Origin of the sequence: Solilutibacter silvestris (assembly GCF_002895945.1) — a bacterium.
Lineage (GTDB): Bacteria > Pseudomonadota > Gammaproteobacteria > Xanthomonadales > Xanthomonadaceae > Solilutibacter > Solilutibacter silvestris.
In genome coordinates, this window is sequence record NZ_NPZB01000001.1 from 249530 (window position 1) to 307200 (window position 57671).

Here is a 57671-nt window from a genome sequence, read left to right on the forward strand (position 1 = left end):
TGAGCAGATTGACGTTGGGAACCTGCGCGCCGCCACGGAAGGTCAGCGGCAACTGGTCGGTGAAGGACACCGCGCCACCGCCGTGCAGTACGCCAGCCAGGCGATTCATGAACCCGGAGCTGAAATCGCGGCTGTTGCCCACCGGTTGGCCCAGCTCGATGCTGTCCTGGGTTTCGAAGTGGCTGCGGGTGAGATCGTCGACACCGGCGAAGGGGATGAAGGCGGCCTGCCCCGACTGGAACATCGGATGCACATGCGCGCGCAAGGCCGGATGCAGCGACCAGCTGGCATCCAGCGGCAATGCCGCATCCTTGGCGACAGCGATGGTGGGCCGCGCCGTGTAATAGAAATCGCTGGCGTGCGGCACCAGCAGATTGGCTGCGTCATAGCCACCGCGCAGGAACACCAGCAGGAACTTGCCGGGCGCGGCGGGCGCGGCGAACAGTTGGCTCGTGCAACTGGCGGCGGAGGCCAGTGCAAGCAGCTTGAGGACATCGCGACGTTCCATGGCGATCACCTATCGGTTCATGAAATCGGGGGAGGCGAGGAAATAGGTGTTCCATTCCTGCGGCGACCGCGCCTGCGTCAACGCATCGCGGGTGGGCGCGCTCAACGCCGGCTGCCACGCCTGGTAATACAGCGCATTCTGCAGCTGGGGAAATGCCGGCGCGTCGGTGGCATTGGGCTGGTCGAGCTTGAACAGTCCGGCGCTGCCGCTGCCGATCGCCTTGGCGATCTCGAAGCGGGTGTTCATCTGCCCGGAACTGACCCACGCCGCCTGCCCCAGCGGATATCCGTCAGGCGTCTGCCGTCCGTACAGAGGCTCGCCCATGCGGCCCAGCCAACCCAGCATCGGTCCGGCGTTGAGGATCGGCTTGTCTTCGTAGGCCAGGCGTACTGCGGACACGACGTAGTGGATCGGATCCTTGAAGTCGCGTCCCAGCGAGGCATGGAATTCGTCGGAACGGAACAACTGCTTGAGCACGACGGCGATCTGACCGTCACTATGCAGATAGGCCTGCGCCAAGCGTTCCACCAATGCATCGGAAACGCCATCGCCGATGAAGTAGATCGCAAGCTTGCGCGAGATGAAGTGTGCCGTCGCGGGCTGGCGCGCCAACCGGTCCAGGACTTCGTCGGTTTCGGCCAGGCCCGAGGAACGGATCGGCGCGCCCAGCACCACCTTCGGCCCGTAGTCATGGCGGCCCGGGTTGAACTCGAACAGACCCGCGCGGCGGTACTGCGCCTGCAACGCCGGCTTGATCTTCGGCATCGCGTCGCCCTGGTTCACGCCGAGGCCGGTCAGCACCCGCGCCACTTCCTGCACATCCTTCTGGCTGTAGCCACCGTTCACGCCCAGGGTGTGCAGCTCCATCAACTCGCGGGCGTAGTTTTCATTGATGTGGCCAGCGGCGTTCTGGTCGTTGTCGAGATCACGCAGCATCGCCGGATGGTGCGCCACTGCGCCCAGCAAATCGCGGAAGCGCCCAAGTGCATGTGCGCGCACCGCATCCTCGTAATCGGCCAGCATCGGCCTGATATTGGCCTTGTACGAAAACACGGAGAAATGGTTCATCCAGAACCAGGTCATCTGTTCCTGCAACTGCTTGGGTGAATACAGGTCGCGTAGCAGGGAGCGGGTCGCGGCCTCGCGCATGGGTGCGTTCAGCGCCTTCTGGTAGGCGTCCTGCAAGGCTTTTTTCTGTTGTTCGTCGTGGATCGGGTCCATCGCCTTGCGCTGCGCTTCGAGCTGGCGCACCAGTTGCGGCATCGGCGTGCGGCTGATCTGCATGGCATCGATCTGGGCCTGGATCGCCGGCGGCAACGGCGCAGCGGGATCGGGGCGCAACTGCTCGTCGAGATAGCGGTCGACCCCGACCGTCGATACCCGCTGCAGGGTCCGGCTGTCGATGCCCCAGCTGATGCGGTTTCCCAGCTGCAGGCGCTGGACCGGTGTCTCGGCAGCCTGTGCGATGCCGGCAACCAGCATGCCGAGGGCGGCCACGGGCACCATGTGCGAGCGCGAGGGGAAAGCCATCGGTTTCTCTACGGTGGCAAGGACAAACCCCATTAAGCCGCACCGATGATTACCGCAACCTTTCCACCATCCTTACGGCGCAGTCATGTTGTGGTTACAGCAAGCCTTCGCGCTTCACCCGCAGATAACGTTCCACCAGCGCACCGGGCAATTCCTCGCAGGTGACGTCGAGCACGGTGATGCGTTGCCGGCGCAGGGCATCGTGCACGGCGGCGCGTTGTTGCAGGTAGCGCGCGGCGGCACCGGCGCGCAAGGCATCTTCCAGTTCATGCACGTCGGAATTCGCCGCCGTATCCAATGCGTGTTCGCGCAGGCTGGCGACGATCACCAGATGGCGCGATTGCAGCATGCGGATCGCGGCGAGCATGTCGTCGCTGTCCTCGTCGCGCAGGTTGGTGACCCAGATCAGCAGGCCACGGCGACGCTGTCGGCGCGACAGTTCGGTGGCGGCGGCGAGGAAGTCGGTGGCGACCGGTTGCGGTTGCAGGTCGTAGGTTTGCGCGAGCAGCGTATCGATCGCGCCCATGCCACGCTGCGGCGCCACCCAGCGGCGTTCGCCCCCACTGGCGAACAGGCCGACGGCATCGCCTTGGCGCAGTGCGAGATAGGACACCACCAGCGCGGCATCGAGGGTGCGATCGAAGTGCGACAGTTCGCCATCGCGCGCGAGCATGCGACGGCCGGTATCAACGCAGAGGATCACCTGCTGGTTCTTCTCGTCCTGGTACTCGCGCGAAATCAATTTTCCCACGCGCGAACTCGCCTTCCAGTCGATCTGGCGCAGGCTGTCGCCTTCGCGGTATTCGCGCATCTGGTGGAAATCGGTGCCTTCGCCACGGCGGCGCTTGATGTGCACCCCAACCATTCGCGACGCCTGCTCCGCGCTCAACAGCGCGAGATGGGTGAGCGGCGCGAAATTGGGGAAGATGCGCAGCGTGCGCGATTCGCCGGCCAGTCGCGATTGCCGCCACAATCGCAACGGCGAATGCAGCACCAGTTGCACACGCCCGAAGCTGGCGTTGCCGCGTTCCGATGGCCGCAAGCGATAGTCGAAACGGATGATGCGATCGCGCGGCAAGGTCATTCGACGTGGCAGGCCCTTGGCGAACCACGCGCCGGGATGGAGATCGTGCACATCCACGCGCACCCGGCGCGGCGCGCGCAATTCCAGCGACACCTCGCGTTCCACACCCAGCGGCAGGATCTCCGGCAACTCCCGGCGTGCCGCCGGTGTCGGCAACAGCCGCAGCAGCAACAGGTCGAGCAACGCGACCGCTGCGATGCCGGCGCCGGCGAACCACCACCACGCCTGCGGCACCAGCCACAGGCTCGCGGCAAGACCGAACAACGCCCACGCCGCGATGATTATCACCAGCCACGGCGACGGTCGCGGCCAGTCACGCGCGGGCTGCGGATCGCCGATGGTGACGGCTTCGTCGCTGGCGACGACCACACTCACTGCCGCGGCGCCTCCACCCGTGCCAGCAGCGCGTGCAGCACTGCATCGACATCCTGTCCTTCGATCTGCAATTCCGGCGCCAGCGCGATGCGATGGCGCAACGCCGGCTTGGCGACTTCGCGGATGTCGTCGGGGGTGACGAAATCACGGCCCGACAACACCGCCTGTGCACGCGCCGCCCGCACCAGTGCAAGACTGCCGCGCGGCCCGGCGCCGAGCGCGATGCCCGGCCATTTGCGCGTGGCCGCAACGATGCGCACGGCGTAATCGATCACCGCGTCATCGAGCTGCACCAGCGCCGTACCGAGTTGCAGGCCGACGATCTGTTCCGGTGAACTGACGCGTTGCACCTGCGCAAGATCGAAATCCGAGGCGACGCGACCATTGCTGATCTCCGCGACCATGCGCTTCTCGTCGGCCAGCGACGGATAGTCGATCAGGATCTTGACGAGGAAACGATCGAGCTGTGCTTCCGGCAACGGATAAGTGCCCTCCTGTTCCACCGGATTCTGCGTCGCCAGCGTCATGAACGGCGGCGCCAGCGGATAGCTGCGGCCTTCGATGGTGACCTGACGTTCCTGCATCACTTCCAGCAACGCCGATTGCGTCTTCGCCGGCGCGCGATTCACTTCGTCGGCCAACAACAGGTGGGTGAACACCGGGCCGCGACGGATCATGAAGCTCGTGGTCTTGGGATCGTAGAAGGCGTGGCCGCTGACATCGCTGGGCATCAGGTCGGGCGTGAACTGCACGCGGGCGAAGTTGCAGCCGAGCGCCTGTGACAACGCACGCACCAGCAGCGTCTTGCCGAGGCCAGGCACGCCTTCGATCAAGGCATGGCCACCGGCGATCAGCGTCAGCAGGATCTGGTCGAGCACCTGCGGCTGGCCGATGAAGGCTTTCGATACCTGTTCGCGGATGGCGGCGACCTGCGCGACCAATGCCTCGCCGGTGATGGGGGCGATCGCGGCCGGCGTGGCGTTGGCCGGGATCTGCGGAGGAGAGGTGTCGGTCATAAGCGTTTTCCCAGGTCGATGAGGAGGGCGATGCGTTCGCGCAGGGCGTGGGCGTCGCCGATGGAGGGGGATTGCAAAGCGCGCTGGACCATGGCGGCAGGCACGCCGGTCGCGGTGGCGATCATCTCCGCCTGCAGCGCATCCGCCTGCGTGGCGGCGACGGGATCGCGTCGGCGCAATTTCGCGATGAAACGCGTGCGCACCGCCTGGTACAACAGATCGCCGCGACGGAAGCGCCACAGCAATTCGCCGGAGGCCGTGACGTGTTCGATCAACGAACGCCGTTGTCGCACATGGCCCGGCAGCAGCGGACCGACGCGCTGCGTGCGCCACCACAGCCATGCCAGCAGCGCCAGCAATGCCGGCGCCCATGCCATCCAGCCCTTGCGCCAGATCACCAGCCACAGCGACGGCAATCCGGGCTCGTAAATGAGATGGAATGTGCCGCGGCCATCATTGGGTGCGAGCAGCTGTGCAGCAAGCCACGCATTGACTGGCGATTCGATGGAATTGCGCTGGACCAGCCACAGCGACGACAGCACGTCCACCGATCCCTTGCCATGGGCGATGCGCGCGACCACCCAGCCACCGTCGGGAGCGCGCAGCCCGAAAACCGGATTACCCTGCGACAGGTTGAAACGCTGGCTGCCGCAAAACAGTTCTTCCGGCTTCGTGGCGCCCGGCGCGCTGAAGCGCAGGCAGTCGTCGCCGCGATCACGTTTGAGGCGCTGCACGCCGAGGATTTCGGTCAGCGTCGGCTGGCCGCTGTTGCGATTGAGGTCGGCGTCGCCCTGCGGCAGCGCCACCACCAGATGACCGCCGCCTTCCACCCAGTCGAGCAGGTCGTAGGTTTCGTCGGCCTGCAAACCGAGCGTGTCCTGCAACATCACCACGGTGTCGCGTTCGCCGAGCGGCGTCAATTCCATTTGCAAACGTCGCCGCGACTGCACCGTGTGCCCGCTCGCGCGCAAGGCTTTCTGCAAGGGATAGAGACGATTCCACGCCGCCTCGCCGCGCACCGGCAGATCGACCCAATCGCTGACGCGATGCATGCTGTGGAACCACCACGCCACCAGTGCCGCCATCAGCGCGATGCCGGCGACCACCAAGGCGATGTTGCGGCCGCGCGCGTTCATCGCGACCACCCGAAACTGTGCGCCAACCCCGACAGCAATCCGTCGAATTCGGCATCATCAGGCAAACGATGCGCGTAGGCGGCGTACTGCCACATGCGCACCAACGTGCGGAATTGCGTGCGCTCCTCGTCACCAGGCAACTGCGTCGATGCGCGCAGGCATTCGGCTTCGGTGGCGCCGGGCACCAGCAGCACCTGCGTGCGCGCGACCATCGATTCGACGCCGGCGCGATAGAGCAACGCCAACGCCTGCCGGCGATCACCACTCGCCCACAACCTGCGTACCGCAGTTGGGATATCGTCGGGCAAGGCTTCCGGCGGCGCGATGTCGACGATGGCGATGTCGCTGGCGCGGCGACGCGCTGATCCACCACGCCATTGCGGCAATGTGCGCACCAGCCACCACGCCAGCAGCCCGACAATCGCGGCGACTACCGCCCACGCGATCACCTGCCCGACGGTGCCGAGCCCGCGCGCGAACATGCCCAGCCACGACGGCAGGCTCCATTTGCTCGCCGTTTGCGGCGTCGGTTTGCGGATCGGCTCCCAGCGCGTGATCTGCTCGCGCGGATGCAGCTCCGGATCGTCCTTCAGTTTCACCATGGCATCGCGCAACGACTGTTGCTGCGGCTGCAGCGGTCCAATCGCCGCCTCCAATGACTGCGCCGGCACGAGTTTCTGCTGGCCGGCATTGGCCTGCCCGTGGATGGCATTCTGCGGATTCGCGGCCTGTCCATGGACCGTGTTGTTTTGCCGGTTCGCCTGTGTGTTCCCCTGCGCGTGCAACAGGCGTGGCGCGAATGCGATGCATGCGACCACCATGGCCGCGCCGGCCAACCGCTGCAGGCGCGCACGCATCCGTCGCAATGCGATCTCGACGTCCCACGCTTCCAACTCGGTGCGACGATTCAGATACAGGCCGAATCCGGCACCGATGTAGAACGGTTCGACCAGTGTCGTCGCCAGCCACGCCAGCGCGTTGTAGGCCAGCGCCATGCCCGGCGTGAAGCCGCCCTGCATGGTCTGCATCGCGCCGGCCCAGGTCTGCGGCAGCAATTCCGGCGGAATGAACATCATCACGAACAAGACCGGCGCCAGCATCAACGCCACTTCGAAGTTCATGCACACCAGCGTCAACGCCGCGGCATGGCCGCTGGCGCGCGCACCGATCACCCGTCGCCGCTCGCTGCGCTGCTTGGCATCGCCGCCTTCCAGCAGATCGACGGGGAGATAGAGCGAACGCGCCGGACTCAATCGACGCCAGAGGAGATGATCGAGCATCGGCCGCGGCAGGCCCCAGCGCCGTTGCGCGCGCAAGGTCTCGCGCGCGCCGGGCACATCGCCGAACACCGCGCGCGACAACACGTGCAGCACGATGCGATCGAACAGCGGCTTCAACCACCACATCGCGAACAGCGCCCACCAGGCGTGATCGAAGATCCAGCCCAGCACGTTCACCACTGCGAACACCGGCAACGTCAACGCCAACCACGGTTTCCACACCGCGCCGGCGTTGCGACGGACCAGCGCGCTGCCAAGCTCCATCGCTTCCCACGGCGAACGCGGGCGCAACACCACGGCGGTGCGTTCAATCTGCACGCGTCGCACTCCTGCGTCCGCCCAGCAGCAACCACGCCAGCACCAGCGTCCACAACATCGCGCCGACCGCGAATTTCACCGACGACGGAATCGCGCCGTTCGACGACCAGAACGCTTCGATCAACGCCGCCACGATCAGCATCGCGAAGAAGCCCATGCTCAGCCGCGCGCCATCAAGGCCAGCCGCGATCAGCGCATCGATGCGCCGTCGCCGTCCCGGCGCGACCAGGGCCATGCCGATGCGCAATCCGGCGCCACCGGCAATCACGATCGCGCTCAATTCCGGCGCGGAATGGCCGACCACGAATGGCCAGAACGTCGATCCCGAGCCGATTTGTTGCAAATGCCCGGCCACCGTTCCGCCCATCACGCCATTCAAGACCAGCGCGAACACCGTACCGATCGCCAGGAAGATGCCACTGGCGAAGGTGCGGAAGCCGATGCTGACGTTGTTCATGACGTAGTAGCCGAACATCCCGACATTGGTGCTGGCCGCGCGCATCTCGTAATGGCCGTGGTCGGCCGGGTTGTACATGCGCTCGACGTTGGCGACCTGCGCCGGATCCATCAGCGTGTAGACCATGTCCGGCCGCTCAACCGACAGCACGAACGTCACCACCAGCGGCACCACGAACAGCAGCAGCGATGCCAGCATGTAGCCGCGATGCGCGCGTACCAGTCGCGGGAATTGGTTGAGGACGAAATCGACGACGGGACGGAAACGCGCGGCCGGCGCGCGATACAACACGTTGTGGCCGCGCTGCATCAGGTCCTGCAGGCGATGGGTCACCGACGGGCTGTAACCGCGACGTCGCGCCAACGCCAGATGCTGGCAGATGCGGCAATAACGCAATGGCACGTCCTCATCGCGCAAGCCCGTCCACGGACGCCCCGACCAGCGCGTCTGCGGCAATTCGCCGCGCGCCTGCAACCAGTCCTCGAACTCGCGCCACTCGTCCTGGTAGCGTTCGACGAAGCGTTCCTGGCGCAGCGTGCCACCACCGTTCACCGCACTCATCAGCGCCCCAGCAACCAGTTGGCGATGCCTGCGAGTCGCACCACGCCCATCGGCCCGCGCTCGCCGGTGAGTGGCTGCGCGATATCGGCGAGTTCCTGCTGGCGTTCGGCGCTCAGCAACGGCAGGCGTTCGGCGAAGGCGATGACCGCTTCCTGCTCACCCGGCTGCATCGGCCACAGCGGCGTGGCGATGCCCTGCACGGTGAGCGCCGCGATCGCATGGGTGGGTTCAACGTGAATCACCAGCGTCGATGCGGCGAGATCGCCAAGTCGCCGGCTCCACGGATCGATCAGGCACGACAGCAATCCGAAGGCGTAGAACAGCGGCAGTCCATCTGCAACACGCAGCAGGTTGCGGGTGATCGACGCCATCCACGCCACCGGCGCGCCATCGGCCGCGACCACTTTCAATCCCATCACCCGCTTGCCCGGCGTCTGTCCATGCCACAGCACTTCGAACAGGATCGGGTAGGCCCAGGTGAACACGAACAGCAACACCAGCCACACGCCGGAACCGGTCGCGCCCAGCACGCCGAACAACACCATCGCCAGCAGCACGCAACCGAGGCGGATCGCCGCATCCAGCAACCACGCCAGCGCGCGCGGCACCGGCCCTGCCGCCGGCAAGCGCAACGCCACCCCTTCGGGCGTATGGATTTCCCGCACGGTATCGAGCATCGTCTGTCCCATCCCCGGACCAGTGTGCCGCAATGTCATCGCGCCTGCATGACTCCGGCGATCAGCGCTCGCGCGGCACGCCGGTCAGGTATTCATCCTTCAACTTGACGTAGTGGCTGGCGGAATAGAACAGCGCGTCGATCTCGGCATCGGACAACTTGCGCACGAACTTCGCCGGCGCACCCAGCCACATCTCGCCCTCGCCCATCACCTTGCCCGGCGGCAGCAACGCGCCCGCGCCGAGAAAGCCATGTTGCTGGATCACGGCGCCGTCAAGCACGCACGAACCCATGCCGACCAGGCAGGCGTCCGCGATTTTGCAGGCATGGATGATCGCCTTGTGGCCGATGGTGACGTCGCTGCCGATCACCGTGGCGAACCCGCCGAGCTTGGCATGCGGACCGTCATGGCTGACGTGGATCACCGTGCCGTCCTGGACATTGGTGCGGTCGCCGATGCGGATGAAATTGACATCGCCGCGAATCACCACGAACGGCCACACGCCGACATCATCGCCCAGCACCACGTCGCCGATCACGCGCGCGGATTCATCGATGTAGACGCGCTCGCCGAGTTTCGGCATCTGGTCGAGATACGGGCGGATGTTCGTGCTCATGCAGCGGCTCCAAAAGTGCGCAAGGTTTCGATGGTGCGATCGATGCCGGCGTCGGCGATATCACGATGGATGACCATGCGGATGCTCGGCGTGTAACCGATCGACATGCGGATGCCGGCGTCGGCGATCGCCTGCTTCAAGGCAGCGAGACGAGGCGCGGGCACGTCGATGAAGACCATGTTGGTGTGTTGCGCGTTCACGGTGAGTCCGGGCAAGTCGCCCAAGCTGTCGGCGAGCAGTTTGGCGCGGGCATGATCGTCCGCCAATTGTTCGACATGATGATCGAGCGCATGCATTCCCGCCGCGGCAAGGATGCCGGCCTGACGCAGGCCGCCGCCCACCACCTTGCGCCAGCGCCGCGCGGCTTCGATCAGCGCGCGCGAACCGAGCAGCACCGATCCCGCGGGCGCGCCCAGTCCTTTTGATAGACACACCGACACGCTGTCGAATGGTTCCACCAGTTTTCGTGCGGGCAAACCGGAGGCAATCGCGGCGTTGAACAGGCGCGCACCATCGAGATGCAGCGCAAGCCCGTGGCGATCGCACAGCGCGCGCATCGCCGCCGGATAGTCGGGCGCCAGCGTCCGTCCCATCCAGGTGTTCTCGAGGCAGACGAGCCGCGTCCGCGCGAAATGCGGATCGACCGGCTTGATCGCCTGTTCCACCGACTCCAGCGGCAGGCTGCCGTCCGCAGCCTGCGGGATCGGCTGCGGCTGGACCGATCCCAGCACCGCTGCGCCGCCGCCCTCGTACTTGTAGGTATGCGCGTCCATCCCGACGATGTATTCATCGCCGCGCTGGCAATGCGCCATCATCCCGACCAGATTGGCCTGCGTGCCGGTGGCGCACCACAGTCCGGCCTCGAACCCGAGATCGGCCGCCAGCCGTTCCTGCAACGCATTCACGGTCGGGTCTTCGCCATAGACGTCATCACCGACAATGGCGCGGGCCATTGCCTCGCGCATGGCGGGCGTGGGTTGGGTCACGGTGTCGCTACGCAGATCGATGTTGTCCATGGCGACATGATGCCATCGCGTCACTTGTACAGCCGCTGGCAGGTCGCGCACCAGAAGGCGCGACGCTGGCGTTTTCCCAGGTGCTTGCGGTAGGACAGGCGGGTGCCGTCGCGCGGGCAGATCGTCTTGGCGTGCACCTGCCAGTGCTGGCGCAACACGAAGTCGCGCTTCCACGCCAGGAAATCGAAGCTGTAGACGCGCGCCTGCTCGACCATTTCCGCAAGCTTGCGCGACGGCAGCGCACCGACCCGGCTTTCCGGATGGACGCGAATGCGATGCAGCACCTCGTTCTTGATGATGTTGCCGACACCGGAAAACACGTCCTGATCGAGCAAAGCATCGGCCACCAGCGCGTCGGGATGGCGACGCAACTTCGCGCGCGCTGCCTTGGCGTCCCAGCGCGGATCCATCACGTCGACGCTCCAGTCGTAGTGCGCCTCGACGTCGCCATCGACGATCCGCACCGAACAGGCATAAAACGCCAGTGTTTCGCCGCGACTGAATTGCAGGCGCAGCCGCGGCGCGCGCTCCGTCGCCTCATCGATCCGCCAGCTGCCGAACAGGCCGAAATGGATGCGCACCCAGAACGGGCCGAAATCGAGCAGGAAATGCTTGCCCCAGCTGCGCACCTGCTTCAGCACGCGATGTTGCAGCCGCGCGATCGGCTGCTTGCTGTTCCCTGCCACGTCCAGCACGCGGCGCCCGACGAATCGCTGCGCGGCCTCTCGCAACAGCACGATGGAGGGACCTTCCGGCATGCCCCATTGTCGCCATTCCCCGTGAGGCGAACGTCGACGCCGAATATGCGAACGTATCCGACAGCAGCCTGGGAGCAGTCCCCTTGGCGGACACGGCCCTTCTTCATCGTCGATGTCATCAACCATTTCGGGTTTGAAGGCGGCGCTGCACCTGCTGCGATACACCTGCGAAACGGAGACGCGACCGAGTCGCGGCCAGCCCGGCATTTTTCCCCACACACGGCCGCTGACGTACCATGGCCGCGCCGCGCATTCCGGACGCGGCTGCACGCCTGTCCAGGATCCCGCATGAAAATCGCCAGCTGGAATGTCAATTCGCTCAACGTGCGGCTGCCACATTTGCAACGTTGGTTGCAGGAGTTCAAGCCCGACGTGGTCGGCCTGCAGGAAACCAAGCTGGAGGACGCGCGCTTCCCGCACGAAGCGCTGACCACCGATGGCTACAGCAGCGTGTTCTGCGGCCAGAAAACCTATAACGGCGTCGCCCTGCTCGCCCAGGGCCATGACATCACCGATGTGCAACGCGGCATTCCCGGCTTCGATGATCCGCAACAGCGCGCGATCGCCGCCACCATCAATGGCGTGCGCATCATCGATCTCTACGTCGTCAACGGCGAGGCGGTCGGCAGCGAGAAGTTCGACTACAAGATGCGCTGGCTGACCGCCGTGCAGGCGTGGCTGAAGGATGAACTGTCGCGCCATCCGAAACTGGTGGTGATGGGCGACTTCAATATCGCGCCGGCCGATATCGACGTCCACGATCCCAAGCGCTGGAAGGACAAGGTGCTGTGCTCCGTTCCGGAACGCGAGGCGTTGTCGTCACTGGCAGCATTGGGATTGCACGACAGCCTGCGCCTGCTCCATCCCGACGTGGAAAAACAGTTCAGTTGGTGGGATTACCGGCTCGCCGCATTCCAGCGCGGCTGGGGCATGCGCATCGACCTGTTGCTGGTGTCGGATGCCCTGAAGGACAAGGTGGTCGCGGCCGGCATCGATGTCGAGCCGCGCAGCTGGGAGCGGCCGAGCGATCACACGCCGGCGTGGGTGGAGTTCGCGCTGTAATCGCACGCGCTGGCTGGCGCGCGTGACTTCAGCGTAGCGACGAAACGCTAATCTGCCGGCAGCACCTGCGCGGTGTGTCCCTATGGCCGACCATTCCGCAGATGGATGCTGCGGCTGAGCTACATGACGTATTCACGGTCGCGGTCATAGGGACACCCAAGCGGGCGCGAGGAAGCTGATGACTCAGTGGCAGCAACACTCAGCGCGCACGACCACGCGTGACCAGATTGACAATCGCCGACAGCACCACTGCGCCGATCAGCGACCACAGCAGGCTGCTCATGTCGAATTGGCCACTTGCGGCATTGCCGCCATGTCCGGTGATCATCCCGCCCAGCCAACCGCCGAGCAACGAACCGACCACACCGACGATGATGTTCATGAATATGCCTTGCTGGGCATCGCGACGCATGATGATGCTCGCGAGCCAACCGATGATGCCGCCGATCACGAGATAGATGATCCAACCAAGCATGATCCGTCCTCCAGATTGGGAAAGTGTGCGACGCGAGTTCGCGTGCACGCCAAGTGTTGGCAATGGATCGTGATGAATGCGTAGAGTGATGCTGAATGCGCTGGATTCAGCGCGATGAACGCGCCTTCAAAGCACGTTCGATGATCGCGTCGATCTCCGCGCGCGGCAACTTTCCGGTTTCGTTGCGCGGCAGGGCATCGACGCGGAAGATGCGTCGCGGCAGGAACACCGGGTCGCTGGAACGTCGCAGCGCCGCGAGGATGTCCTCATCGCCAAGATCCGTATCCGCCACCACGATCGCGAACAGCCGGCGCACGCCCTGGGCATCTGCCGCGACCTGCACCATCACGCCATCGCGTATGCCCGGCACCTGCTGCAAGCGTCGGGTGAGATCGGCCAGCGACGCGCGCTTTCCGGCGATTTCCAGCACATCCGCACTGCGCCCGCGCAAGGCAAAGCGGCGACCATCGGCAGCGAGCTCGACCAGATCGGCCAGCAGCACCGGCTGCGGCAACGACTCGCGCAGGACCAGCGTGCCTTCGGCTTGCGGGCGCAATTCCACGCCGGGCAGCAAAGTCCATTCATTGTCGCGCGCTGTCCGGCGCGCGGCGATCACGCAGGTTTCGGTGGAACCGAACATCTCGCGCACTTCGCAGCGGTAACGCGTCTCGGCGGCGGCGGCGATCTCCTGCGGCAACGGAGCGGTCGCGGTGACAACCACCTTCAGTTCCGGCAATTCCACGCCCGATTCCACCAGCGCGCGCAGATGCAGTGGCGTCGTCACCAGCAGGCGCGGCGCCGGCACCTGCGCCAGCGCGGCGGCAATGTCCTGCGGAAAGAACGGACGCCCCGCGTGCACCGCGGCCGGTCCGACCAGTGGCAACAGCACCGACAATTCCATGCCGTACATGTGCTGCGGTGGCACCGTCGCCACGACGCTGAACTGTTCGCCTGGCGCGAGCAAACCATCAAGCGCGGCGACGTTCTGTGCGGTACTGATGCGGAAGCCGGCGAAGGTCTTCGGATAGGCCATCGGCGCGCCGGTGCTGCCCGAGGTGAATCCGATCACCAGCACCGTATCGGGGTTGATCAACGGATCATCACCATCGATCCCTTGCGCTGCGGGATCGACGTGCACATCGACGTCGCCATGCGTTCCATCCGGCATGGCATCGCCCATCCGATAACTGCCGGGATGGCGCGATTGCACTTCCGCCACCACGTCGTCCGCGCGCGATGGCGGCAACAGCGTGACCTGGCCACGACTCGCTGCCGCGCACAGGCCGATGATGAAGGCGTCGCGGCGTTCGCACAGGTTGATGACGTGCGTCGCCTGCGGCAACCGTGCCGCCACCGCGCGCACCCGCGCCAGGAATTCTCCGCGCGACAGCGGCACGCCATCGGGCGCGAACAGCAGCGGCCGATCGCGCGATCCATCGATCAGCGGGCGCAATTCGGCCCTCGCCAGCGGTTGTCCAGCTTCGTTCCCCATGCCGCTTACTTTACGCTGCACGCATGACTGCCGCCTTGCCCGAGACCGCATGGATGCCGCGCGATGCCGCCCGCAGCGCCGAATCACAGGTGCGCGAATGGCTGGCCGCGCGCACCGGCATCGCCGCGACGGAACTGCCGCTGCAGCGCGACACGCAGGATCGCCCGCGCCTGGGCGGCGCGTTGGACGGCCACGACATCAGCTGGAGCCATAGCGGCGACGGCCTGCTGCTGGCGTTCGGCACTGGCGTGACATTGGGCGTGGACATGGAATGGCCTCACGGGAAGCGCAAGGTGGCGGAGATCGCGCGCCGCTATTTCACCCCGGATGAGCAGGCATGGCTGGCCGTGCAGTCCGATGCCGCCGCACGCGACCACGCCTTCCACCGCCTGTGGTGCGCCAAGGAAGCAGTGCTGAAAGCGCATGGGCATGGATTGAGCTTCGGGCTCGATCGCCTGCAGTTCGCTGAAATTGATGGCGCATTGCGGCTCGATCACGCCGATCACGCGCTGGGCGAGGCGGCATCGTGGCGCTTGCATGAGTGGAGCCCGGCGCCGGGCTATCTCGCCGCGCTGGCGTGGCGACCGCGATAATGTCGCGATGACCGTATCCCCCGACATCGCCGCCCTGCGCCCGACGCTGGAACACGGACTGGCCGAACTGGCGCTCGATCCGGCGCTGTCCCAGCCCCTGCTCGACTACCTCGCCTTGCTCGCGCGCTGGAACCGCGCCTACAACCTCACCGCCGTGCGCGATCCTGCCGAGATGGTCACTCGTCATCTGCTCGACTCGCTGGCCATGCATCCGTACCTGCAAGCCGGCGCGCTGGCCGACCTCGGCACCGGCCCCGGGCTGCCCGGCATCCCGCTGGCGCTCGCCCGCCCCGACGTCCAGGTCACGCTGGTCGAGAGCAATGGCAAGAAGGCGCGCTTCCTGCGCGAGGCCGTGCGCAGCCTCGGCATCGCCAACGCCCGCGTGCTGGAAAGCCGCGCGGAACAGGTGGATGAAGCGGGCGCCTATCGCCAGATCACCGCGCGCGCACTGGCCACGCTGGCCGGCATCCTCGACGTCGGCGGCCACCTGCTCGCGCCCGATGGCGTGCTGCTGGCGATGAAATCCGGCACCACCGACGAGGAGAGCCGCGAGCTGCCGCCCGGCTGGGCGATCCGCGACGTCCATCCGCTGCGCGTCCCCGGCCTCGAAGCCCGCCGCGAACTGGTGGTCGTGGCCCGGACCTGAGGCCCGCCGGACGCTTTTGCCCGGCATCGGCATAATGTCCGATCCAGCCGCAGCAGCGGCCCCAAGCAGCAGACGATGGCCCGCATCATTGCAGTCGCCAACCAGAAAGGCGGAGTCGGCAAGACCACGACCGCCGTCAACCTTGCCGCGGCGCTCGCGCAGATGCCGCAACGGGTGCTGCTGGTCGATCTCGACGCCCAGGGCAATGCGACCATGGGCAGCGGCATCGACAAGCGCACGGTCGAGGCGTCGAGTTGCGACGTGCTGCTGGAGGAAGTGCTGGCCGAAGACGCCATCATCAAGAGCGAGGAAGGCTACGACCTGATCCCCGGCAATACCGATCTCACCGCGGCCGAACTCGAATTGATGGACGAGCAGTACCGCGAGCAACGACTCAAGCGCGCGCTCGACGGCCTGCGTGATCGCTACGACTACATCATCATCGATTGCCCACCGGCGCTGTCGCTGCTCACCCTCAACGCGCTCACCGCCGCCGATGGCGTGCTGGTGCCGATGCAATGCGAGTACTACGCGCTGGAAGGCCTGAGTTCGCTGATCGAAACCATCAACGCGCTCAAGGCCAAGCTCAATCCCGCGCTGCAGATCGAAGGCATCGTGCGCACCATGTACGACGTCCGCAACAACCTCGGCAACGCCGTCTCGGCCGATCTGGTCGAACACTTCGGCGACGCCATCCTCAATACCGTGGTGCCGCGCAACGTCCGTCTCGCCGAGGCGCCCAGCCACGGCCAGAGCATCCTCCGCTACGACCGCGCCTCGCGCGGTGGCATCGCCTATCTCGGCCTGGCCGGCGAAATCGTCCGTCGCGACCACGCCCGCAAGACCAAAGCAAAAACAAAGGACACCGCATGACTGCTGCCAAGGCCCCGGCCAAGAAGCGCGGACTCGGCCGCGGACTCACCGCGCTGCTCGGCAATCACGACGCAGCCGTCGCCAAGGTCGACGTCGAACAGCCACAACCGGGCGATCGCCTCGAACGACTGCCGGTGTCGCAACTGCAAGCCGGCAAGTACCAGCCGCGCCAGCAGATGCGCGAGGACGCGCTGGACGAACTGGCCAACTCGATCCGCGCACAAGGCGTGATCCAGCCGATCGTCGTCCGCGCCATTGGCAAGGACAAATACGAAATCGTCGCCGGCGAACGCCGCTGGCGCGCCTCGCAGCGCGCCGGTATTGATGACATCCCGGTGGTGATCCGCGAACTCGACGATCGCGCCGCGATCGCGATGGCGTTGATCGAGAACATCCAGCGCGAAGACCTCAATCCGCTGGAAGAAGCGCAAGCGCTGCAACGCCTGATCGACGAATTCGACCTCACCCACGCCCTGGCAGCGGAAGCGGTCGGCCGTTCGCGCGCCAGCGTCTCCAACCTGCTGCGCCTGCTCGACCTGCCGCCGGCGATCCGCGCGTTGCTGGAATCGCGGCAACTGGAAATGGGCCACGCCCGCGCATTGCTGACACTGTCGTCGGAACTTGCCTCGCGCCTGGCCTCGGAAGCCGCGCAACACGGCTGGTCGGTGCGCGAAGTCGAAGCGCGCGCGCAGCAGTACGCCGCCGGCAAGGTGCCGAGCGACACCGCCGCGCGTGCGGCGAAATCGTCCATCGCCAATCCCGACGTCGCCACGCTGGAACGCGAACTGTCCGATTCGTTGGGCAGCCGCGTCACGGTGAAACAGGGGCCAAAGGGTCGCGGCAAACTGGTGATCGATTACGGCAGCCTCGACGCGCTCGACGGTATCCTGGAGCGACTGCGCAAATGAGCGAACAACCGCAACTCTCGGTGGTCGTGCCGGTCTACAACGAGCAGGACAATGTCGAACCGCTGATCCGCGAAATCCTCGCCGCGTTGCGCGGCAAACTGCCGTTCGAGATCGTCTATGTCGACGATCAATCGAAGGACGGCACGTTGTCCGTGCTGCAACGGCTGAAGACGGAAGTGCCGGAGCTGCGCGTGGTCCGCCATCTCAGCAATTCCGGGCAGAGCACCGCGGTGCGCAATGGCGTCAAGGCCGCGCGCGCACCGTGGATCGCCACGCTCGACGGCGATGCCCAGAACGATCCCGCCGACATTCCCAACCTGTTGGCCGAACGTGACAAGGCCGATGGCGACACGAAAATGTTTGCCGGGTGGCGCGTGAAGCGACAGGATTCCGGCAGCAAGCGCTGGGCATCGAAGTGGGCGAACGTACTGCGATCACGCATGCTGCGCGATTCCACTCCGGACACCGGCTGCGGCATCAAGTTGTTCGAGCGCGACGCCTTCCTCGACCTGCCCTATTTCGACCACATGCACCGCTACCTGCCGGCACTGATGCAGCGTGCGGGCTGGAAGACGATCAGCGTGCCGGTGAATCATCGTCATCGCGCCAGCGGTTCGTCCAAGTACACCAACTTCGGTCGTGCGATGGTCGGCGTGCGCGATCTGCGCGGCGTGTCGTGGCTGATCGACCGCAGCCGCCGTACCCGCACCGAGGAGCTGTGATGTCGATGCTGTTGCTGCAGGCGGCGCAGGCCGTTGCCGATACCGTGCATGCCGCACCGAAGGGCGTGATGGATACGCCGATCACATGGCTGGCCTGGACCGGAGTGCATGCAAGCCCGTGGAAGTTGGTCGGCTGGCTCGGCGCACTGATGTTCAGTGGCCGCTGGTTCGTGCAGTTGATCGCGTCGAAGCGCTACGGCAAGCCGGTGGTGCCGCGTGCGTTCTGGTACATGAGCATCGTCGGCAGCCTGATGACGCTCAGCTACTTCGTCTTCGGCAAGAACGATTCCGTGGGCATCCTGCAAAATCTGTTTCCGGCGTTCACGGCGCTGTACAGCCTGTATCTCGACATCCAGCATCGCGGCTGGAAGCGCGACCGCGCAACGCACTGATTCTTCTCGCACGTGCTGGCTGATGTGGCCGGGGATTCTCGCACGCGCTGGCTGGCGTGTGTGACCAGCTCCAATGCGCGGGACGCCATGAATACGTCCATGTAGGCTCGACTCGGCATCCTGCCTCGTATGCCGCGCATCGGACTGGCGCAAAGCCGGGCGCGATAAAGCCGATCCTCTCTATCTACGCTCGGGATGGCAGCACCCAGCCAGCGCGTGCCAGCCGTTCATTACGCTACTCTCGGCGGATTCGGACCCGGCGATCTCCAATGTCACTCAAGCCCCTGCTGCTCGCAGCCTGCCTCGCCACCCTGCCGCTGCATGCACAGACCGCGACTGCCACGACGACCACCGCAACCACGTCGACCGATGCGCGCTTCAAGGCGATCTGGCAACGCGAAGGCGAATGGCGCAAGCATCAGGATGGCGGCGAGCTGGACGAGGATAGCGCCAGCGACACCTTGTCCGCGCATCTGCCCGACGTCTCGCCGCAGGCACAGGCGCGCCGATTGGCGTATTGGGACGACGTACTGAAACAGTTGGCGGCGATCGATCCGCAGCAACTATCGCCGCCGCAACGCATCAACTACCTCGTCTACAAACCGCAGATCGAGCACTACGCTGCGGAAGAACGTTTCCGCGATTACGAGATGCCATTCAACGCCGACAGCCAGTTCTGGTCGGGGCTCGGCTTCCTCACCCGGATGCCGATGCACAACGCGCAGGACGTGCGCAGCTACATCGCGTTGCTGCGTGATGTGCCGCACTACTTCGACCAGCAGATCGACAACATGCGCACCGGACTCGCACGCGGCTTCAGTGTGCCGCGTGCCACCCTCGACGGCCGTGACCAGTCGATCGCGATGGTGGCCGACCTCAAGAATCCGGAACAATCGACCTTCTACGATCCGCTGAAGAAACTCCCGTCCACCATTCCTGCCGCCGAACAGGCGCAGTTGCGCGCCGATGCAAAAGCCGCGATCGGCGATGCGGTGATCCCCGCGTTCGGCAAACTGCTGGTGTTCTTCCGCAGCGAATACCTGCCGAAGGCGCGCACCACGCTGGCGGCGGAAGCGATGCCCGATGGCCAAGCCTGGTATCGCGAACAGATCCGCAAATACACCACGCTCGATCTTTCGCCCGACGAGATCCATGCCATCGGCCTGAAAGAAGTGGCCGCGACCCGCGCCGAGATGGACGGCATCATCCAGCAGGTCGGCTTCAAGGCGCCGCCCGGGCAGGACACCTACAAGGCCTTCCTGAAGTTCCTGCGCAGCGATCCGCAGTTCTACGCCAAGACGCCACAGGAATTGTTGAACGACGCGGCGTGGATTTCCAAGCGCGTCGATGGCGAAGTCGGCAAGATCATCGGCACCTTGCCGCGCGGACGTTTCACCATCGTGCCGGTACCGGCCGACATCGCACCGTTCTGGACCGCCGGCCGCGGCGGCGCGAGCACCTACTGGCTCAATACCTATGATCTGCCGTCGCGTCCGCTCTACAACCTGCCGGCGCTGACCTTGCACGAATCCTCACCCGGGCATTCGCTGCAGGGTTCGCTGGTGCGTGAAATGGGAGAAGTGCCGGAGTTCCGCAAGGAATACATCTCGGCCTACGGCGAAGGCTGGGGCCTGTATTCGGAATGGTTGGGCAAGGAGATGGGCATCTACCAGACGCCCTATGAAGACTTCGGGCGGCTGACCTATGCGATGTGGCGCGCCTGCCGCCTGGTGATCGATACCGGCGTGCATCACAAGGGCTGGACGCGCGACCAGGCGCTCGCCTACCTGCGCGACAACACCGCGCTGTCGGAACACGAGATCACCACCGAGGTCGATCGCTACATCTCGTGGCCCGGGCAGGCGCTCAGCTACAAACTCGGCGAACTGACGATCCGGCGCCTGCGCAGCGAAGCCGAAGCGGCGCTCGGCCCGAAGTTCGATGTCCGCAAGTTCCACGACGTGGTGCTGGCGCAAGGTTCGGTACCGATGCCGGTACTGGAATCGCAGGTGCGGGCATGGATCGCGGAGATGCAGGCGCGGCCAGCGGGAAAGAAAGGCTGACAGACATCGGGTCGCATCTCTGCATCCCGATGTTGCAAGCGCTCCGGGCACTTCCCCTCAGCGATCGTGATGCAGGTAGCTCGCCTGCTTCGGCAAGCGCAGGCTGACCAGCAAGGCGATCACCATCATGACTGCCACGTACCAGAAGAACGCGCTCTCGTGTCCCATCACTTTCAGGCGTAGCGCCACGTATTCAGCCGAGCCCCCGAAGATGGCGTTGGCCAGCGCGTAGGCCAGGCCGACGCCCAGCGCGCGCACCTCGGGCGGGAACATCTCCGCCTTCACGATGCCGGCGATCGAGGTGTAGAAACTCACGATCGCCAGCGCCACGATGATCAGCGCGAAGGCCGCCAGCGGGCTTTGCACCTGCTGCAATACGGTGAGGATGGGCACGATAAGCAGTGCCCCGAGCCCGCCGAACAGCAGCATGTTGTTGCGCCGGCCGATGCGATCCGACAACGCACCGAACAGTGGCTGCATGCACATGAAGACGAACAGCGCCACGGTCATCACCACGTTGGCGGTCTTGATCGGCAGATGCACCGTGTTCACCAGGTACTTCTGCATGTAGGTGGTGCAGGTGTAGAAGATCAGCGAACCGCCGGCGGTGTAGCCCAGCACGGTGAGGACGGCAGGCCAGTGATGCCGGAACAGCCCGGACAGGCTGCCGGCGTTCTTGTCGCGGCGGCTCTCGTCACTCTGCGTCTCGTGGAGCTGGCGGCGCAATTGCACGGCCACCACCGCAGTGATGGCGCCGATGACGAAGGGGATGCGCCAGCCCCACGCGTGGAGCTGGTCATCGCTGAGGAACAGTTCCAGCACCACGATCACCAGCGAGGCCAGCAACTGGCCGCCGATCAGCGTCACGTACTGGAAGGACGAGAAGAATCCGCGCTGTCCGCCCAGCGCGACCTCGCTCATGTAGGTCGCGGTGGTGCCGTATTCGCCGCCCACCGACAGGCCCTGGAATAGCCGCGCGACCAGCAGCAGCGCCGGCGCCCAGGCGCCGATCAGGGCATAGGTCGGCAGGCAGGCGATCACCAGCGAGCCGACGCACATCATCGCCACCGAGATCAGCATCGAGGTCTTGCGGCCCACTCGATCGGCGATGCGGCCAAACAGCCAACCGCCGATCGGCCGCATCAGGAAGCCGGCCGCGAACACCCCGGCGGTATTGAGCAACTGCACCGTCGGGTCGGACTTGGGGAAGAAGGCGGCGGCAAAATAGATCGACGAGAACGCGTAGACGTAGAAGTCGAACCACTCCACCAGGTTGCCCGAAGACGCACCGACGATGGCGAAGATGCGCTGGCGCCGTTCCTGGGCGGTGTACTCATGGGAACCTGGGAGGGCGGTGCTCATGCGGGGGTCTCTCCGGGATGAGGGTGCAGCCAAGCCTATCCCGTGGGGCAGATTTGCCCCCGGGCCAGATTTCTGCCATCATTTCCGGCTCGCTGCGCCCGGATCACTCCGGGTTCGCGTGCCGGCAATACGATCCCGGCCGCACCGCAGCACTCCCGCATCGTGTGGTGGAGCAATCCATCGGGGCCGCCTCCTTCCGGGCTACGGAGGGTTCAACCGACACCATGAGGTGCGCAATGTCACGAGTCTGCCAAGTCACCGGCAAGCGTACGACGACGGGTAACAACGTCTCGCACGCGATGAACAAAACCCGCCGCCGTTTCCTCCCCAACCTGCACGAGCGCCGCTTCTGGGTGGCCTCCGAAAACCGTTGGGTGAAGCTGCGCCTGTCCACCAAGGCCCTGCGCACCATCGACAAGAACGGCATCGACGCCGTGCTCGCCGAAATGCGCGCACGCGGCGACAAGGTCTGAGGAGTTAAACCACCATGGCAACCAAGCGCGACAAGATCCGCCTGATCTCCTCGGCCAACACCGGCCATTTCTACACCACCGACAAGAACAAGAAGAACACGCCCGGCAAGATGGAGATCAAGAAGTACGATCCCGTCGTCCGCAAGCATGTGATCTACAAGGAAGGCAAGATCAAGTAAGCCTTCCGCTTGTTGATGCGATACAGGAAACCCCGCTGCGAAGCGGGGTTTCTTTTTGCGCGGCGCAAAGTGCCGGCGCGCCGCGATGCCCGCATACTCGGTGGATCACCGCCCGGGAAACCCCATGCTGCCTGGCTGGATGCTGCTGCTGGCATTGATCGGATACGCCGCGCTGCTGTTCGGCGTGGCGTGGCTGGGCGATCGCCATCCGGTCTACCCGCGACTGCGCTGGCTGCGGCCGATCGTCTACAGCCTGGCGCTGGCGGTGTATTGCTCGTCGTGGACGTTCTATGGCGCGGTCGGCACCGCCGCGCGCCAAGGCATCGGCTACCTGCCGATCTATCTCGGCCCGCTGCTGATGCTGCTGTTCGGGTGGCGCATCCTCGAACGCATGGCGCTGATCGCGCAGTCGCAGAATACGGTGTCGATCGCCGACTTCCTCTCCGCGCGTTATGGCCGCTCGCAACAACTGGCGGCACTGGTCACGGTGATCGCGCTGATCGCCGCGGTGCCCTACTTCGCGCTGCAGTTCAAGGCGGTGGCGACCAGCCTCGACGTACTGCGCGGCAGCGGCTCGCGTATCACCTTGTTCGGCGATCCCGGGCTCTACGTCGCCGCGTTGATGGCGCTGTTCGCGATCCTGTTCGGCACCCGCGAGGTCGATGCCACCGAACATCGCCCCGGGATGATGCTGGCGATCGCGCTGGAATCGCTGGTGAAACTGGTCGCGCTGAGCGCGGTCGGCGTGTTCGCGATCGGCTGGCTCGGCACCCGCGATGTTCCCGTGGTCGCAGCCACGCGCGCATTGGTGGACAGCGCGCCAGCGGTCGGATTCGTCGGGCAGACGCTGCTCGCGTTCGCCGCCATCATCTGCCTGCCGCGCCAATTCCACGTCGCCGTGGTCGAGTGCGGCGACGTCGCCGACATCCGCCGCGCGCGCTGGTTGTTCGGTGCCTATCTGGTGGTGATCTGCCTGATGGTGCTGCCGATCGCCACCGCCGGCGTCGCCCTGTTCGGCCACGGCAGCCCGATCGCCGACAGCTTCGTGCTGGCGCTGCCGTTGGCGGAAAATCGCCACGCGCTGGCGATGCTGGCTTACGTCGGCGGATTCTCGGCCGCCACCGGCATGGTGATCGTCGCCAGCGTCGCACTCGCCACCATGGTCAGCAACGACATCGTGATGCCGCTGCTGCTGCGTCATCGCCGCATCGAACGCATCGGCAGCGACGTGGCATCGACAGTGCTGTGGATCCGTCGCGCCGCCATCGTCATGCTCGCCGCGCTGGCCTGGGGCTATTACCGCTTGAGCGCCAGCGAAACCGCGCTCTCCGCCTATGGCTTGATGGCTTTCGCCGCGGTCGCACAGTTCGCGCCACCGCTGATCGGCGGCCTGTACTGGCGTGGCGCCAGCCGTCGCGGCGCCGAAGCGGGATTGCTGCTGGGCTTCGGCTTGTGGATCTACACCTTGCTGCTGCCCGCACTCACCGACTCCGGCTGGTTCGCGCGCGGCTGGATCGACCACGGCCCGTTCGCCATCGGCTGGTTGCGGCCACGGCAGTTGTTCGGGTTGTCCGGTTGGGATCCGCTCACCCACGGCACCATCTGCTCGCTGCTGGCCAACATCGGCGGATTGCTGCTGGGATCGATGCGCTGGCGACCGAACCTCGACGAGCGCTTGCGCGCCTTGCCCTTCCTCGACCCCTATGCCGAACGTCGCACGCTGGCGGAAGGCGAATGGTCGGGCAACATCCAGATCGACGACCTGCTGACGCTGTCGGCGCGCGTGGTCGGCGAGCGCACCGCGCAACGCGCCTTCGAGGAACAGGCGGCCACATCGGGACAGTCGCTGCAACCCGGCGTGCAAGCCGGACGCCAGTGGATCCAGTTCACCGAACGCCTGCTCGCCGCCGCGGTGGGCGCGGCCTCGGCACGCTTGATGCTGACCAGCGTGTTGCGCGGCTCGGGCATGGAGGTCGCCGAAGTGGTGGCCGTGCTCGACGAGGCCGGGCAGGAACTGCGATTCAATCGCGAGATCCTGTCCAACACGCTGGAGAACATCGACCAGGGCGTCAGCGTGGTCGATCGCGAGATGTGCCTGGTGGCGTGGAATCGTCGCTATCAGCAGTTGTTCGGCTACCCCGATGGCATGTTGTACGTCGGTCGCCCGGTCGCCGATTTGATCCGCCACAACATCGAGCGGGGCCAGATCGGCGAAGTCAGCGAGGAGGACATCGAGGAGCAGATCGGCAAGCGCATCGGCCTGATGCGCGCCGGATCGCCGCACGTCACCGTGCGCATCCGCGGCGACGGCCGGGTGATCGAACTGCGCGGGCAATCGCTGCCGCGCGGCGGCTATGTCACCAGTTACAGCGACATCACCGAGCACGTCCATGCGCAACGCGACCTGCGCGAGATCAACGAGACGCTGGAACAACGCGTGAGCGAGCGCACGCACGAGGCGGAAGCCGCGCAGGAATCGCGATCGCGCTTCCTCACCGCAGTGAGTCACGACGTGTTGCAACCACTGAACGCCGCGCGCCTGTTCGCCTCGGCATTGCGTGAAAGCGTCGATCCCGCGGAACAACGCCATCTCGCCGAGCGTGTCGACGTATCGCTGCGTGCCGCCGAGGAATTGCTCGATGGCTTGCTCGACGTGTCGCGCCTCGATGCCGGCGCGCTGATGCCGGTGCTGCAGGACGTCGACACCTCGCAACTGCTGCACGAACTGGCCGCACAATACGCACCGATGGCCGCCGGGCGCAGCATCGACATCCGCGTGCACGCACCACGGCTGTTCGTGCGCAGCGATCGTCGCCTGCTGCGCCGCGTGCTGCAGAACTTCCTCGCCAACGCGCTGCGCTATACCCCGCGCGGCCGCATCGTGCTGGCGGCGCGCCCACGTGGAACGGAGGTCGCGCTGCAGGTCTGGGACACCGGCCCCGGCATCCCCGAACACCACATGCGCCAGATCTACGACGAGTTCCATCGCTACGAACAGGCGTTCGATTGGGACGGGCGCGGCATGGGCCTCGGCCTGTCGATCTGCCAGCGCATCTCGCGACTGCTCGACCACGCGCTGGACGTGCGCACCAGCGTCGGCCACGGCAGCATGTTCTCGATCCGGGTGCCGCGGGTGGAAGTCGACGCCTCCGCGCCATCAAGCGTGCAGCAGGCGTTGGCGACCGTTGATCCATCGCTGGTCGGGTTGCGCGTGCTGTGCGTCGACAACGATGCCGACATCCTCGCCGGCATGCGCGCATTGCTGGGACGCTGGCAGGTCGACGTGCTGTGTGCGGCGACCATCGACGAAGCCTTGGCGCTGACCGCGCAATCACCTGAAGTATTGCTGGTCGATTACCACCTGCACGATCGCATGGATGGCCTCGACACATTGACCGCGCTGCAGGCGTTGTGCCCAGACGCGCGTGGTGCCCTGCTCACCGCCGATGGCAGCGACGCCCTGAAGCAGCGCGCGCGCGAACGCCATGTGCAAGTGCTGACCAAACCGGTGAAGCCGGCATCGTTGCGCGCGTTCCTGGCGGCGCGGCGCGTCGTGCGCGGCGCCACCATCGCCTGAGCAGCGGCGTCACTCGATCTCGTCGAACTGCACCTGTACCGCATCGGGTTCGACCGCGAGTTTCCCCGCCATCAGCACCGCCTGGGTGCGATTGCTGGCGCCGAGCTTGCGCAGGATCGCGCTCATGTGCGCCTTCACCGTCGCCTCCGAGACGCCAAGCTCGTAACCGATCTGCTTGTTGAGCAGGCCCGCGCCGAGCATCTGCAACACCCGGAACTGTTGTGGCGTCAGTTCGCGCACGCGCGCGGCGACGGCATGCTCCTCGTCGCTCGCGGGCGCTGCCGCCAGTGCGGCTTCCGGCACCCAGCGTTCGCCGTCCAATACCTGCTGCAAGGCGTGGGCCAGGGTCGCCGCATCGGACGACTTGGGAATGAAGCCGACCGCGCCATGATCGAGTGCGCGGCGCATCACCGCCGGCTCCTCGCGCGCCGAGACCATCACCACCGGCAATTGCGGATGCATCGCCCGCAGGTGCACCAGCGCGGAAAATCCGTGCACGCCCGGCATGTTGAGGTCGAGCAGCAGCAGGTCGGCGTCGGGATGCGCTTCCACCATCGCGTACAGCGCATCGGCGTTTTCCGCCTCGTCGATGCGCGCCTGCGGCAACAATCGCGCGACCACGCCGCGCAAGGCTTCGCGGAACAACGGGTGATCGTCGGCGATCAGCAGCGTGGACACGCGGGCGTCACTGCACCTTGCGTTCCGCCACCAGCGACGCGACCACGGTGGGATCGGCCAGCGTGCTGGTATCGCCCAACTGGTCGGGTGCGTTCTCGGCGATCTTGCGCAGGATGCGTCGCATGATCTTGCCACTGCGCGTCTTCGGCAGGCCCGGCGCCCATTGCAGATGATCGATCGTCGCGATCGGGCCGATCTCCTTGCGCACGTGCGTGTTCAATTCCTTCTGCAATTCATCGCTGCCGTCGACGCCATCCTTCAAGGTCACGTAGGCGTAGATGCCCTGGCCCTTGATGTCGTGCGGGAAACCGACCACCGCCGCTTCCGCCACTTTCGGGTGGCTGACCAGCGCCGATTCCACTTCCGCGGTGCCGATGCGATGGCCGCTGACATTGATGACGTCATCGACGCGCCCGGTGATCCAGTAGTAACCATCGGCGTCGCGACGGCAACCATCGCCGGTGAAATACATGCCGGGATAGGTCTTGAAATAGGTGTCGATGAAGCGCTGGTGGTCGCCGTAGACCGAGCGCATCTGTCCCGGCCACGAATCGAGCAGGACGAGGTTGCCTTCGGTCGCGCCATCGAGGATGGCACCGTTGGCATCGACCAATGCCGGCTGCACGCCGGGCAGCGGCAATGTCGCCGAACCGGGTTTGGCGTCGACCGCACCGGGGACCGGCGAGATCAGGATGCCGCCGGTTTCGGTCTGCCACCAGGTATCGACGATCGGGCAACGACTGTCGCCGACCACGGTGTAATACCAGCGCCACGCTTCCGGATTGATCGGTTCACCGACGCTGCCGAGCAGGCGCAACGATGCCCGCGAGGTACGTTTCACCGGCGCGTCGCCTTCGCGCATCAAGGCGCGGATCGCCGTCGGCGCGGTGTAGAAGATCGTGACCTTGTGTTTGTCGATCACCTGCCAGAAGCGCGAGGAATCCGGCCAGCTGGGAATGCCTTCGAAGATCACCGTGGTCGCGCCGTTGGCCAGCGGGCCGTAGACGATGTAGCTGTGTCCGGTCACCCAGCCGACGTCGGCGGTGCACCAGAAAATGTCGTCTTCGCGCAGGTCGAAAATCAGTTCGTGGGTGTAACTGACGAACACCAGATAGCCACCGGTGGTATGCAGCACGCCCTTCGGTTTGCCGGTGGAACCCGAGGTGTAGAGGATGAACAGCGGATCCTCGGCGTTCATCCGTTCCGGTTCGCAGGTGTCCGGCTGGCTGTCGACCACGGCATCGAACCAGCGGTCGCGCGGCATCTGCATGTCGACCGCGCCACCGGTATGGCGCAACACCAGCACCGTCTCCACCGAATTGGTGCCCGGCAGTTTCAGCGCGGCGTCGACATTCGCTTTGAGCGGAACGGTCTTGCCGCCGCGACGGCCTTCGTCAGCGGTGATGACCAGCTTGCTGCCGCAATCGGCGATGCGATCGGCGATGGAATTGGGTGCGAATCCGCCGAACACCACCATGTGCACCGCACCGATGCGCGCGCAGGCCAGCATCGCCACCGCGGCGTCGGGAATCATCGGCAGGTAGATGGTGACGCGATCGCCCTTCTTCACCCCGAGGTTGCGCAAGGCATTGGCGAGCTTGCACACGCGCACGTACAGCTCGCGATAGGTGATGGTTTGCGACGGCGTGTTCGGATCATCCGGCTCGAAGATGATCGCCGGCTTGTCGCCACGCGTGACGAGATGGCGATCGAGGCAACTGACGCTGGCGTTGAGTTCGCCGTCCTCGTACCACTTGATGCGGAAATCGTCGAGCTGATAGCTGACGTTGCGGATCTTGGTCGGCTTGCGCAACCATTCCACGCGTTCCGCGACCTTGCCCCAGAATGCGTCGGGGTCGGCCACCGAAGCGACATAGTCGGCTTGGCTGACGGTCTTGTTCCTGCGCGCCATCGCGGAAAATTCGGCGCTGGCCGGATAGATGTCGGCGTCGTGGTCACTCATGGTGTTCTCCGTGCAAAATTCGTCTGTGCGGCGTGAAGTGTGCCGCATCCATCGTGTGGCGATGCAACAACCGGCTTAGACCTTGGTCGTAGGGCGCGTATTCGACCAAAGACGAATAGGCAGCGCCCACCCCGCGGCGCAGTCTGCGATTGCCGTGCCCTGCACGGAGCCCAAACCTTGCTCGGGGATTGAACATGAAACGTTTCAGCATTCGTACGCCGCTGGCGCTCGCGATCGCCATGACGCTGGCCTCGCCCGGCGCGCTCGCCGCCACCAAGAAGGAAAAAGAGCTGGAAGCGCGCATCGCGCAGCTGGAAGCCCAGGTTCATGCGCTGGTGAACGCGCAGCAGCAACAACAGACGCAACTCGACACCACCAGGGCGGACGCTGTCGATGCCAAGGTGCAGGTCGCGGACACCAAGAGCGAGCTCGACAAGTTGAAGGCGTCGCAACCGGCGCCGTTGCCTGCCGGCAAGCAGCCGATCCAGCGCACGACCATCAGCACCGCAGCCAATCCCAATACCACCTTCTCCTACGGCGGTTTCATCAAGCTCGATGCGATGGCGACCGATACCAATGGCGGCAAGATCGCCGATGGCAGTTCCGGCCGCCTGTTTTACGTGCCGAGCACCATTCCGGTGGTGGCCACGGCCGGCGCGCGGAACCCCAATCCGAAACCCAGCGCGTACACCGATGTCAACGCCAATTTCTCGCGCTTCTGGTTCAGCGCGGATACCGTCACCGAGGGCGGCAACAAGTTCAAGGGTTATGTGGAAATGGACTTCTTCGGCGGCGGCAATGCCTTCTTCAACGGCAACGTCGCCAACACCTTGAATGGCAACGAGACATCCACCAATACCTATGCCGTGTCATTGCGCCACGCCTACGTGCAATGGAACAACTGGCTGGCCGGCCAGACCTGGAGCAATTTCCAGGACGTGGCGGCGCTGCCCGACGCGGTCGACTTCGTCGGCCCCACCGATGGCACCATCTTCGTGCGCCAGCCACAGGTGCGTTACACCAAGGGTGGCTGGTCGTTCTCCCTCGAGAATCCGCAGACCACGCTCGGCAACGTCGCCACCGGCACGCGCCTCGCCAACACCGGCGACAACGTACTGCCCGACCTCACCGCGCGCTACATGACCCAAGGCGGCTGGGGCCACTTCTCGGTCGCCTTGCTGGCGCGTGAGTTCAAGTACCAGGGCAAGACGCCGACCGGCGCCTATCTGAACGCCAAGACGGCGTCCGGTGGCGCGATCAGCGTCGCCGGCACCTTCAACATGGGCAAGAACGACGACATTCGCTACATGCTCAACGGTGGCAGCGGCATTGGTCGTTACATGGCCTTCGGGCTCGGTGCCGACAGCGTGATCGATGCCAACGGCAACCTGCACGCACTGGATGGCACTGGCGGCTACATCGCATGGCATCACGCGTTCAGCCCGAAACTGCGCAGCAACCTGATGTATTCCGAATCCTCCTTCAGCAACGATCACGGCCTGGCAGGCTGGGGCCTGGCAAGCGGGATCGTCACCAAATCGGCGCAGTCGGTACACGCCAACCTGATCTACAGCCCGTTCCCGAAGCTGGACATCGGCACCGAATTGACCTGGGGCGAGCGCAAGCTGGAGAACAGGCAAAAGGGTGACCTCAAGCGCCTGCAGGCCACGGTGAAATACAGCTTCTGACCGCGCAGTTCCCGCATGACAACCACGACAACGAAGGAATCCGCACGATGAACGCCACCGGTGATCCCCGCATCGACCGCATCGCGGCCAGCCCGCTCTATCAGGAGCTGAAACACAAGCGCAACACGCTGGGATGGACGCTCACGATCCTGATGCTGATCGCCTATTTCGGCTACATCGGCCTGATCGCCTTCGACAAGGCGTTCCTGGCACAACCGATCGGCGATGGCGTCAGCACCATCGGCATCCCGATCGCGATCGGCTTGATGGTGTTCACCATTTTGCTCACCGGCTTCTACGTGCGTCGCGCCAACAACGAATTCGACCGTCTCGCCGCACAGGTGCTGGAGGAAACCCGATGAGCCGCCATTCCCGGCTGTCCCGCCTGATGCTGTCGGCGATACTGGCACTGTTCGCCGGCAGTGCCTTCGCCGCCGGTGGCGACATCGGCCAGACCACGAAACAACCGACCAACTGGATCGCGATCGGCATGTTCGTGGCGTTCGTCGGCATGACCCTGTGGATCACCAAGTGGGCGTCGAAGCGCACGCGTTCAGCCGCCGATTTCTACACCGCGGGCGGCGGCATCACCGGCTTCCAGAACGGCCTCGCCATCGCCGGCGACTACATGTCGGCGGCGTCGTTCCTCGGCATCACCGCTGCGGTGATGAAGGACGGTTACGACGGCCTGATCTATGCACTCGGATTCCTCGTCGGCTGGCCCATCCTCACCTTCCTGATGGCGGAGCGCCTGCGCAACCTCGGCAAGTTCACCTTCGCCGATGTCGCCGGCTACCGTTTCCAGCAAAAACCCATTCGAATGTTCGCCGCCGCCGGCACGCTGGTGGTGGTGGCGTTCTACCTGATTGCGCAGATGGTTGGCGCCGGCGCGTTGATCAAGCTGCTGTTCGGCCTCGACTACTGGGTTGCGGTGGTGTTGGTCGGTGTATTGATGATGGTCTACGTGTTGTTCGGCGGCATGACCGCGACGACCTGGGTGCAGATCATCAAGGCCGGCATGTTGTTGTGCGGTGTCACCTTCATGGCCTTGATGGTGATGTCGCGCTTCGGCTTCAGTTTCGAAAAACTGTTCGAGGCTGCGGTGAACGTCAAGACGCAGGTCGCGGCAGCGGCAGGCAAATCGCCGGAGGAGGCGCACAAGGCGGGATTGGCGATCATGGGACCGGGCGGATTCGTCAAGGACCCGATCTCGGCGATTTCCTTCGGCATGGCGCTGATGTTCGGCACCGCCGGACTTCCGCACATCCTGATGCGTTTCTTCACCGTCCCCGATGCCAAGCAGGCGCGCAAGTCGGTGCTGTGGGCAACGACGTGGATCGGCTACTTCTACATCCTCATCTTCATTATTGGCTTTGGTGCGATCGCGCTGGTGCTGACCAATCCGGAAACCTCCGATGTCGCCAAGGGCGTGATCAAGGGTGGCGCCGGTGCGGCCAACATGGCGGCGGTGCTGGTCGGCAAGATGGTCGGCGGCAATGTCTTCATGGGCTTCATCTCGGCGGTGGCGTTCGCGACCATCCTCGCGGTGGTGGCCGGATTGACGCTGTCGGGTGCGTCGGCGGTCTCGCACGATCTCTACGCAACGGTGATCAAGCAGGGCAATCCGGCGCCGGGATCGGAGCTGAAGGTCTCGCGCATCACCACGATCATCCTCGGCATCGTCGCGGTGCTGCTCGGCATCGCCTTCGAGAAGCAGAACGTCGCCTTCATGGTGTCGCTGGCCTTCGCGATCGCGGCCTCGGCCAACTTCCCGGTGCTGATCCTGTCGTTGCTGTGGAAGAACTGCACCACGCGCGGCGCGGTGATCGGCGGCTCGCTCGGCCTGATCACTTCGCTGGTGCTGACGCTGCTGTCGCCATCGGTGTGGGAAGCCACGCTCGGCCACGCCAAGGGCTCGGCGCCATTCCCCTACACCTCGCCGGCGCTGTTCTCGATGACCATCGCGTTCGTGTCGATCTGGCTGTTCTCGATCACCGACAAGAGCGCGAACGCCAAGCGCGAACGTGCCGCCTATGAAGCCCAGGAAGTCCGCGCGGAAACCGGGCTGGGCGCAACCAAGGCCAGCGGTCACTGACTCCAGGCGCATTGCGCCATCCGCCCATTACCTCCCTGGATGGGCACTCTGGACGCCGGCTTAGGCCGGCGTTTTTTTGTGGGTGTGGCGATGACTTCCTGCACATGCCGTCCAGACCAATCGGCGCACACTCGCGGACTGCCCCTCCCGCAAGGTGATCTGCATGAATACGCATCCCCTCCGCCACACCGTGCTGGCGCTCGCCATCCTCGGCACGCTGGCCGCCTGCAAGCCCAACGCCTCCGCGCCCGCCACCGATGCCAACACACCTGCGAAAGCCGCGGCGCCGGCAGCGGCACCGGCCGGCGGCATCGATCTTGCCGGCATCGACAAGTCGGTGAAACCCGGCGACGACTTCGACAACTACGCCAACGGCACCTGGGCGAAGACCGCCGAGATTCCCGCCGACCGTTCCGCCACCGGTTCGTTCCTCGATGTGTTCAACAAGGCCGAACAGCGCGAGAAGGAGCTGGTCCAGGGCATCGCGGCATCAAAGCCCGCCGCCGGCAGCGACGAGGCGCGCATCGCCAATGCCTACAACGCCTTCATGGACACCGCCGGCATCGAACAACGCGGACTGGCGCCGCTGAAGCCTGAGCTCGACAGCATCGACGGCATCAAGGACAAGGCCGCGCTCGCGCAATATCTCGGCGCCGGCATGCGCGCCGACGTCGACCCGCTCAACGCCACCAACTATCACACCGACCACCTGTTCGGCCTGTTCGTGTCGCAGGGCCTGACCGATCCGTCGAAGAACGTCGCCTATCTGTTGCAAGGCGGCCTTGGCCTGCCCGATCGCGACTACTACCTGTCGAACGACAAGGCGATGGTCGAGATTCGCGGCAAGTACGAAACCTACATCGGCGCGCTGTTGAAACAGGCCGGCATCGCCGACCCTGATGCCAAGGCGAAGCAGATCATGGCGCTCGAGACGCAGATCGCCAAGGCGCATGCCCCGCTCACCGACAGCGACAACGTGCACAAGGCCAACAACCTGTGGGCGACGGCCGATTTCGCCAAGAAGGCACCGGGCCTCGACTGGTCTGCGTACTTCAAGGCCGCGGGACTCGATGGCCAGCCTGCGATCGATGCATGGCACCCGCAGGCCGTCACCAAACTCGCCGCGCTGGTCGGCAGCCAGCCGATCGATGCGTGGAAGGCGTGGCTGGCATTCCATGCCATCGACGACAACACGGCGTTCCTGCCCAAGGCCTTCGACGATCTCGGCTTCGCATTCCATGGCACCGCGCTCAACGGCATCCCGCAGCAGCGCGAACGCTGGAAGCGCGCCCTCACGATGACCGATGGCCTGCTTGGCGATGCCATCGGCAAGCGTTACGTCGAGAAATATTTCCCGGCGTCCTCGCGCGAACAGATCACCCAGTTGGTGAACAACCTGCTGGCGGTATTCCCGGAGCGCATCGACAAGCTCGACTGGATGAGCCCGGAAACCAAGGCCAAGGCGAAAGCCAAGGTCGCAGCGATCAAGGTCGGCGTCGGCTATCCCGATACCTGGCGCGATTATTCGCAATTGGAAATCAAGGCCGACGATCCGCTGGGCAATGCCGAGCGCGCCGGACTGGCCGAATACCAGCACCAGATCGCCAAGCTCGGCAAGGCGCCCGACCGTGGCGAGTGGTGGATGACACCGCAAACCGTCAACGCGGTGAACCTGCCGCTGCAGAACGCGCTGAACTTCCCGGCGGCGATCCTCGAAGCGCCGTTCTTCGATCCCAAGGCCGATGCCGCGGTGAACTACGGTTCGATCGGCGCGACGATCGGCCACGAGATCAGCCACAGTTTCGACAACCTCGGCGCCGATTTCGATGCCGAAGGCCGCATGGCCAACTGGTGGACACCGGCCGACTCCGCGCACTTCAAGGCATCGGGACAGAAACTCGCGGCGCAGTACGACACCTACGAAGCGCTGCCGGGCCTGCACGTGAAGGGTGAACAGACCTTGGGCGAGAACATCGCCGATCTCGCCGGCCTCGCGGTGGCCTACGACGCGTACCACAAGTCGCTCAACGGCAAGGACGCACCGGTGATCGACGGCATGACCGGCGACCAGCGCTTCTTCCTCGCCTTCGCGCAGAGCTGGCGCACCAAGATGCGCGATGCCACCCTGCGCAACCGCATCGCCACCGACGTCCATGCACCGGCGCGATTCCGCATCATGACCGTGCGCAACATCGATGGCTGGTACGCGCCGTTCAACGTCGTCGCCGGGCAGAAGATGTATCTCGACCCCAAGGATCGCGTGCGGATCTGGTGATCCGCGTCGTCATCCCTGCAACGAAAACGGGCGCCGCAAGGCGCCCGTACCGTTTGCTGCCACCAGAACCGTTATTTCCCGCGCAAATCGGCGCTGTCAAGATCGACCTTGTCGAACGGAATCGTCACCGCATCGGGATGGGCCTTGCGCAAGGCCTCGCCGAACTGGCCGGCATCGCCAACCACCACGATTGCCGAGTGGGCGGGATCGAGATGCGCATGTGCGTACTGCCGAACCTGCGCCGGCGTCACCGCCTGCACGCGATCGACGTAACGCGCGACTTCCGCCAGGTCGATGCCCTGCACCGCGAGCGCGCCGACGGTACCGGCAAGTCCCTGCGTGGTCTGCAGGCTGCGTCCGTAATCACCGACCAGCGTCGCCTTGCGCGCGGCCAGTTCGTCGGCGGGCACCGCTGCGTCACCGAGTCGCAACGCTTCGCCGCGCATCAGGTCGACCACCTGCGGCGCCGACGGATTCTTGGTCTGCGCACCGGCGCTCCACAGTCCACTGGTGCGACGTGGATCGAAACGACTCGATGCACCGTAGGACAGTCCGCGCTTGATGCGGATTTCCTGATTCAACCGCGCCGAATAGGAACCACCGAGTACCGCATTGGCGACTTGTCCACTGAAATAACCGGGATCGGCACGATCGGGCGCGGGACTGGCCAAGGCGACGCCGGCCTGGCCGGCACCGTGCTGATCGATCACCAGCAACGTCGGGAGATGCGCGTCGGCTCGTCCCGCCGGTGCCGCCGCCAGCGCTTGCGCCGGTTTCGCCCAACTGGCGAACGCGGCCTGCGCCAACTGCAATGATTGCTGCGGGGTGATGTCGCCAGCCAACACCAGCACCGCGTTGTCGGGGCGATAGACCTGCGCGTGCAATGCGACGACATCGTCGCGGGTGATGCGCGCCAGCGATGCCGGCGTGCCCGTGCGCGAATGTCCGTAGGCACCGGCGCCGAACACCAGTCGCGCGCCGGCGAGGCTGGCCATCGACATCGGGCGACTCAACTGCTGGCGCAGGTCATCGAGCGCCTGTGCGCGGGCGCGATCGAGTTCGTCCTGCGCCAGTGTCGGTTGTTCCACCACGTCGGCGAGCAACGACAACGCCGCCGCCAATTTCGGCGTGGTCACCGTCATGCCGACGCCGCTGTTGTCCCAGCCGGCACTGCTGCCGAGCGAACCACCGAGTTCATCGGCGGCTTGCGCGAGATCGCTGGCATTGCGTCCGCCCGCGCCTTTCGTCAGCAATGTCGCGGTGAGATCGGCAAGTCCGGCCTTGCCTACGGGATCCAGTTCGCCGCCACGGCGCAGCAGCAATTCCGCGGTGACCAGCGGCAAGCCCGGACGCGCGACGGTGATCACTTCCATGCCATTCGCCAACACTTGCCGCACTGGCGTCGGAATCGACAATTTCGGCGCGGAACCGGGCGCCGGCGGCGTCGACGGGAAATCGGCCGCCGTCGCCGAGGCGCAGGCAATCACCAGCGCGCAGGCGAGCGCGGAAATCTTCAACGAAGTCATGGCGCGGCTCCCTTCACGGCAGCCTTGGCCGGCTGGTAATCGACGGTGACGCGATGTGCGTCGAGGACGTAACGCTTCAGCACGCGCTGCACATCGGCGCTTGTGACCGCCTGCAATACGACGAGATCGCTGTTGGCGCGCGCGGCGTCGCCTTCCTGCAACACCGCACTGCCGAGCGCGAAGGCCTTGCCTTCCGCGGTCTGGCGACGCTCGAGTTGGCTGGTGAGCAATTGCGTCTTGACCTTGTCGAGTTCGGCGGCGGGAATCGGTCCATCGGCGAGCTTGCGCACTTCGTCGAGGAGCATCTTCTCGGCTTCGCCGGTCTGGTGCCCGCTCGCCATCACCGCCGTCAGCACGAACAGTCCCGGCCCCACGCGCGAATCGACTTGGGCGTCGGCGCTCTGCGCGACCTGCGTGCGATACACCAGCGACTGGTTGAGGCGCGACGATTCGCCGTGCGACAACAACGCCGCAGCGACTTCCAGCGGCACGATGTCGGCATCGGCGGCGGGTGGGATCAGCCACGTCATCGCCACCGCCGGTAGCGGCGCGGTTTCGCTGGTCAGCGCGACACGCGTGTCGGCCGTGCGTGCCGGTTCGACCGCGGTGACTTTCGGGATCGCCGAGGTCGGCCTGGCAATCCCGGTGAAATATTCATCCACCCAGCCATCAAGTTGCTTCTGGTCGAAATCGCCGGCAACGATCAGCGTCACGTTGTCGGGACGATAGAACGTGTCATGGAACGCAACGACATCGGCAAGCGAGGATGCTTCGAGTTCCTCGATGTTGCCGATGGTCGGCCGCTTGTACGGATGCACGCGGTAGGACGACGGATCCAGCGCGTTGTAGAGGCGACCATAGGGATTGGCGAGCACGCTCTGGCGATATTCCTCTTCCACCACCGCGCGTTCCGACTTGAAATTGGCCTCATCGACCTTGAGGTTGGACAGGCGTTCCGCTTCCGCCCACAACAGGCGTTGCAGGTGATTGGACGGGACCATCTCGTAATAATTGGTGATGTCGCTGCCGGTGCTGGCGTTGTTGTAGCCGCCGACATCTTCGGTCATGCGATCCATCTGTTCCGGCTTCATGTTCCTGGTGCTCTTGAACATGATGTGTTCGAACAGGTGGGCGAACCCCGAGCGCGATTGCGGATCGTCCTTCGAGCCGACGTGGTACCACATCTGCACGCTCACGGTCGGGCTGGAGTGATCCTCGACCGACAACACCTGCAAGCCGTTGGCCAGGGTGCGCTCGTGATACCGGATCGGCGGAACGGCGAGGGTTTGCGCCGCCAGTGCCACGGGCAGCAGGCAGGCGAGCATGGTCAATGGAGTTCGCAGGCGCATCGGAGTCCCGATTGTGGGGGAACAGTCGTCCACCCTAGCCGTGCGGCGTGAAGGATTCCACTCCCAGAAGTCAGGGCCCGGGGTCAGCGCGGCGGCGCGGCCAGTTCCTTCGCATCCAGCACGCCGTCGTGATTGCGGTCGAGCTTGCGGAACTGTTCGGCCAATTGCCGGCGATACTGCTCACGGGTGATGGTCTTGCCGCGACCGCCGGGCTGCTCGTCCGGCGTCAGGACGCCATCGTGATTGCGATCCATGCGATCGAAGGCGTAACACAGCCAGTCCTGATATTCGGACAACTGCACCTTGCCATCATGGTTGGCGTCCATCAGGCGCAGGTAATCACTCACCCCACGCACCTGCGCCAGCGCGGACAGCGGCAGCAAACACATTGCCGCGATCCACGCCGTGCAGCGCATCGTCACGCAGGCATCGCCGACGATGCCCCGCGCAATGCATAACCACGCAGTCGCGCCGCGAATACCTGCAGCGAACGACTGCCACTGGCTTCGGCTTCGCTGCACCACGCCTGCAGTCGCGCGAGCGTTTCCGCGGCGCTCTGGCCGCGCGCTTCCAGCACCGCGGCGAGTTGCGCGCGCTTCTCGATCAAGGTGCGGATGCGCGGGGAATCTGCCACCCATTGCTCCAGCTGCGCACGTGAATCCGGCGACAACCAGCGACCTTCATCCGCCAACCCGTGACGCAGCTTGCGCGGCAGCAGGCGACTCAGCTTGGTGTCGCGCGCGGCGGCTTCCTCCTGCAACGCCGGCTTGACCACGTGGCGATGGAAATCGGTCATCGCCTGGAAACGATGCGCCAGCAGCGCCTTCAACGTGTCCATGTCGGGCACGCGGATGTTGGGGCGGATGTTGAGCGTCGGCGCGACACGCAGCACTTTCGCCAGACGCACCGACTGGAACGTGCGGATCGCCGCCCAGCCGATGTCGAATTCCCACTTGCGCAGCGCGAACTTGGCCGAACTAGGGAAGGCGTGGTGATTGTTGTGCAGTTCCTCGCCACCGACCCACACGCCCCACGGCGACAGATTGGTCGCGGTATCGCTGGTGTGGAAATTGCGATAGCCCCACCAGTGGCCGAGGCCGTTGATCACGCCGGCCGCCCATAACGGGATCCACGCCATCTGGATCGCCCACGCGGCGACGCCCTTGGCGCCGAACAGGAACGCCAGCACGAACAGCAGCACGACGACGCCGCTGGTCGCCCAACGCGTATAGAGATTGCGTTCGATCCAGTCGTCCGGGCAGCCCTTGCCGTACTGGTCGATCGCGGCGCGATCGGCGCGCGCTTCGCGATAGAGTTCAACACCGTTCCAGAACACCTTGCCGATGCCCTTGTACATCGGGCTGTGCGGATCTTCCTCGGTCTCGCACTTGGCGTGATGCTTGCGATGGATCGCCGCCCATTCGCGCGCGATCATCGCCGTCGTCAGCCACGACCAGAAACGGAACACGTGGGCGATGGCGGGATGGAAATCCACGCCGCGGTGCGCCAGCGAACGATGCAGGTAGAGCGTCACCGAAAAGATGGTGAGCTGGGTGGCGAGCAGGAGGTAGAGGGCGAGGACGCCCCAGCCGGCTCCGGTGAAGCCGCTGGCGATGAAATCGAGCATCGGGGAGGAACACATGGGGAAGAAGAACCGCCATGTTGACGCTTCCGCGCGCCGCCGTCACCTCCATGCGCCAGCGTATTCAGCCTGCATGGCTGCAGCCCATGCCGGACGGTTCAGCCTGCGGGCTTGGCCGACGCCGCCGCAGCCTGCTGACGCTGTTGTTCTGCAGTGATGACCTTGTTGATATCGGCGATCACGTCGCCCATCCCGCCTTCCCCGTAGCCGACATGGTGCGCGACCACCTTGCCCTGCAGGTCGATGATCCACAGGTTCGGAATGCTCTTCACCCCATAACCATCGGCGATATCGCCATCGCGATCACGCGCCAGCGTCATGGTGTAACCGGACATCTGTCGCGTCATCGCGCGGTACTCATCGATCTCGTCTTTCCAGTTGACGGCGATCACTTTCAGGAACTTGTCGCCCGCCTGCTTCTGCAGGGCTTCCAGTTGCGGCAATTCCTTGCGGCAGGGACCGCACCACGACGCCCAGAAAGTGATGACGACGATCTTGTTGCCGCGATAGCTGGCGAGATCGACCACCTGGTCCTTGCGATCCTTGCCCAGCAACGTGGTGGATGGCATATCGCCGATATTCGGCACTGCCACCGGCACGCCCGCGCGCACCGGCAGCGCAAGACCCGCGGCCAAGCCCAGCCCCAACAGACCGATCCATGCATTGCGCATATGCTTCCTCCCCATGAAGTTCCCGGAGTGTACTGAATCGGTGGACGGCGATGCCTGAACTCCCCGAGGTCGAAACCACCCGTCGCGGCCTGTTGCCACATGTGGTCGGACGCCGCGTGCGCAAAATGATCCTGCGTCGCCCCGACCTGCGCCTGCCGATTCCGCCCGAGTTGCCGAAGCTGCTGCGCGATCAACCGATCCTCGACATTTCGCGCCGCGCCAAGTACCTGCTGATGGAGACCGGGCGCGGCAGCGCGTTGTGGCATCTCGGCATGTCGGGCAGCTTGCGGGTGCTGCCCGCAGCGACGCCGTTGCGTGCGCACGATCATGTCGATGTCGAACTCGACTCCGGGCACGTGTTGCGCTTCAACGATCCGCGCCGTTTCGGACTGCTGCTGTGGCAACCGCTGGGCACGATCCATCCGCTGCTGCAGTCGCTTGGCCCGGAACCGTTATCCGATGATTTCGATGGCGTGGCTTTCAATGGGGATCATCTGTTCCGCTTGAGCCGTGGCCGCAGCGCGCCGGTGAAAACCTTCCTGATGGATCAATCGGTGGTGGTCGGCGTCGGCAACATCTATGCGGCGGAAGCGTTGTTCGCCGCCGGCATCGCACCGACGCGCGAGGCCGGCAAGGTGTCGCTCGATCGTTATCGCAAGCTCGCCGATGCGGTGCGCGTCATCCTCGCCCATGCCATCGATCGCGGTGGCACCACGTTGCGCGATTTCATCAGTCCCGATGGCCTGCCCGGCTATTTCGAGCAGGAATTGCTGGTCTATGGTCGCGGTGGCGAACCCTGTCGCGTGTGCGGTCGCCGCTTGCGCGAGGATCGCATCGGCCAGCGCGCCAGCGTGTGGTGCTCGCATTGCCAGAGATGAAACGCGCTCCGTTCATCCCGTCCCGCTATGCTGGACCTCCAACCCGCAAGCCGCGCCCTGACCGTGCCTGATCCCACCGCCCACGATGGCATCACCCGCTGGCTGGATGAAGCTCGTGGCGGCGATCGCGCGGCGCTCGATCGCGTGCTGCAGACGCTGTACGCGGAACTGCATGCGATGGCGCAGCGACAACTGCGGCAACCCGCCGACGACGAGACGCTCGATCCCACCGCGCTGGTGCACGAGGCCTACATCAAGCTGGTCGGGCAGCAGGCCGACTTCGCCGACCGCGCCGGCTTCTTCGCCTACGCCGCCTCGGCCATGCGCAGCGTGGTGGTCGATCACGCCCGCAGCCGGCTCGCGCTGAAACGCGGCGGCGGCGATGCAGTGCAACGCATCGCCGAACTACCGCAGATTGCCGACGACGGCTTGCGTCTCGACGAAGACCTGCTATCACTCGACGCCGCACTGACCCAACTCGCCGCCCTCGACGAACACCTCGCACAGGTGGTGGAACTGCGCTACTTCGCCGGACTCTCGGAAACGCAGATCGCCGAACTCACCAAACGTTCCGAACGCAGCGTGCGCCGCGATTGGCAGAAAGCGCGGATGTTCCTGCTGGACATGCTGCAGGGCCGCTGATCGCATGGACCGCGCGCGCTGGCAACGCATTTCCGCCGAGCTCGATGCGCTGCTGGATCTCGATTCCGCCGCGCGCGGGCAACGTCTCGATGCCTTGCGCGCCGAAGACCCCACATTCGCCGACGAAATCGAACGCCTGCTGACGCACGAGGAAACGCGCGACCACCGCATCGACACCCCGCTGGTCACCGCGCCGCCCGGTCCGCGCGAAGGCGAACGCATCGGCCCGTACCGGCTGGATGCATTGCTTGGCGAAGGCGGCATGGGCCAGGTGTGGCAGGCCGAACGCGCCGATGGCCTGTACGCGCGCCGCGTCGCGCTGAAACTGCTGCGCCCGGGACTGGCCGACCCGACCTTGCGACTGCGCTTCAGCCGCGAACGCGACATCCTGGCGCGACTGGCGCATCCGCATATCGCGCGCCTGCTCGATGCCGGGATCGGCGAAAACGGCCAGCCCTACCTCGCACTGGAATTCGTCGAAGGGCGCGGCATCCTCGCCTATGCGCGCGAACATGCGCTCGATACCCGCGAGCGCATCGCCCTGTTCCGCCAGGTCTGCGGCGCTGTCAGCCACGCCCACGCCAACCTGATCGTCCATCGCGACCTCAAGCCGTCCAACATCCTCGTCAGTGCCGATGGCGAAGTGCGTCTGCTCGATTTCGGCATCGCCAAGCTGCTCGACGATCCGCAGGAACCGATCGAACACACCCGCACCGGCCTGCGGCCGTTCACCCTGCACTACGCCGCACCCGAGCAGGTACGCGGCGAAGTGGTCACCACCAAGACCGACGTCTATTCGCTGGGCGTGGTGTTGTACGAGCTGTTGACCGGGCAGAAACCCTATCGGCTCAAGCGCGAATCGAGCGCGCAATGGGAAGACGCGATCCTCGCCGCCGAACCGCAACGGCCCTCGCTGGCGGTCGCGCGCGACGAAGGCGACACGCCTGCGCAACGCCGGCGCATCTCGCGCGAGCTGTCGGGTGATCTCGACAACATCGTGACCAAGGCGTTGGCGAAACTGCCCGAACAGCGCTATCCATCGGCGGAAGCGCTGTCCAGCGATCTCGAACGCTATCTCGGTGGCCTGCCGGTGCTGGCGCGCGGCCAGAGTTTCTTCTATCGCACGCGCAAGTTCGTGCGCCGCCAACTGTGGCCGATCGCCACCGGCCTTGGCATCGCCGCGCTGCTGCTGGTGTTGCTCGGCGTCGCGCTGTGGCAACGCAAGGAAGCGATCCGCGAAGCGGCACGCGCGCAGGCGCTGCAGGCACTGACCGTCGGCTTGTTCGAGAACGTCGACGCCGCACGCAAGGGCAAACCGGTCGACGTCGCGACATTCCTCGATGCCGCGGAGGCGCGCGGCGAACGCGAACTGGGCCTGCAACCACAGGCGCATGCCGAACTGCTGGGTGCCGTCGCTAGCTATCGCGTCGCCCTCGGCCAGTATCCGCGTGCCGCGGATCTGCTGGAACGCCAGCGCAAACTCGTCGCCGCGTTGCCGGACGCACCAGCCAGCCTGCAACTCGACGCGGTCAGCCTGCGCGGTCGCGTCCAGCGCCTGCTCGGTGATCCCGATGCCTGCCGGCGCACGCTGGAACCACTGCTGGGTCTGGCATCGACGCAACAGGCGCAGTTGCCGGCGCATGTCGCCGAATTCGACTCGCAACTGGCACGCTGCCGCCGCGGCGTCGGCGATCGCGATGGCGCGCAGCGGCTGTTCGAACAATCGCTGGCATTGCGCAAAAGCGCGCTGGGCGATGACATCGCCGTGGTCGAGAACCTGACCGATCTCGCCGCACTGTCGGTCGATGCCGGCAACTATCCCGATGCGCTTGCGCGCTTCCAGGGCGCGCTGGCGCAGCTGCACAAGATCGCCGGCGATCGCCACCCGCTGGCGATCGACATCCTGCGCAGCATCGGCGTCACCCAGCGTGCGATGGGCGATATCACGACTGCCGCGCGCAGCATCGATCAGGCATTGGCGCTCTCGGAATCGCTGCAGGGCCCCGACCATCCGGTCACGCTGGCCTTGCGCGCTGCCGCCGCGCAATCGGCGGAGGACCTGTCGCAATGGGACAAGGCGCAATCGCTGTGGCAACAGCTCAACACCAGCGCGCAGACCAGCAATGACTCAAGCGACCTCGCCCGCAACTGGCTCGGCCTTGGGCGCGACGCCTACGAACTCGGCGACCTCGAACGCGCCCGCAGTGCGTTGCAACGCGCCATCCGCCTGAGCGCAAGCCCGCGACGCGGCGACCTGCAATTCTCCGCGCTGCTGCTGGAAGCGCGCGCCTCGTCCGAACGCGGCGATGCCGCCAACGCGCACCGCCTGACCGAGGCCGCGCAAAAGTTGCTGGATGACGGCACGGTCCACGGCAACGATGCGCAGCAGTCGCTGGCAACGACCGCCGCGCATGTCGAACTCGATGCCGACGCAGCGGAAGAGGCTGTTGCCAGCCTGCAACCGCTGGTCGCCCATGCCAGCCCGAAACCTTCGGAAGCGCAGGCGCTGCTGCTCTCGGCGCAAGCGCGCGCCAGCAGGGATGGCGCCGAACTCGACCGCCTGCGCGACCAGCTCGATGTCGCCGGCAAGGTCGCCGACGTGCCGGCGACGCGATTGTTGTCGCTGCGTTTCCGCCTGTATGCCGCCGATGCGCAATGCCGCAACAATCCACTGCTGGGCCGGCAACGCTACGACGCCTTGATGCCGCTGCTCGGATCGGCGCAACCCGAAGGTGGCGCGCTGTCGCGTGAAGCGGTGGCGCTGCACGATGACTGCGAACATCGCGCGCCATCGCCGACACCAGCGCGTCGCGGTCAGTCCTCGCGCGCGAACGGCAGCGGGCACTGAGCGGGGTCGATCCGCCCTTCGCCGCGCATGATCTTCTTGAACTCGGCGCGGCTCACCGAGACATAACGGTCATTGCCGCCGATTTCCACCTGCGGGCCTTCCTGCACGGCGCGACCGGCATCGTCCACGCGCACCGTCATCGTCGCCTTGGAACCGCTGTGGCAGATCGTCTTGATCTCCTGCATCTCGTCGGCCCAGGCCAACAACGCCGCGCTGCCTTCGAACAATTCGCCGCGGAAATCGGTGCGCAGCCCGTAGCACAGCACCGGCACCCGCAATGTGTCGACGACATCACTCAACTGCCAGGCCTGCGCACGCGACAGGAATTGCGCCTCGTCCACCAGCACGCAGTTGAGCTTGCCGTGGGCATCGATGTCCTCGCGCACATGCTGCAACAGGTCATCGTCGCGCCCGAACGCCACCGCGGCATCGCTGAGGCCGATCCGCGACGACACCACGCCGCGCCCGGCGCGATCGTCCAGCGCGGGCGTGAGGATCATCACCCGCATGCCGCGCTCGCGATAATTGTGCGCGGACTGCAGCAACGTGGTGGTCTTGCCCGCGTTCATCGCGGAATAGTAGAAGTACAACTTGGCCATTGCCGCGAATGATACCGATCTGGCGGCGAACGGTTCGACGCGGCCCGCTTCGATGAGACAATGGCCAGCCATTCTTCGTCCTCCGCCCATGCACGGTCTCAATCCGCCCCAACGCCAGGCCGTCCTCCACAGCGAGGGTCCCTTGCTGGTGCTGGCCGGCGCCGGCAGCGGCAAGACCCGCGTGATCGTGGAAAAGATCGCCCACCTGGTCGACAGCGGACGCTATCCGGCGCGACGCATCGCCGCCATCACCTTCACCAACAAGTCCGCGCGCGAAATGCGCGAACGCGTGGCCAAGCGCCTGAAGGGCGATCGTGGCGAAGGCCTGACCATCTGTACCTTCCACGCGCTGGGCCTGCGGATCCTGCAGATCGAGCACGCGCGCGCCGGATTGAAGCGCGGCTTCTCGGTGTTCGATGCCGACGATGCCGCAGCGCAGGTCAAGGACCTGATGCCCGGGGCGAAAGCGGACGCGGTGCAGGCGATGCAATCGCTGATCTGGCGCGCCAAGAACGCCGGACTGTCGCCGGAACAGGCGCTGGAATCGGCGCGCAGCACCCGCGAGCGCGAGGCAGCGGCTCTCTACGCGCGTTACCAGGCACGACTGATCTCGTTCAACGCGGTCGATTTCGACGACCTGATCCGCATCCCGGTGCAATTGCTGGAAAGCGACGACGATGCGCGGATGGCGTGGCGCGAACGCATCGGCTATCTGCTGGTGGACGAATGCCAGGACAGCAACGATGCGCAATATCGCCTGCTGAAGGCGATCGCCGGCGATGCGGGACAATTCACCTGCGTGGGCGACGACGACCAGAGCATCTACGCCTGGCGTGGCGCCAATCCCGAGAACCTCGACATGATGGCGCGCGACTATCCGGCGCTGCAGATCATCAAGCTCGAACAGAACTATCGCTGCAGCAACCGCGTGCTGCGCAGCGCGAACCAGTTGATCGCCAACAATCCGCACGCGCATCTGAAGACCCTGTGGAGCGATTCCGCCGACGGCGAGCGCATCCGCGTGTGGGAATGCCGCGATTCCGGCCACGAAGCGGAAAAGGTCGCCGGCGAGATCCGCTTCGTCGCCCAGAAGCACGGCGCGCCGTGGAGCGACTTCTGCATCCTGTTCCGCGGCAACCACCAGTCGCGCGCGCTGGAAAAGGCGCTGCAACTGCTGCGCATTCCCTACCACCTGAGCGGTGGCACCGCGTTCCTGGAACGCGCGGAAGTGAAGGACGCACTGGCGTGGCTGCGGGTGCTGGTGAATCCGGAAGACGACAGCGCCTTCCTGCGCGCGGTGCAATCGCCGAAGCGCGAAGTCGGCGCGACCACGCTGGCGCGCCTCGCCGAACTGGCGCAACACGCCGGCATGCCGATGGTGCGCGCAGCGGATTCCAACGCCATCCTGCAACAACTGCCGGCGCGGGCCTCGACGGCGCTGCATGGCTTCGTCGAGATCCTGCATCGCCTGCGCGCGCAAGCGGCATCATCGTCGCCCGCCGACCTGGTGCGCAGCCTCAGCGAACAATCCGGACTGCTCGACATGCTCAAGGCGCAATGCCGCACCGAGCAGTTGTTCGCGATCCGTCGCGGCAATCTCGATGAACTCGCCGAATGGTTCGAAGGCGCGAAAGGAAACGGGCTGGGCGATCTCGCTGCGCAACTCACGCTGATCAGCCGCAATGATCGCGACGACGGCGGCAACCAGGTGCGATTGATGTCGCTGCACGGCGCCAAGGGCCTGGAATTCCGCTACGTCTTCATCGTCGGCATGGAAGACGGCACCCTGCCGCACGAAGCCAGCATCGACGAGGGCCGACTGGAGGAAGAACGGCGCCTGCTCTACGTCGGCATCACCCGCGCCAAGGAACAGCTGTGGTTGTCGCATGCACGCGAAGCGACCAAATGGGGCAAGCGCACCACGCTGGCGCCGTCGCGCTTCATCGACGAGTTGCCGGCGACGGAACTGCAACGCGATGGCGCCGATCCGGCTGCCGACAGCGAACGCAAGCAGGAGCGTGCGCGCAGCGCGATGGCTGACCTGCGGGCGATGCTCAACGGCGGCTGACGGCACGCGCGCCCCACGCTGCGGTTAGACTCGGGCATTCGTCCGTATCAACGACATCCATTGGGGCAGAGATGACGCGAAGCGGGATCGCACGGCTGGCCCTGTGTGGCGCATTGCTGCTGTCCGCCTGCAATCGCGCGCCATCGGTTGCAACAAACACCAATGCACCGTGCCTGCAGGCGCAGACGCCGGAAGCCGCAGTGACGTTGCTGGTCGATGCCTTGCGCAGCGACGCACTCGAAACCATCCCTTGCCGCAGCGTGCCACCGGCGATGCAGGACAAGCTGGAACAGGCGTGGCGCGAAGATCGTTCGCGCTGGCCGCTTGCGGAGTTGCCGCTGTCGACGAAACTGCCGGTGGTGCTCACCGCACTCAATGGCACCGGCGCGGAAACGAAGCTGCGACTGGCATTCGATCGCCAGTTCGGCGGACAGACCGCGCAATTGCAAAGCGCCGCACGCGGGCTCGGACTGTTCGCGGTGCGCTACATCCAGAAGGAAAGCAGTTATCAGCCGGATCAGCGCGCGCACTACGCCAACCTGATCGTCGCGCTCAGCGACTGGAGCAGTCGCGCGCCGCTGGGCGATCGCACGCTCGGGCACCAGGCCATCACGCTTCTGGTCGAGGGCGCGAAGACTTCTTCCATCCATGATGACGCCGGGCTGCACGCCGCCGGCATGCGCGGATCATTGCGCGGGCTCACGCCGCTGTATCGCAATGCAAAGCAAGCGCTGGCCCTGTACGGACTGTCGCTGGACGATGTCCTCTCCAGCGTGCAGGCGCGCCTGAAGGACCAGGATGGCGACCACGCCCGCGTCCATGTGCGCTATCTGGTGCATGGCGAGGCGGTGGAGAGCGATATCGCCGTCGAGCGCCGCGATGGCCATTGGTACTTGGCCGGAATGTTGGCGGATGCAGAGGTGGCGCTGGCCGTGCCCGCGGCCCCGGCCGCCCCACCCGCCCCGCCCCGCTAGAATGCCCGCATGCCGGATCAGAACTCCCTCCCATTCCCGGACTCCACGCCCAGCCAGCAGCCCGCCGCGCCCGCGGATCCGGGCCAGGTGCCCGTCGAGCCCAACAACCGTCGCCCCCGCGAAACCACCGGCAAGCGGCCGCTGTGGGCGCGCCTGCTGGGCGCGGTGCTCAACCCCTGGCTGCAGCTGAGGCTGGAACCACCGGACGCGGCCGAACTGCTCAACGGCCACGCCATCTGCTACGTCCTCGAGGACTACGGCATCACCAATGCCCTGATCCTCGAACGCGCCTGCCGCGAGGCCGGGCTGCCATCGCCGATGCAACCGCTGGCCGGTGATCCGCTGGGCCGCAAGCGCGCCTATGTCGCGCTGTCGCGCCGCCACGCCACCACTCTCAAGCAACTCGGACTTGGCCACGGGCCGGAACAACGCACCCACTCCGGCTCGCTGGCGCGGCTGTTGCAGGCGCATCGCGACAACGACTGGCTGGATGTACAGCTGGTGCCGGTGTCGATCTTCATCGGTCGCGCGCCGGAGAAGCAGAGCGGCTGGTTCTCGGTGCTGTTCTCGGAAAACTGGGCGCTGGTCGGCCGTTTCCGCCGCCTGCTGTCGGTGCTGCTCAACGGCCGCGACACGCTGGTGCGATTCGCGCCGCCGATTTCCCTGCGCGAGATCGTCGATGAAGGCCTGCCGCCGGAACGCACGGTGCGCAAGCTGTCGCGGGTGTTGCGCACGCATTTCCATCGCATCCGCGCCGCGGTGATCGGGCCCGATCTTTCCACGCGCCGATTGCTGATCGACAAGGTGCTGGCCGCGCCCGACGTGCAAGCCGCCATCGCCGATACCGCGCGTCGTGACGGCAGCAGCAATGGCGAGGCGTGGAAGAAGGCGCACGCTTTCGCCTGGGAACTCGCCGCCGACTATTCGCATCCGGTGGTGCGTTCCGCCAGCTTCCTGTTGCAACCAATCTGGAACCGCATCTATCGCGGCATCCTCGTCCATCACCTCGATGCCTTCAAGGCCGTCGCGCCCGGCAACGAAGTGATCTACGTACCCAGCCATCGCAGCCACATGGATTACCTGCTGCTGAGTTATTTGCTCTACACCGAAGGCGTGGTGCCGCCGCACATCGTCGCCGGCATCAACCTCAACATGCCGGTGATCGGCACGCTGCTGCGCAAGGGCGGCGCGTTCTTCATCCGTCGCAGCATCCGCGGCAGCGCGCTGTATTCGGTGGTGCTGAGCGAATACGTGGCGCAACTGGTGGCGGGCGGCTATTCGATCGAATACTTCATCGAAGGTGGTCGTTCGCGCACGGGTCGCCTGCTGCAACCCAAGGGCGGCATGGTCTCGATGACGGTGCGCGCTTATCTGCGCCAGCCGGCGCGACCGGTGCTGTTCCAGCCGATCTACATCGGCTACGAAAAACTGATGGAAGGCAACAGCTACATCGACGAACTCTCGGGCAAGGTCAAGCAGAAGGAATCGATCTGGCAATTGCTGATGGGCATTCCCAAGGTGTTGCGTTCCAACTACGGGCAGGTGGTGGTGAACTACGGCGAGCCGATCCGTCTCGACGAAGTGCTGGCCGAACACGCGCACGACTGGGACGGCAAGCCGCTGCACGAGGATGATCGCCCGCAATGGCTGTCCGACACCGTCGAGGCATTGGCCGAACGCATCCAGGTGAACGTCAACCGCGCCGCCGACGTCAATCCGATCAACCTGCTGGCGATGGCGCTGCTGTCCACGCCCAAGCATTCGATGAGCGAAGCCGACCTGATCGCGCAGATCGCGTTGTCGCAGACGCTGCTGAAGGAACTGCCGTATTCCGATCGTGTCACGGTGACGCCGCACACGCCGGAGCAGATCATCGCGCACGGTGAAGAGATCAACGTGCTTGAACGCATTCGCCATCCGCTCGGCGACGTGCTCAAGGTCGAGGACGATGACAAGGCGATCCTCCTCACCTATTTCCGCAACAACGTGCTGCACCTGTTCACCGCGCTGGCGTGGGTCGCCACCTGCTTCCTGCAGAATCGTCGCCTGACCCGCACCACGGTGGTCAACCTTGGTCGCCGCGTCTATCCCTTCCTGCAGGCGGAACTGTTCCTGCCGTGGAACGAAGACGGGTTCGCGGAACGACTGGAACGCACCATCGACTTGTTCGTGCGCGAAGGCTTGCTCGACGAATCGCAGGAAAACGACACCAGCGTGCTGACCCGCGGCCTTGGCGAAACCGACGAAGTGTTCCGCCTGCGCGCGCTCGGCCATCCGTTGCGGCAGGCGTTCGAGCGCTACTACATCGCGATTTCGGTGCTGGCCAAGAACGGCCCGGGCACGCTGTCGGCCGGCGAGCTGGAAAGCCTGTGCCATCTCGCCGCACAACGGCTGTCGCTGCTGTACGCGCCAGCCGCGCCGGAGTTCTTCGACAAATCACTGTTCCGTGGCTTCATTCGCGAATTGCGCGCACTGCGCCTGGTGTGGCCGGATGCCAACGGCAAGCTGGAATTCGACGAACGCCTCGACGCCTGGGCACGCGACGCCAAGACCATCCTTGGCCGCGAACTGCGCCACACCATCGAGCGCATCAGCCCCGACGCGGTGGAGACCGCGAAAGCGGCGAACTGAACAACTGAAGGCAAACGCCGCGCAATCTGCGCTTGCAATCACAACTTTCCGGGTGATGCCGAAACGACGCCGGCGGCCGGATCCCTCCTTGGTCCACCGCGCGGCGTCTAGCGAATCGGTGCGGCGTACCTTTGCCTAGCGCTGCGTTGTCCTCCCTGAACAACGGTTGCTGCCCCCGTTCCATCTGAGCTTCCGTGTCGCATGCAGAGTGTCGCGTTTGGTGGCAGGATAGGCGACTTGGAAACACCAGTTGACATGGACTTCAACACTGCCGTAAGGACGCGCACAGTGATCAACACGCTGGATTGCCTCTATGGCAGCCTGCTGGATGCGGGCAAATTCGATGTCTTCCTGAAACGCTTCGCCGAGATCGCCGCTGCGGATTCCGCCGCGCTGTTCGATTTCGATCTGTCGCGACCGCACGTGTTGCGTTTCACCACCTCGGCCTATGACGATGCGACGCATGCGCGCTTCATCGCGGCATTCCCGACGATCGAAGACAAGCTGTGGTGGGAACGCAGCGAACGCCAGATGACCGCCGGCTCGGTGATCAACGGCATCGATCTCGCCAGCGAGCACGAGATCAAGGCGACGCGCTACTACCGCGAGTTGCTGCAGCCGTTGGACATCCTGCATTCCGCCGGCGTGTGCGGGGTGATGCGCCAGGACGCGCAGTGCCTGCTCACCATCAACCGCAGCGAACGTCGCGGCCCGTTCGGTGACGACAGCATGGACATCCTGCGCGCGTTCGCACCACACTGGGTGCGCTACAAGCAACTGGAGCAACGGCTCGCCGCCGGACAACGCGACCTGCGCGGCCATCGCGGACTGGCGGTGTTCGAACTCGGCGTCGCCTTCGACGTGCGGCGGATGAACGGCCCCGCCGAGCATTGTCTCGCCGAAGGCTGGCTGCAACGTGGCCCCGATAGCGTGTTGCGCATGCACGACGCGCGCAGCCAGTCGCTATGGGCGACTTGCCAGCGGCATGCCGCGGCCACATCGAACACCTGCACGGTGCCGGTCTACGGTCACCACGCCGAGGTGGTCGCCTACGCGGCGCTGCAACCGATCGTCGATACCAGCCTCACGCCGCGCCGCTTGCTGTTCGTGCGCCCGTTGCAGCCCACCGGCAACCACGGCGACCTCGCCGCGACCTTGCGCCTGTCATGCGGCCTGACGGTTTCCGAGGCCAACTTCGCGGTGGCCCTGCGTCGCAGTGAAACGCTGGCGGACGCCGCGCAAGTGCTCGGAATCACCGTCGGCACCGCGCGCCAGCGCCTGCAGGAAATCTTCGAGAAGATGGACCTGCATCGCCAGACCGAACTGTTCCAGGCGCTCGATGCCTTGGCCGAGCTCAACGACCATCTCTACCACCGCGCGGAACAACCGCTGCATTGATCAGGCCGGGGTATCCGGGATCAGCATCGACTCGAGTTTGGCGATCCAGTCCTTCAGCAGCAATTTGCGTTTCTTCAATCGACGCAGTGCCAGATCGTCCACTTCCACCGTGGCCTGGAGGCGGCCGATCGCGAGATCGAGATCGCGATGTTCGATCTTGAGTTCGGCCAGCCGGTGGGAGATGTCGGCGCTGTCGATGGGCATGCCGCGAGCTTAGCCGGCAATTCGTCGGTCGTCATCGCCATGGTGCCGGAACCGCCTGAATCCGACACCGCGCCTTAACGCCCACCATGCCAGCCTGCGCCATCGGTCGAACACCAATGTCGCCGCATGCCAGCCGACGCCCGCCCGCTCGAAGCGCCACTTCCTGATACCGCCCGGCGCCGTTGGGTGGCGGAATTGCTCGACCGCGCCGGCATCCACATCAATGGCGACAGCCCCTGGGATATCCGCCTGCATGACCCCGCGGCGCTGGATCGCGTGCTCGCGGAAGGCAACCTTGGCCTCGGCGAGGCTTACATGGCCGGCCTGTGGGATTGCACTGCGCTGGACATGTTCTTCGAACGGGTGTTGCGCGCCCATCTCGACCGCGAGGTGCATCCCGCACGACTGGCCTGGCATGCCCTGCAGGCCAGACTGACCAACCGGCAGAGCCGTCGTCGCGCCTGGCAGGTCGGCAAGGCCCACTACGACCTCGGCAACGGGTTCTACGCGGCCATGCTCGATCCGCGCATGGCCTATTCCTGCGCGTTCTGGCAGGACGGCGCGCACGATCTCGCGCAAGCGCAGGAAGCGAAGCTGGAACTGGTCTGCCGCAAACTGGGACTCCGTCCGGGCATGCGCGTGCTGGACATCGGCTGCGGCTGGGGCAGTTTCATGGGCTATGCCGCCGAGCGCCACGGCGTGCACTGCATCGGCGTGACCGTGTCGCGCGAGCAGGCCAACTACGCACGCGAACGCTATGCCGGACTGCCGTTGGAGTTTCGCCTGCAGGATTACCGCGACCTCGATGCCGCCGCGCTCGGCGGGCCGGTGGACCGGATCGTCAGCATCGGCATGTTCGAACATGTCGGTCGGCGCAACCATCGTGCCTTCATGCGCGTCGCGCATCGCTGCCTGCGCGATGACGGCCTGTTCCTGCTGCATACCATCGGCAAGAACCAGCGCGATGCCACGGTCGATCCGTGGATCGACAAATACATCTTCCCGAATGGCGACCTGCCTGCGCTGGGGCAGATCGGCGATGCGCTGGACGGCCTGTTCGTGTGCGAGGACCTCCACAACTTCGGTGCCGACTACGACCCGACGCTGATGGCCTGGCACGCGAATTTCGAGGCTGCGTGGCCGCGTTTCGCCGACGGGCTCGGCGAAACCTTCCACCGCATGTGGCGCTACTACCTGTTGTCCTGCGCCGGTGCGTTCCGCGCCCGCGACCTGCAACTGTGGCAATGGGTGCTGTCGAAAGACGGCGTACCCGGTGGATGGCGGCGTCCGGAACAAGTCGGCGTCCGCGGGTAAAATGCCAGGCGAATGAGCACCACAGTCCCCCTGACCCTCGCCGGCTCGCTCCCGGCAACCCAGCGCCGCACCGCGCCTGTCGACAAGCACGAGGCCGACAAGCTGGCCAAGCGCTTGCGCCACCAGGTTGGTCGTGCCATCGCCGATTTCGGGATGATCGAGGACGGCGACAAGGTGATGGCCTGCCTGTCCGGGGGCAAGGACAGCTACGCCATGCTCGATGTCCTACTGCAATTGCAGAAGAAGGCGCCGGTGTCGTTCTCGCTCACCGCGGTCAACCTCGACCAGAAGCAGCCCGACTTCCCGGAGCAGGTGTTGCCGGATTACCTGCGCTCGATCGGCGTCGATTTCCACATCATCGAGCAGGACACCTATTCCGTCGTCAGCCGGGTGATCCCCGAAGGCAAGACGATGTGCTCGCTGTGTTCACGCCTGCGTCGCGGCGCGCTCTACAGTTACGCCGAACAACACGGCTACACCAAGATCGCGCTCGGCCATCATCGCGACGACATGGTCAACACCTTCTTCCTCAACCTGTTCTTCCACGCCAAGCTCAGCGGCATGCCGCCGAAGTTGCTCAGCGACGACGGCAAGCACGTGGTGATCCGTCCGCTGGCCTACGTGCGCGAAAGCGACATCGAGGCCTATGCCGACGCCAGGCAATTCCCAATCATCCCCTGCAATCTGTGCGGATCGCAGGAAAACCTGCAGCGCAAGCAGGTCAAGCGGATGCTGGAGCAGTGGGAGCAGGAATCGCCCGGTCGCGTCGAAACCATGGCGCGTGCGCTCGGCGATATCCGCCCGTCGCAATTGGCCGATCCCAAACTGTTCGATTTCCTCGCGCTCGGCAAGCACGGCGGTGCGACACTGCCCGATACGCACGCATGGCTCTCGGGTGGTGAGACGCCACGCGGCCACGATTGATTCCCGACATTCCGCAGGCGCTGCCCGAGGAATCCGTTTCCCTTCCCCTTTCTGGTCATTCGATGTTCTTTCGCAACCTCACGCTGTTCCGTTTCCCCGCTGCCATTTCCTTCACCGACATCGACGAACGCCTGCGCGAGACCGCGCTGAAACCGGTCGGTCCGCTCGAACTGTCGTCGCGCGGCTTCATCCCGCCGTTCGGCCAGCTCGATGACGAGGCCGCCTTCCTGCACCAGATCGAACGTTCGATCTGGCTCGCCGTCGGCGGCGAGGATCGCCTGCTGCCGTCCGCCGTCGTCAACGACCAGTTGCAGAAGAAGATCGCCGAATTCGAGACGCGCAACGGCCGCAAGCCGGGCGGCAAGATGCGTCGCCAGTTGAAGGACGAGCTCGTCACCGACCTGCTGCCGCGTGCCTTCGTGCGGCCCGTGCGTACCGATGCACTGGTCGATCTCAAGCACCACGTCATCGCCATCGATACTTCATCGAAGAAGTCGGCAGAAGCAGTGGTGTCGCAGGTGCGCGAAGCGCTGGGCAGTTTCCCGGCACTACCGCTCAACGCCGAAGTCGCGACCGGCACGTTGCTGACCGGCTGGCTGGCCGGCGAGGCATTGCCGGCCGGATTGTCGTTGGGCGAAGAGTGCGAACTGCGCGATCCCGGCGACTCCGGCGCGGTAGTGAAGTTGCAAGGCATGGAATTGTCGGGCGAGGAAATCGAGACGCATCTCGAATCCGGCAAGCAGGTGACACGACTGGCGCTGCAGCTGGACGATCACGTCAGTTTCGTGCTCGGCGACGATCTGGTGATCCGCAAGTTCAAGCTGCTCGATGGCGCGGTGGAGCAACTCGAATCCAGCGATCGCGATGACGTCCGCGCCGAACTTGATGCGCGCTTCGCGCTGATGGCCGCCGAATTCGACCGCCTGTTCACCGTGCTGGAGCCCGTGCTCAAGTTGAGCAAGGTGGGATAGTGGCCGACGCAGGTCGCGATGATCTGCCCGACCTCGCCCTGCGCCTCGGTGACGGGCGTACGTTGCAACTGCCCTGCAAGCGCCACCCGCGCGCGCGCCGCATCAAACTGTCGGTGGACGAACGCGGCCCGCGCCTGACCCTGCCCATGCGCGCCAGCCTGCGCACCGCCGAACAGTTCGCGCAGGATCACGTGGCGTGGCTGGAAGCACAACTCGCGCATCTCGCCATCGATGCGCCGGAACCGTTGCGCGCCGGCGTCACCGCGACCCTGCCGTTGCGCGGCGAGTGGCTGCCGGTGCGCTGGCTGGCCGGGCGCATCAATCGTGTCTCACTGGTGGATGGCGAATTGCTGTTCGAGCGTCGCGGTGATTCCGATGCGGCGACGCGTCGTGCCCTGCGCGATTTCTACGAGGCGCAGGCGCGCGCCGACATCGCCCGCTGGTTGCCGCAGCATGCGCCGGCACTGCCGCGGCAGCCTTCGCGGATCGTCTTGCGCAAGATGAGTTCGCAGTGGGGATCGCTGGCGCCCTCGGGCGTGGTCTCGCTCGATCTGTCGCTGGTGCTGGCGCGCCCGTCCGCGTTCGAATACGTGCTGGTGCACGAACTCTGTCACTTGATCCGCGCCGATCATTCGCCGGCGTTCTGGCGCGAAGTCCAGGCGCGCTGCCCGCACTGGCGCCGCGAACGCGCCTATTTCCACGCCGAAGGTCGTGCGCTCAAGGCGCGGTTGCGTGCCTTGACCTGAGATCGCTTTGACTTAGGTGCTTGCTCTCGTGGCACACTCTGGCCAACCGACACCGGGAACCAACCATGGATCGAGGGTTGTTGCGCGCCACCAGCATCCGCGAAAGCGGAATGCGCATCCTGCCGCTGTTCGAATACATCGGGCTGATCGTCGCGCTGCTGGCGACGCTGACCGCCGGCGTGCAGGAAGTCGCCGCGATGTGGCACAAGGGCCGGGTCGAAGTCACCGATCTGCTGGTGCTCTTCATCTACCTCGAAGTGCTGTCGATGATCGAGACGTACTGGAAGGCCGGGAAATTGCCGGTACGCATGCCGCTCTACATCACCATGGTGTCACTGGCGCGCCACCTGATGCTGGAAAACCAGAACTTGGGCTGGGCTGACACCTTGGGCGTCGCGATTTCCATCGTGCTGCTCGCGGTCGCGGTATTGCTGGTGCGTTTCGGCCACATCCGCTTCCCCTACTCGGACGCCGAAACACCGCACGGCGACCACTGAGTTTTCTTCAGCCGGAAAGGAACGATCCGACCCACTCCGCGACCGGCTGCGGCGTTTCCATGTGCAGATGATGCGTGCCCGGCAGCACCAGTAGCTCTCCGTTTGGCACCGCATCGACATAGCGACGACGCACATCGTCGGGCAGATACGGTTGTGCCGGATCGGCGAATACCACCCGCGTCGGAGATTCGATGCCGCCGCACACCGCCACCACCTGCGCATCGACCGGCCGGATCCACGTCGGCACCATCAGGCGCGGATCGCTGCTCCACTGCCAGCCGCCATCGACTGCGCGCACGCCGCGTTCGACGATCAGTCGCGCCACCGGCTCGCTCATCGCGTTGGCGCGCATCCGCGCCTGGATCGCCACGTCCAATTGCGGGAACACCCGCAGCGATTTGGCATCGAGTGCACGCATCGCCGCGACGGATTCGCGCATGCGCACGGCGGTGTTTTCCGCGCTGTCGGCGAGACCGCCCAAGGCTTCGATGCAGACCAGCCGTTCGACGCGTTGCGGGCACGACGCCGCGACCAGGCTGGCGATGCCCGCGCCCATCGAATGGCCCAGCAGGTTGAAGCGCTCCCAGCCCAACGCATCGGCGACATCAAGCACGTGATGCACCGCCATCTCGAAGGTGTAGATCGCGCCCGGCGGCAAGTGCACGCTATGGCCGTGGCCGGGCAGATCGATCGCGACCAGTTCGATGCCGTCGAGATGCCGCGCCATCGGCACGAAGCTCGCGGCGTTGTCGAGCCAGCCGTGCAACGCCAGCACGCGCGGTGCATTTGCACTGGATGACGAATGCAACGCCGTGATCGTGCCCAGCGGAATGTCGATGGTGGCGTCGTGCAGGTCGAGGCTCATGCGTGCGCTCCCACGATGGATTGGATGGCCTGCACATGGGCATCGCCATCATTGAGGCAGGGGATGTAGCGCAGCG

Annotated in this window: 52 protein-coding genes (2 of these 52 running past the window's edge); 27 read left to right on the top strand and 25 right to left on the bottom strand. The window is 65.3% G+C overall.

Annotated features, from left to right (window positions below; translation table 11 throughout):
- From Lysil_RS01145 to Lysil_RS01195, 11 genes are all read right to left on the bottom strand, one after another.
- Positions 1–508, bottom strand: the 5' portion of a protein-coding gene (locus Lysil_RS01145) for a DUF1501 domain-containing protein (protein WP_103074906.1). The gene continues 662 nt to the left of window position 1, outside the view; the window shows 508 of its 1170 coding nt (coding positions 1–508); its start codon is at positions 506–508; the stop codon falls past the left edge of the window.
- A 9-nt stretch (positions 509–517) separates the two neighbouring features.
- Entirely contained in the window at positions 518–2071 is a 1554-nt protein-coding gene (locus tag Lysil_RS01150; protein WP_103073753.1) for a DUF1800 domain-containing protein, read from the bottom strand.
- Between the two features lie 61 nt (positions 2072–2132).
- The gene (locus tag Lysil_RS01155; RefSeq protein WP_240600259.1) at positions 2133–3461 is read right to left on the bottom strand and encodes a DUF58 domain-containing protein; all 1329 of its coding nucleotides are present in this window, start codon (positions 3459–3461) and stop codon (positions 2133–2135) included.
- Positions 3462–3493: 32 nt separating this feature from the next.
- Positions 3494–4513 (bottom strand): AAA family ATPase, encoded by a 1020-nt coding sequence (locus Lysil_RS01160; protein WP_103073754.1) that lies wholly within the window; start codon positions 4511–4513, stop codon positions 3494–3496.
- On the bottom strand, positions 4510–5649 hold the full coding sequence (locus Lysil_RS01165; RefSeq protein WP_129588327.1) for a DUF4350 domain-containing protein: 1140 nt from the start codon (positions 5647–5649) through the stop codon (positions 4510–4512). Before Lysil_RS01165 ends, Lysil_RS01160 begins: the two co-directional genes overlap by 4 nt.
- A complete protein-coding gene (locus Lysil_RS01170; protein ID WP_129588328.1) occupies positions 5646–7247 on the bottom strand; it encodes a DUF4129 domain-containing protein in 1602 nt (533 codons plus the stop codon). The genes Lysil_RS01165 and Lysil_RS01170 overlap by 4 nt, the downstream gene beginning before the upstream one ends.
- Positions 7237–8238 (bottom strand): stage II sporulation protein M, encoded by a 1002-nt coding sequence (locus Lysil_RS01175; protein ID WP_103074908.1) that lies wholly within the window; start codon positions 8236–8238, stop codon positions 7237–7239. Before Lysil_RS01175 ends, Lysil_RS01170 begins: the two co-directional genes overlap by 11 nt.
- A 26-nt stretch (positions 8239–8264) precedes the next feature.
- Positions 8265–8954 (bottom strand): RDD family protein, encoded by a 690-nt coding sequence (locus Lysil_RS01180; RefSeq protein ID WP_103073757.1) that lies wholly within the window; start codon positions 8952–8954, stop codon positions 8265–8267.
- 49 nt (positions 8955–9003) lie between these two features.
- On the bottom strand, positions 9004–9558 hold the full coding sequence (locus tag Lysil_RS01185; RefSeq protein WP_103073758.1) for a gamma carbonic anhydrase family protein: 555 nt from the start codon (positions 9556–9558) through the stop codon (positions 9004–9006).
- Positions 9555–10574 (bottom strand): low-specificity L-threonine aldolase, encoded by a 1020-nt coding sequence (gene ltaE / locus Lysil_RS01190; RefSeq protein ID WP_103073759.1) that lies wholly within the window; start codon positions 10572–10574, stop codon positions 9555–9557. The genes Lysil_RS01185 and ltaE overlap by 4 nt, the downstream gene beginning before the upstream one ends.
- Before the next feature lie 20 nt (positions 10575–10594).
- The gene (locus Lysil_RS01195) at positions 10595–11332 is read right to left on the bottom strand and encodes a DNA-formamidopyrimidine glycosylase family protein (protein WP_103073760.1); all 738 of its coding nucleotides are present in this window, start codon (positions 11330–11332) and stop codon (positions 10595–10597) included.
- A gap of 288 nt (positions 11333–11620) precedes the next feature.
- Between Lysil_RS01195 and xth the strand changes: the two genes are divergently transcribed.
- Complete coding sequence (xth, locus tag Lysil_RS01200) at positions 11621–12394, top strand: exodeoxyribonuclease III (protein WP_103073761.1); 774 nt, start codon at positions 11621–11623, stop codon at positions 12392–12394.
- Positions 12395–12593: 199 nt separating this feature from the next.
- Here xth and Lysil_RS01205 read toward each other — a convergent pair whose 3' ends face one another.
- Together Lysil_RS01205 and Lysil_RS01210 are read right to left on the bottom strand one after the other, a co-directional pair.
- Complete coding sequence (locus tag Lysil_RS01205) at positions 12594–12869, bottom strand: GlsB/YeaQ/YmgE family stress response membrane protein (protein WP_103073762.1); 276 nt, start codon at positions 12867–12869, stop codon at positions 12594–12596.
- 106 nt (positions 12870–12975) lie between these two features.
- A complete protein-coding gene (locus Lysil_RS01210; RefSeq protein ID WP_103073763.1) occupies positions 12976–14361 on the bottom strand; it encodes an AMP-binding protein in 1386 nt (461 codons plus the stop codon).
- A 23-nt stretch (positions 14362–14384) separates the two neighbouring features.
- Here Lysil_RS01210 and Lysil_RS01215 point away from each other — a divergent pair, with 23 nt between their 5' ends.
- The 7 genes from Lysil_RS01215 to Lysil_RS01245 all read left to right on the top strand — a co-directional run bounded on the left by Lysil_RS01215 (position 14385) and on the right by Lysil_RS01245 (position 20558).
- On the top strand, positions 14385–14954 hold the full coding sequence (locus tag Lysil_RS01215) for a 4'-phosphopantetheinyl transferase family protein (RefSeq protein ID WP_103073764.1): 570 nt from the start codon (positions 14385–14387) through the stop codon (positions 14952–14954).
- A gap of 7 nt (positions 14955–14961) precedes the next feature.
- Entirely contained in the window at positions 14962–15600 is a 639-nt protein-coding gene (gene rsmG, locus Lysil_RS01220; protein ID WP_103073765.1) for a 16S rRNA (guanine(527)-N(7))-methyltransferase RsmG, read from the top strand.
- A gap of 75 nt (positions 15601–15675) precedes the next feature.
- Positions 15676–16473: a ParA family protein gene (locus tag Lysil_RS01225; protein WP_103073766.1), complete on the top strand. Its 798-nt coding sequence runs from the start codon at positions 15676–15678 to the stop codon at positions 16471–16473.
- A complete protein-coding gene (locus tag Lysil_RS01230) occupies positions 16470–17381 on the top strand; it encodes a ParB/RepB/Spo0J family partition protein (RefSeq protein ID WP_103073767.1) in 912 nt (303 codons plus the stop codon). The genes Lysil_RS01225 and Lysil_RS01230 overlap by 4 nt, the downstream gene beginning before the upstream one ends.
- The gene (locus Lysil_RS01235) at positions 17378–18103 is read left to right on the top strand and encodes a glycosyltransferase family 2 protein (RefSeq protein WP_103073768.1); all 726 of its coding nucleotides are present in this window, start codon (positions 17378–17380) and stop codon (positions 18101–18103) included. The genes Lysil_RS01230 and Lysil_RS01235 overlap by 4 nt, the downstream gene beginning before the upstream one ends.
- A 68-nt stretch (positions 18104–18171) precedes the next feature.
- Positions 18172–18495: a lipid-A-disaccharide synthase N-terminal domain-containing protein gene (locus Lysil_RS01240; RefSeq protein ID WP_103074909.1), complete on the top strand. Its 324-nt coding sequence runs from the start codon at positions 18172–18174 to the stop codon at positions 18493–18495.
- A gap of 269 nt (positions 18496–18764) precedes the next feature.
- On the top strand, positions 18765–20558 hold the full coding sequence (locus Lysil_RS01245) for a DUF885 domain-containing protein (RefSeq protein WP_103073769.1): 1794 nt from the start codon (positions 18765–18767) through the stop codon (positions 20556–20558).
- A 57-nt stretch (positions 20559–20615) separates the two neighbouring features.
- Here Lysil_RS01245 and Lysil_RS01250 read toward each other — a convergent pair whose 3' ends face one another.
- On the bottom strand, positions 20616–21920 hold the full coding sequence (locus tag Lysil_RS01250) for an MFS family transporter (RefSeq protein WP_103073770.1): 1305 nt from the start codon (positions 21918–21920) through the stop codon (positions 20616–20618).
- A gap of 236 nt (positions 21921–22156) precedes the next feature.
- Here Lysil_RS01250 and rpmB point away from each other — a divergent pair, with 236 nt between their 5' ends.
- The 3 genes from rpmB (at position 22157) to Lysil_RS01265 (ending at position 26149) form a co-directional block, all read left to right on the top strand.
- On the top strand, positions 22157–22393 hold the full coding sequence (gene rpmB, locus Lysil_RS01255; protein ID WP_103073771.1) for a 50S ribosomal protein L28: 237 nt from the start codon (positions 22157–22159) through the stop codon (positions 22391–22393).
- 14 nt (positions 22394–22407) lie between these two features.
- Positions 22408–22572 (top strand): 50S ribosomal protein L33, encoded by a 165-nt coding sequence (rpmG, locus tag Lysil_RS01260; protein WP_057659899.1) that lies wholly within the window; start codon positions 22408–22410, stop codon positions 22570–22572.
- Between the two features lie 124 nt (positions 22573–22696).
- Positions 22697–26149, top strand: coding sequence for a hybrid sensor histidine kinase/response regulator (locus Lysil_RS01265; protein ID WP_103073772.1), 3453 nt, complete (start codon positions 22697–22699; stop codon positions 26147–26149).
- A 9-nt stretch (positions 26150–26158) separates the two neighbouring features.
- Here Lysil_RS01265 and Lysil_RS01270 read toward each other — a convergent pair whose 3' ends face one another.
- Positions 26159–26827, bottom strand: coding sequence for a response regulator transcription factor (locus tag Lysil_RS01270; protein WP_103073773.1), 669 nt, complete (start codon positions 26825–26827; stop codon positions 26159–26161).
- Between the two features lie 7 nt (positions 26828–26834).
- Complete coding sequence (gene acs / locus Lysil_RS01275) at positions 26835–28790, bottom strand: acetate--CoA ligase (protein ID WP_103073774.1); 1956 nt, start codon at positions 28788–28790, stop codon at positions 26835–26837.
- A gap of 194 nt (positions 28791–28984) precedes the next feature.
- Between acs and Lysil_RS01280 the strand changes: the two genes are divergently transcribed.
- From Lysil_RS01280 to Lysil_RS01295, 4 genes are all read left to right on the top strand, one after another.
- Positions 28985–30478 (top strand): DcaP family trimeric outer membrane transporter, encoded by a 1494-nt coding sequence (locus Lysil_RS01280; protein ID WP_103073775.1) that lies wholly within the window; start codon positions 28985–28987, stop codon positions 30476–30478.
- A 47-nt stretch (positions 30479–30525) separates the two neighbouring features.
- On the top strand, positions 30526–30840 hold the full coding sequence (locus Lysil_RS01285) for a DUF485 domain-containing protein (protein WP_103073776.1): 315 nt from the start codon (positions 30526–30528) through the stop codon (positions 30838–30840).
- On the top strand, positions 30837–32573 hold the full coding sequence (locus Lysil_RS01290; RefSeq protein WP_103073777.1) for a cation acetate symporter: 1737 nt from the start codon (positions 30837–30839) through the stop codon (positions 32571–32573). Before Lysil_RS01285 ends, Lysil_RS01290 begins: the two co-directional genes overlap by 4 nt.
- A 163-nt stretch (positions 32574–32736) precedes the next feature.
- Complete coding sequence (locus Lysil_RS01295) at positions 32737–34848, top strand: M13 family metallopeptidase (RefSeq protein WP_103073778.1); 2112 nt, start codon at positions 32737–32739, stop codon at positions 34846–34848.
- 71 nt (positions 34849–34919) lie between these two features.
- Here Lysil_RS01295 and Lysil_RS01300 read toward each other — a convergent pair whose 3' ends face one another.
- The 5 genes from Lysil_RS01300 to Lysil_RS01320 form a co-directional block, all read right to left on the bottom strand.
- Positions 34920–36374, bottom strand: a complete 1455-nt coding sequence (locus tag Lysil_RS01300) for a M16 family metallopeptidase (protein ID WP_103073779.1) — start codon at positions 36372–36374, stop codon at positions 34920–34922.
- Positions 36371–37723 carry a M16 family metallopeptidase gene (locus tag Lysil_RS01305; RefSeq protein ID WP_103073780.1) on the bottom strand — a complete coding sequence of 451 codons (1353 nt, stop codon included), beginning with the start codon at positions 37721–37723 and terminating at the stop codon, positions 36371–36373. The genes Lysil_RS01300 and Lysil_RS01305 overlap by 4 nt, the downstream gene beginning before the upstream one ends.
- Before the next feature lie 83 nt (positions 37724–37806).
- Positions 37807–38139, bottom strand: a complete 333-nt coding sequence (locus Lysil_RS01310) for an EF-hand domain-containing protein (protein WP_240600262.1) — start codon at positions 38137–38139, stop codon at positions 37807–37809.
- Between the two features lie 2 nt (positions 38140–38141).
- Entirely contained in the window at positions 38142–39365 is a 1224-nt protein-coding gene (locus Lysil_RS01315) for a DesA family fatty acid desaturase (RefSeq protein ID WP_103073781.1), read from the bottom strand.
- A 98-nt stretch (positions 39366–39463) separates the two neighbouring features.
- Positions 39464–40036, bottom strand: a complete 573-nt coding sequence (locus tag Lysil_RS01320; protein WP_165782335.1) for a TlpA family protein disulfide reductase — start codon at positions 40034–40036, stop codon at positions 39464–39466.
- Between the two features lie 50 nt (positions 40037–40086).
- Between Lysil_RS01320 and mutM the strand changes: the two genes are divergently transcribed.
- Genes mutM through Lysil_RS01335 form a run of 3 tightly spaced genes read left to right on the top strand, consistent with a single transcriptional unit; the run spans position 40087 to position 44404 of the window.
- Positions 40087–40914, top strand: coding sequence for a bifunctional DNA-formamidopyrimidine glycosylase/DNA-(apurinic or apyrimidinic site) lyase (gene mutM / locus Lysil_RS01325; RefSeq protein ID WP_103073783.1), 828 nt, complete (start codon positions 40087–40089; stop codon positions 40912–40914).
- A 27-nt stretch (positions 40915–40941) separates the two neighbouring features.
- The gene (locus tag Lysil_RS01330) at positions 40942–41556 is read left to right on the top strand and encodes an ECF-type sigma factor (RefSeq protein ID WP_103073784.1); all 615 of its coding nucleotides are present in this window, start codon (positions 40942–40944) and stop codon (positions 41554–41556) included.
- A gap of 4 nt (positions 41557–41560) precedes the next feature.
- The gene (locus Lysil_RS01335; RefSeq protein ID WP_103073785.1) at positions 41561–44404 is read left to right on the top strand and encodes a serine/threonine-protein kinase; all 2844 of its coding nucleotides are present in this window, start codon (positions 41561–41563) and stop codon (positions 44402–44404) included.
- Here Lysil_RS01335 and Lysil_RS01340 read toward each other — a convergent pair.
- Positions 44371–45003 (bottom strand): thymidine kinase, encoded by a 633-nt coding sequence (locus Lysil_RS01340; protein ID WP_103074911.1) that lies wholly within the window; start codon positions 45001–45003, stop codon positions 44371–44373. The genes Lysil_RS01335 and Lysil_RS01340 overlap by 34 nt on opposite strands.
- 88 nt (positions 45004–45091) lie before the next feature.
- Between Lysil_RS01340 and Lysil_RS01345 the strand changes: the two genes are divergently transcribed.
- From Lysil_RS01345 to Lysil_RS01360, 4 genes are all read left to right on the top strand, one after another.
- Positions 45092–47071, top strand: coding sequence for a UvrD-helicase domain-containing protein (locus Lysil_RS01345; RefSeq protein WP_103073786.1), 1980 nt, complete (start codon positions 45092–45094; stop codon positions 47069–47071).
- A 71-nt stretch (positions 47072–47142) separates the two neighbouring features.
- Positions 47143–48045, top strand: coding sequence for a hypothetical protein (locus tag Lysil_RS01350; protein ID WP_103073787.1), 903 nt, complete (start codon positions 47143–47145; stop codon positions 48043–48045).
- A gap of 9 nt (positions 48046–48054) precedes the next feature.
- Positions 48055–50676, top strand: coding sequence for a glycerol-3-phosphate 1-O-acyltransferase PlsB (gene plsB / locus Lysil_RS01355; protein ID WP_103073788.1), 2622 nt, complete (start codon positions 48055–48057; stop codon positions 50674–50676).
- A gap of 288 nt (positions 50677–50964) precedes the next feature.
- Positions 50965–52074: a helix-turn-helix transcriptional regulator gene (locus Lysil_RS01360; protein WP_103073789.1), complete on the top strand. Its 1110-nt coding sequence runs from the start codon at positions 50965–50967 to the stop codon at positions 52072–52074.
- On the opposite strand, the gene Lysil_RS01365 is transcribed toward Lysil_RS01360, so the two are convergent.
- Positions 52075–52278, bottom strand: coding sequence for a YdcH family protein (locus tag Lysil_RS01365; RefSeq protein ID WP_103073790.1), 204 nt, complete (start codon positions 52276–52278; stop codon positions 52075–52077).
- Positions 52279–52404: 126 nt separating this feature from the next.
- On the opposite strand from Lysil_RS01365, the gene cfa reads away from it, so the two are divergent.
- The 5 genes from cfa (at position 52405) to Lysil_RS01390 (ending at position 56730) form a co-directional block, all read left to right on the top strand.
- Positions 52405–53592: a cyclopropane fatty acyl phospholipid synthase gene (gene cfa / locus Lysil_RS01370; protein ID WP_103073791.1), complete on the top strand. Its 1188-nt coding sequence runs from the start codon at positions 52405–52407 to the stop codon at positions 53590–53592.
- Between the two features lie 12 nt (positions 53593–53604).
- Positions 53605–54516 carry a tRNA 2-thiocytidine(32) synthetase TtcA gene (gene ttcA / locus Lysil_RS01375; RefSeq protein ID WP_103073792.1) on the top strand — a complete coding sequence of 304 codons (912 nt, stop codon included), beginning with the start codon at positions 53605–53607 and terminating at the stop codon, positions 54514–54516.
- A 62-nt stretch (positions 54517–54578) separates the two neighbouring features.
- Positions 54579–55487, top strand: coding sequence for a recombination-associated protein RdgC (locus Lysil_RS01380; RefSeq protein WP_103073793.1), 909 nt, complete (start codon positions 54579–54581; stop codon positions 55485–55487).
- Entirely contained in the window at positions 55487–56233 is a 747-nt protein-coding gene (locus Lysil_RS01385) for a M48 family metallopeptidase (RefSeq protein WP_240600004.1), read from the top strand. The genes Lysil_RS01380 and Lysil_RS01385 overlap by 1 nt, the downstream gene beginning before the upstream one ends.
- Before the next feature lie 65 nt (positions 56234–56298).
- Positions 56299–56730 (top strand): phosphate-starvation-inducible protein PsiE, encoded by a 432-nt coding sequence (locus Lysil_RS01390; RefSeq protein WP_240600006.1) that lies wholly within the window; start codon positions 56299–56301, stop codon positions 56728–56730.
- Between the two features lie 7 nt (positions 56731–56737).
- On the opposite strand, the gene Lysil_RS01395 is transcribed toward Lysil_RS01390, so the two are convergent.
- Together Lysil_RS01395 and hemH are read right to left on the bottom strand one after the other, a co-directional pair.
- Positions 56738–57595, bottom strand: coding sequence for an alpha/beta fold hydrolase (locus Lysil_RS01395; RefSeq protein ID WP_103073795.1), 858 nt, complete (start codon positions 57593–57595; stop codon positions 56738–56740).
- A protein-coding gene (gene hemH / locus Lysil_RS01400; RefSeq protein WP_103074913.1) for a ferrochelatase crosses the window boundary here: on the bottom strand, positions 57592–57671 show its 3' portion. The gene runs 883 nt beyond the window's last position; the window shows 80 of its 963 coding nt (coding positions 884–963); its start codon lies beyond the right edge, outside the window; its stop codon occupies positions 57592–57594. Before hemH ends, Lysil_RS01395 begins: the two co-directional genes overlap by 4 nt.

Excerpts from the sequence above, each read along its gene's own strand:
- Lysil_RS01150 (WP_103073753.1), bottom strand. The coding sequence starts at position 2,071 with ATGGGGTTTGTCCTTGCCACCGTAGAGAAACCGATGGCTTTCCCCTCG.
- Lysil_RS01160 (WP_103073754.1), bottom strand. The coding sequence starts at position 4,513 with ATGACCGACACCTCTCCTCCGCAGATCCCGGCCAACGCCACGCCGGCC.
- Lysil_RS01165 (WP_129588327.1), bottom strand. The coding sequence starts at position 5,649 with ATGAACGCGCGCGGCCGCAACATCGCCTTGGTGGTCGCCGGCATCGCG.
- Lysil_RS01180 (WP_103073757.1), bottom strand. The coding sequence starts at position 8,954 with ATGGGACAGACGATGCTCGATACCGTGCGGGAAATCCATACGCCCGAA.
- Lysil_RS01185 (WP_103073758.1), bottom strand. The coding sequence starts at position 9,558 with ATGAGCACGAACATCCGCCCGTATCTCGACCAGATGCCGAAACTCGGC.
- ltaE (WP_103073759.1), bottom strand. The coding sequence starts at position 10,574 with ATGGACAACATCGATCTGCGTAGCGACACCGTGACCCAACCCACGCCC.
- Lysil_RS01195 (WP_103073760.1), bottom strand. The coding sequence starts at position 11,332 with ATGCCGGAAGGTCCCTCCATCGTGCTGTTGCGAGAGGCCGCGCAGCGA.
- xth (WP_103073761.1), top strand. The coding sequence starts at position 11,621 with ATGAAAATCGCCAGCTGGAATGTCAATTCGCTCAACGTGCGGCTGCCA.
- Lysil_RS01205 (WP_103073762.1), bottom strand. The coding sequence starts at position 12,869 with ATGCTTGGTTGGATCATCTATCTCGTGATCGGCGGCATCATCGGTTGG.
- Lysil_RS01210 (WP_103073763.1), bottom strand. The coding sequence starts at position 14,361 with ATGGGGAACGAAGCTGGACAACCGCTGGCGAGGGCCGAATTGCGCCCG.
- Lysil_RS01215 (WP_103073764.1), top strand. The coding sequence starts at position 14,385 with ATGACTGCCGCCTTGCCCGAGACCGCATGGATGCCGCGCGATGCCGCC.
- rsmG (WP_103073765.1), top strand. The coding sequence starts at position 14,962 with ATGACCGTATCCCCCGACATCGCCGCCCTGCGCCCGACGCTGGAACAC.
- Lysil_RS01225 (WP_103073766.1), top strand. The coding sequence starts at position 15,676 with ATGGCCCGCATCATTGCAGTCGCCAACCAGAAAGGCGGAGTCGGCAAG.
- Lysil_RS01230 (WP_103073767.1), top strand. The coding sequence starts at position 16,470 with ATGACTGCTGCCAAGGCCCCGGCCAAGAAGCGCGGACTCGGCCGCGGA.
- Lysil_RS01235 (WP_103073768.1), top strand. The coding sequence starts at position 17,378 with ATGAGCGAACAACCGCAACTCTCGGTGGTCGTGCCGGTCTACAACGAG.
- Lysil_RS01240 (WP_103074909.1), top strand. The coding sequence starts at position 18,172 with ATGGATACGCCGATCACATGGCTGGCCTGGACCGGAGTGCATGCAAGC.
- Lysil_RS01245 (WP_103073769.1), top strand. The coding sequence starts at position 18,765 with ATGTCACTCAAGCCCCTGCTGCTCGCAGCCTGCCTCGCCACCCTGCCG.
- Lysil_RS01250 (WP_103073770.1), bottom strand. The coding sequence starts at position 21,920 with ATGAGCACCGCCCTCCCAGGTTCCCATGAGTACACCGCCCAGGAACGG.
- rpmB (WP_103073771.1), top strand. The coding sequence starts at position 22,157 with ATGTCACGAGTCTGCCAAGTCACCGGCAAGCGTACGACGACGGGTAAC.
- rpmG (WP_057659899.1), top strand. The coding sequence starts at position 22,408 with ATGGCAACCAAGCGCGACAAGATCCGCCTGATCTCCTCGGCCAACACC.
- Lysil_RS01265 (WP_103073772.1), top strand. The coding sequence starts at position 22,697 with ATGCTGCCTGGCTGGATGCTGCTGCTGGCATTGATCGGATACGCCGCG.
- acs (WP_103073774.1), bottom strand. The coding sequence starts at position 28,790 with ATGAGTGACCACGACGCCGACATCTATCCGGCCAGCGCCGAATTTTCC.
- Lysil_RS01280 (WP_103073775.1), top strand. The coding sequence starts at position 28,985 with ATGAAACGTTTCAGCATTCGTACGCCGCTGGCGCTCGCGATCGCCATG.
- Lysil_RS01285 (WP_103073776.1), top strand. The coding sequence starts at position 30,526 with ATGAACGCCACCGGTGATCCCCGCATCGACCGCATCGCGGCCAGCCCG.
- Lysil_RS01290 (WP_103073777.1), top strand. The coding sequence starts at position 30,837 with ATGAGCCGCCATTCCCGGCTGTCCCGCCTGATGCTGTCGGCGATACTG.
- Lysil_RS01295 (WP_103073778.1), top strand. The coding sequence starts at position 32,737 with ATGAATACGCATCCCCTCCGCCACACCGTGCTGGCGCTCGCCATCCTC.
- Lysil_RS01300 (WP_103073779.1), bottom strand. The coding sequence starts at position 36,374 with ATGACTTCGTTGAAGATTTCCGCGCTCGCCTGCGCGCTGGTGATTGCC.
- Lysil_RS01305 (WP_103073780.1), bottom strand. The coding sequence starts at position 37,723 with ATGCGCCTGCGAACTCCATTGACCATGCTCGCCTGCCTGCTGCCCGTG.
- Lysil_RS01310 (WP_240600262.1), bottom strand. The coding sequence starts at position 38,139 with ATGCGCTGCACGGCGTGGATCGCGGCAATGTGTTTGCTGCCGCTGTCC.
- Lysil_RS01315 (WP_103073781.1), bottom strand. The coding sequence starts at position 39,365 with ATGTGTTCCTCCCCGATGCTCGATTTCATCGCCAGCGGCTTCACCGGA.
- Lysil_RS01320 (WP_165782335.1), bottom strand. The coding sequence starts at position 40,036 with ATGCGCAATGCATGGATCGGTCTGTTGGGGCTGGGCTTGGCCGCGGGT.
- mutM (WP_103073783.1), top strand. The coding sequence starts at position 40,087 with ATGCCTGAACTCCCCGAGGTCGAAACCACCCGTCGCGGCCTGTTGCCA.
- Lysil_RS01330 (WP_103073784.1), top strand. The coding sequence starts at position 40,942 with ATGCTGGACCTCCAACCCGCAAGCCGCGCCCTGACCGTGCCTGATCCC.
- Lysil_RS01335 (WP_103073785.1), top strand. The coding sequence starts at position 41,561 with ATGGACCGCGCGCGCTGGCAACGCATTTCCGCCGAGCTCGATGCGCTG.
- Lysil_RS01340 (WP_103074911.1), bottom strand. The coding sequence starts at position 45,003 with ATGGCCAAGTTGTACTTCTACTATTCCGCGATGAACGCGGGCAAGACC.
- Lysil_RS01345 (WP_103073786.1), top strand. The coding sequence starts at position 45,092 with ATGCACGGTCTCAATCCGCCCCAACGCCAGGCCGTCCTCCACAGCGAG.
- Lysil_RS01350 (WP_103073787.1), top strand. The coding sequence starts at position 47,143 with ATGACGCGAAGCGGGATCGCACGGCTGGCCCTGTGTGGCGCATTGCTG.
- plsB (WP_103073788.1), top strand. The coding sequence starts at position 48,055 with ATGCCGGATCAGAACTCCCTCCCATTCCCGGACTCCACGCCCAGCCAG.
- Lysil_RS01365 (WP_103073790.1), bottom strand. The coding sequence starts at position 52,278 with ATGCCCATCGACAGCGCCGACATCTCCCACCGGCTGGCCGAACTCAAG.
- cfa (WP_103073791.1), top strand. The coding sequence starts at position 52,405 with ATGCCAGCCGACGCCCGCCCGCTCGAAGCGCCACTTCCTGATACCGCC.
- ttcA (WP_103073792.1), top strand. The coding sequence starts at position 53,605 with ATGAGCACCACAGTCCCCCTGACCCTCGCCGGCTCGCTCCCGGCAACC.
- Lysil_RS01380 (WP_103073793.1), top strand. The coding sequence starts at position 54,579 with ATGTTCTTTCGCAACCTCACGCTGTTCCGTTTCCCCGCTGCCATTTCC.
- Lysil_RS01390 (WP_240600006.1), top strand. The coding sequence starts at position 56,299 with ATGGATCGAGGGTTGTTGCGCGCCACCAGCATCCGCGAAAGCGGAATG.
- Lysil_RS01395 (WP_103073795.1), bottom strand. The coding sequence starts at position 57,595 with ATGAGCCTCGACCTGCACGACGCCACCATCGACATTCCGCTGGGCACG.